We start from the raw sequence: 48,866 nt of genomic DNA on the forward strand, positions 1-48,866 counted from the left end.
CGTGGATGAGCGCCGTCTGAAGTCATACCGGTTGCTCCGAATGAAAAGGGGTTTGGTCAAAAAATCGCCCCATGAGCCGTAAATTATGTATTATATATCAGATAGTTAGTTCCTGTACAGCGTCTTAAGCCAGGGGGGCATATGGGGCAAAGTTAGGGCGTGGTCTCCCTAAAGAGCTCGGGAACCACGGCACCTTTCCAGGGTCATGGTAGCATTTAGTGAATGCACTACGACCTAGAGGAACCAGGATAGCGCGATGACCAATGTAAGGAGTTATCAAGGGCTCGAGCCACGGATTGCGGCCGATGCCTGGATCGATGAGACGGCTGTCGTCATTGGTGATGTCCAGATCCGAGGGCAAGCCTCTGTCTGGCCGAATGCCGTGCTGCGCGGGGATATCCACCGCATCTACATCGGCGCCGGGAGCAATGTGCAGGATGGCTCGGTGCTTCATGTCTCCCATGACAGCCGCTTCCTGCCGGGCGGCGCCCCTACCATCGTCCACGAGCGCGTCACCATTGGCCACCACGCCACCCTCCATGGTTGCGAGGTGCATGATCATTGCCTCATCGGCATCGGTGCCCGGGTGCTGGACCGGGCGGTGCTGCGACCGCGCCTGATGTTGGCGGCCGGGGCCGTGGTGCCGCCGGGCAAGATGCTGCAAAGTGGTTTTATGTATATCGGGGCGCCCGCTAAGCCGGCGCGAACGCTGACCGACCTCGAACTCGAATACCTGGACTACGCCGCGCAGCATTACATCGAGCTGGCGATCAGCCATCGGGCCACGGCCGTTTGAACACTTGCGCATCCTCATGGTGCCAATGGGCGAATGCACGGACACTAACCCGCATCGCCCAGAGGACTCTGGCGACTTTCCCCATAGCACATGGCCTGCCTCTGTTCGCCGCGAGTCGATCGCCTGATGTCGAAGACCATCCCGATCATGACAATCTTGCTGTTGAGCGCTTTGCTGCTCTGGCTCCTGTTGGCGTGGAATCCAGTGTCGACCCCGTCCAGTCGCCATGAGCAGCTCGAGCTGGCTGAGCAACCAGCGGGTGGCGATTTTCAGCTGACATCGGCGCGGGGGGCGTTGAAGCTCTCGGATCTCCGAGGCAAGGTGGTGTTACTGTATTTCGGCTATGCTTCCTGCCCTGATATCTGTCCAACGAATCTTGCGATCATCGCGCTTGCGTTACGCGAGTTGACCCCGACGGAGAGAGAGCGGGTTCAGGTCGTCTTTGTGAGTGTCGATCCGCAACGGGATACTCCCGAGCGTCTGGCCGAGTATGTGGATTACTTTCATCCCAATATCATCGGCGTCACGGGAACGGACCAAGCGCTGGCCGCCGTCGCCAAACAGTACGGGGCCGCTTACCGGCGCGCGGAGGCGAGCGACTCGGCGATGGGCTACATGATCGACCATTCGGCCCACAGCTATGTGATCGATGAGTCCGGCTCACTGGTGCGGGTGCTTGATCACGCGACACCAGCGGAAAAGATCGTCGCCACCCTGCGTCGCCATCTGAATGAGCCCGAATCAATCTGAACCTTAATCCCGAGCTCGGGCATCACCAGGCGGTCAAACGGGCGTTCGAGTGAGGGAGCATCGGGTCTACGCCTCGCCTGGGTAGGAACTTCTCTTCGTGCGAGCCGTCTCTAGTCTCCATCCAAGGGTGCTCAGGCGGCAGCGCGTTGACCTAAATCGTTAATCTCTGATATATATAGCCGGATTTGCATGGTCAAGGCTTAAGCCGGTGGCCCGCCATCCACGAATATCGACGCAACGGTAGTGACTATGAAGACATCGCTGATCGCCGGAATCTTTTCCTCCGCTATGCTCACCCTCGCCGGCACGAGTGCCGTATCGGCCTCCGGGCTCTCGACCGACGTCGGCGGTGACGCAGCCAAAGGTAAAGAGAAGGCCGGGCAGATCTGCCAAGCTTGTCACGGTCTTGACGGCAACGGCATCCCCGGTCAGCCGGTCTGGCCAAAGCTCGCCGGCCAGCACCCGCGCTACATCTACAAGCAACTGCAGAACTTCAAGAACAATGAGCGTTGGAATGCGCAGATGTCGCCGATGGCGATGCCGCTCAGCGATGAAGAGATGCGCAATCTAGCAGCCTATTATTCAGGCCTTGAGCAATCCGGCGGTGCGGCCGAGGAAGCCTTGGTTGCTAAGGGTGAGCGGATCTACCGGGCTGGTAACCCAGACACCGGCGTCCCGGCGTGCTCCGGCTGCCATGGTCCGTCGGGGATTGGTAGCAACCTGGCAAAGTTTCCACGGATCGCCGGGCAGTTCTCGGAATATACGGCCCAAACCCTCGGGCATTTCCGCAGCACCGAGCGGGCCAACGACCCCAACGGCATGATGCGCGGTGTCGCGGCCAACCTCAAGGACGATGAGATCGAAGCCGTTGCCGCCTATATCGAGGGTCTCAACCTCTAAGCGCCCTTATCGCTGTTGCCGCCGCGAGGCCAGCTGTTGCGAAGGCTGGCCCGCTGCCCTTGCGCAGGCAGGGCGCCTCGACATCGCGAAAGAGGTGAAGCCTCGAGGACGGGCCGTGAATAGGCTGCGGCTGCTGAGCTTCAACATCCAGGCCGGTATCGAGTCGCGCCGCTACCGCGACTATGTGGCCAACAGTTGGAAGCATCTGATCCCCCACGGCGAGCGCCAGCGTAACCTGACCAGTATTGGCGCGCTGCTGCGAGGGTTCGATCTTGTCGGCCTGCAAGAGGTCGATGCTGGTAGCTTGCGCAGCGCCTATATCGATCAGAGCCAATACCTCGCCCAGCAAGCGGGATACCCCTACTGGCTCTCACAGGTCAACCGCGAGCTTGGCCTGCTGGCCCGCCACAGCAATGGACTCCTGAGCCGATTCAAGCCCGGGTCGGTCATCGAGCACAAGCTACCCGGGCTGCCGGGTCGAGGCGCCATGGTGGTCGAATTTCCGACCAGTGCCGGCGAGCCCTTCGCCGTCTGCGTGCTGCACCTTGCCCTGGGACGGCGCGCACAGCGTCGGCAGCTCGATTATTTGGTCGAGATTGCGCGTCACTACCAGATGATCGTCCTCATGGGCGACTTCAATTGCGGCTGCGGCTCACGGATGCTCCGGGCCGCGATTGCCGCAGCTGGGCTGCGCGGCCTCGACTGCGAGTTGAAGACCTTTCCGAGTTGGCGTCCCGAGCGCAACCTCGATCATATCCTGGTCTCTCCGGATCTGCGCATCCGGGGCGCCCGGGTGCTCGATTACGCACTGTCCGACCATCTCCCGATCAGCATGGAAGTGGCGCTTCCGGCCGGGGTGTGTCTGATGAGCACCGATACAGGGTTTGTCGTCCCCGCCTGATCACGCTCGCACGAAAGGCCCTCGGGTGGGGCCGTGCGTGACTCAATCCTGGATATAAAAGTAACGCCAGGGGCCAATCTCCACGCGCTCCAGCAAATTGAAGAGTGCGGGTAAAGGCCGCCCCTCGCCGGGGAAGACGGGCTCGATGCCAATGAACAGGCGTCCAAAACCGGCGTGGCGTCCCCAGTTCCAATGCCAACCAGGAGCGCGGGCTCCGCAGCTCGTGCAGCTCAAGAGGTCGCTCGCGTGATCGCCGTTGGTGCCAATGCCCATCTCTGGATCAAGCTGCTGGCGCCAGCTCGAGACGGCGCTGCGACATTCGGGACAGCGCGGTGGACGGCTATTGCGGCCGCTGCGAAGTTGCGGAGCCTCGAAAGGCCCTTCAAGACCCATCGCGAACGCATGCGGGCTTCCCGGCGCCTGATCGAGTTGCACGGCGCAGCCTGTGAAGCCGATGTATTCGAAGAGGCGCTCGCCGGGTCCAAAGCGCATCGGCTGTGCCGACGGCGCGGCCTCGATGAGCCCACCCTCCTGCAGGAGCGCCGAGAGGTGTGACAGGCCTGCCTTGGCCATCGGGTTCTCTGGTGTCAGCAGCAGGCGGCCGTTATGGAGCCGTGGGTTGGTCAACAGCCTGGGTCGACTGCTCATCGAGCGCGATGACTCCTGAGCGATGCGTGCATGCGCGCTTCCGCCCTAGGAATGCGGTGAGGTCGCCGCGCGCTCAATCCCGGAGAGCGCGCGCACGGCAGCCACGGCCGCATGGCCAGCGGTGTCGATATCCGATTCCTTGCCAGAGAGTGTCAGGCGACCGAAGGCACCGACCGCACGCACATCGATCAGGGTGATGTTCGCCGCCTTCTCGGCCTCATTGGCGGCATAGACGATGTAACCGGCCGGTTCGGTCTCGAGGATGAACATGCTCTGCCCGGGCAGGATCATCGAGCCGCGCCGATTCTGGCGGTTGATCAAGACCGTATGATCCGGGGTCATGGCGCGAATCACCTCGTTCCAGGCGATACGGCATTTCTGGCGATCGTCCTCGCGCGCGCGTAAGGTGCGCAGGACCGCATGCCCGGCCTCCAGCACATCGCTTTGATCGCGCTGATGGATGACCATGGAGCCGAAAGCGCGCTCGACGACCTGCTGGCCGAGGTGGACGCGGGTCGCCTTCAATGCCACGTCGGTCAAGCGATGCACCGCCATCCCCGGCGAGACCTCGATCCACATGCAGGCATCGCCGGGCACCGGGAGGAAGCCTTGAGAGACGGTCCCCATGTACTCGGCGAGCTGAGGCTGGAGCGAATCGATATAGATGTAGGTGCGAAGCTTGATCATCCGGTCCTTTCCCGAGTTGGGGGCAGTCGTTCCAGCGCATCGGAATCAACCGCGAATGATACCGTAAATTCCAGCCACGGACCCGGCAAGCAGACTCAGCGACGGGCGCGAAAGAATGCGCGCAGCAGCGCAGCGCAGTCATCGGCGAGCACTGCGCCCTCGCACGCGGTGCGATGATTGAAACGCGTATCCGAGGGCAACAGATCGAACACCGAACCGCAGGCGCCGCCCTTGGGATCGCTGGCGCCATAGATGACGCGCCGAATGCGCGCATGGACGATCGCCGCCGCACACATCGGGCAGGGCTCCAGGGTGACATAGAGGTCGGCGCCTGGGAGCCGATAGTTTTCGACCCGCGTGGCTGCCGCGCGCAAGGCCTGGATCTCGGCATGGGCGGTCGGGTCGTGGCTTGCGATCGGTCGATTCCAGCCCTCGCCGAGGAGCTCGCCGTCGCGCAGGATCAGCGCTCCGACCGGCACCTCGCCTTCATCGGCGGCGCGGGCGCCAAGCTCAAGGGCGCGCCGCATCCAGCGTTGATCCAGCGGCTGCTCTACTCCCACTCGATGGTGCCCGGGGGCTTACCGGTGATGTCATAGACCACGCGCGAGACCCCCGGCACCTCATTGACGATGCGGGTGCTCACGCGATCCAGGAACGGGTAGGGGAGATGGGCCCAACGCGCGGTCATGAAGTCGATGGTCTCGACCGCGCGCAAGGCGATCACATGCTCATAGCAGCGGTTGTCGCCGACCACGCCGACCGAGCGCACCGGCAGAAAGACCGCAAACGCCTGCGAGACCTGATCATAAAGCTCCGCGGCGCGCAGCTCCTCGATGAAGAGGTGATCGGCCAGCCGCAGCGTATCGGCAGAGTCCTTCTGGACCTCGCCGAGGATGCGCACACCGAGGCCGGGGCCGGGGAAGGGATGGCGATAGACCATCTCGGCCGGCAGCCCCAGCTCGATGCCGATGCGCCGGACCTCGTCCTTGAACAGCTCGCGCAGTGGCTCGACCAGACCCAGGCGCATCCGCTCCGGCAGCCCGCCGACGTTGTGATGCGACTTGATCACCTTGGCCTGGCCGGTCTTGGCGCCGGCGGACTCGATCACATCCGGATAGATGGTGCCTTGGGCCAGCCATTGGACGCCCGGCAGCTTGGCCGCCTCGGCCTCGAAGACCTCGATGAAGGTATTACCGATGCGCTTGCGTTTTTCCTCTGGATCACTGACGCCAGAGAGGCGATCCAGGAACTGGGCCTCGGCATCGACGCGCAGCACACGCACGCCCATGTGGCGGGCAAAGGTCGCCATCACCTGATCGCCCTCGCCATGGCGCAGCAGCCCATTATCGACGAAGACGCAGATCAGCCGATCGCCGATGGCGCGATGCAGCAGCGCGGCGACCACCGAGGAATCCACCCCTCCCGAGAGGCCGAGCAGCACCTCGTCATCCCCGGTTTGCGCCTGGATCGCGGTGATCGCATCATCGATGATGTTGGACGGCGTCCAGAGTCGCCGACAGCCGCAGATGGCATGGCAGAAGCGCTCGATGATGCGCTGACCCTGGTGGGTATGGGTGACCTCGGGATGGAACTGCACGCCATAGAATCGGCGCGTCTCGTCGGCGATCCCGGCGAGCGGGGCATTGTCGGTCTCGGCGATCACCGAGAAACCCTCGGGCAGCGCCTCGACGCGATCGCCATGGCTCATCCAGACATCCAACAGCCCATAGCCATCTGGGCTGGTGTGGTCTTCGATCTCGCGCAACAACTGCGAATGGCCGCGCGCGCGCACCTGGGCATAGCCGTACTCGTGCTGTTGCGCCGGGGCGACCCGGCCACCGAGCTGGGCGGCCATGGTCTGCATCCCATAACAGATGCCAAGCACCGGCACGCCCAGCTCGAAGATCAGCGGCGCCACGCGCGGTGTTTCTTGCGCATGCGCCGATTGTGGACCACCGGAGAGGATCACCCCCGAGGGCGCGAACGCGCGCACCGCCTCGGACGGCATCTCCCAGGGATGCACCTCGGAGTAGACCCCGGCCTCGCGCACCCGACGTGCGATCAGCTGCGTGTACTGGGAACCGAAATCGAGGATCAGGATGCGATCGGCATGGATATTGGGCATGGGGTTTAGTTGTCGATGCGGTAATTCGGCGCTTCTTTGGTGATCTGCACATCGTGCACATGGGATTCGCGCATGCCGGCCGCGCTCACGCGCACGAACATCGGCTTGGTGCGCATCTCCTCGATCGTCCGGCAACCGGTATAGCCCATGCTCGAGGCGAGCCCGCCGACCAGTTGCGTGGTGACGTTGAGCACGCTGCCCTTGTAGGGCACCCGCCCTTCGATGCCTTCCGGGACCAGCTTCTCCTTATCGGTCTGCTCCTGGAAGTAGCGGTCGCTCGAGCCGTCCTTCTGGCCCATGGCACCGAGCGAGCCCATGCCGCGATAGGTCTTGTAGGAACGGCCCTGATAGATCTCGACCTCACCGGGCGCCTCATCGGTGCCGGCGAAGAGCCCGCCGACCATCACGCTGTGAGCGCCGGCGGCAATGACCTTGGCGACATCGCCCGAGAAGCGCAGCCCGCCATCGGCGATCAACGGCACCCCGGTCCCTTCCAGGGCCTGGTTCACATTGCTCACCGCCGTGATCTGCGGCACGCCGACGCCAGCGACGATACGCGTGGTGCAGATCGACCCAGGTCCGATACCGACCTTGACCGCGTCGGCCCCGGCCTCGACCAACGCCGTCGCCGCCCCGGCGGTGGCGATGTTGCCGCCGATCACCTGCACCTCGGGGAAGTGGCGCTTGATCCAGGCGACGCGATCGAGCACGCCCTGCGAGTGGCCATGCGCGGTGTCGACCACCAGCACATCGACGCCAGCCTCGACCAGCGCGGCGATCCGCTCGTCGGTGCCCTGACCAACGGCCACCGCCGCACCGACCCGCAGGCGCTCATGCGCATCGCGCGAGGCCTTCGGAAAGTCGGTCGCCTTCTGGATGTCCTTGACGGTGATCAGCCCGCGCAGCTCGAAGTCATCGTTGACCACCAACAGCTTCTCGATGCGATGTTGATGGAGCAACGCCACCACCTCGTCGCGGCTCGCGCCCTCCTTGACCGTGACCAAGCGTTCGCGCGGTGTCATGATCGCCGAGACCGGGGCGTCCATACGGCGCTCGAAGCGCAGATCGCGCCCGGTGACGATGCCGGCCAGCCGTCTGCCCTCGGTCACGGGCACGCCGGAGATATCGTGCGCGCGCGTCAGCGCCAACACCTCGCCGATGCTGAGATCCGGCGAGACCGTGATCGGGTCGCGGATGATGCCGCTCTCGTATTTCTTCACCGCCAGCACCTCACGCGCCTGGCGCTCGGCCGACATATTCTTGTGCACGATGCCGATCCCGCCCTCGAGCGCCATCGCGATGGCCAAGCGTGACTCGGTGACGGTATCCATCGCCGCCGAGACCAGCGGGATCTTGAGCGCGATCTCGCGCGTGAGCAGAGTGCTGAGATCGACCGTGTTGGGGGTGACCGTCGAATGCGCTGGGACGAGCAGCACGTCGTCGAAGGTCAGGGCTTCCTCGATCAGGCGCATGGCGGAACCTCGAAAACTGGGGGCTGGGGCTGGAACCACGCAGAGCGGTGGATTCCGAAAAGTTAACTCACTATCATAGGAATTCAAGCAGCTATCGGCAACGACATCCTGCAATCGCCACCGCTGCCGGAGCGGCCACTCTCTCCCCATGCCGACCTCACCAGCCTCCCCCATCATCGATTTCTCGCGCGATCTCTACAGCGTCTCGCGCCTCAACGCCGAGGTGCGCGCGGTCCTCGATGGCAGCTTCCCGCTGCTCTGGGTGCAGGGTGAGCTGTCCAATCTCTCCCAGCCCGCCTCGGGGCATCTCTACTTCAGCCTCAAGGATGGTGCCTCGCAGGTGCGCTGCGCGATGTTCCGCGGCAAACGCCGGCGGCTTGGCTTCCAGCCCGCCAACGGCCAGCAACTGCTGGTGCGGGCGCGGGTCGGGCTCTATGAGCCGCGCGGGGACTTTCAGCTCATCGTCGAACAGATGGAGCCCGCTGGCGACGGCGCGCTGCGACTCGCGCTCGAGCAGCTCAAGCAGCGCCTCGCCGCCGATGGGTTGTTCGCCGAGGCGCACAAGCGCGCGCTACCCGCCTATCCCTGCCAGCTCGGGCTGATCACCTCGGCCAGTGGCGCGGCGCTGCATGACCTGCTCACGGTGCTCGGGCGCCGTTTCCCGCTCCTGCCGGTGCTCATCTATCCGAGCCTGGTGCAAGGCGCGCAAGCCGTGGAGGCATTGATCGCGGCAATCGAGCTGGCCAACCGGCGCGGCGAGTGCGATCTGCTGATCCTGGCGCGCGGTGGTGGCTCGCTCGAGGATCTGGTGGCCTTCAACGATGAGGCGCTGGCGCGCGCGATTCATGCCTCCGAGTTGCCGATCGTGACCGGCATCGGCCATGAGATCGATCTCAGCATCGCCGATCTGGTGGCCGATCGGCGTGGTGCGACGCCCTCGGCGGCGGCCGAGCTGGTGGCTCCCGATGCCGAGCAGGCGCGGCGCCATCTGTGCGGGCTCGACGCGCGCCTCGCGACAGCGGCGCGGCGGGCGCGAGAGACGGCAAGGCAACGCTTGTCGGCACTCCAACGCCAACATGCGTTGCTGCATCCACGCGCGCGTTTGGAACAGCAGCAACAGCGCGTCGATGACCTCCAGCGGCGGCTCGAGCGCGCGCTGGAGGCGCGTGTTGGCGAGGCGGGAGCGCACCTGGAGCGCTTAGGGCAGCGCCTGCGACGGGTCGCGCCAGGCCAGCGCCTGCACGTCGAGGCCGAGCACCTCGCCCGCCTCAGCGAACGGCTCGCGCAGGCAGGCCGGCGGGCCATCGAACGGCGCCGAGAACAGCTCGCGGCCTTGGCGGGTGGGCTGCAAGCGCGCAGTCCGCTCGCCACCCTGGCGCGCGGCTATGCCATCGTCACCGATACCGAGGGCCGTTTGGTGCATCGCCCCCAACAGGTGCCGCCGGGCGCCCGCATTCGAGTTCAAGTGGCAGAAGGTGGCTTCGAGGCCAGGGTCATTGACGATGCGCAGCGAGCGCTTTCTGAGCGCGCTTGAGGAAGACCCGCATCTCCTTTGCCGCCTGAGCATCGCCTTTCGCCTCGGCGACCTCGATACCTTGATGCAGCGCCTCGACGGCCTCCGCCGCGCGCTCCGCCTGGGTGAGCGCCTTGCCGTAGAGCTTCCAGGCCGCTGAATAGTCAGGGTCTTGCCGTGTCGCTTCGGCCAGATGCTCGATCGCCTGGTCGATCTGCGCTTGCTTCAGATATTCGTTGCCGAGGCTGTAGCGCAACAGCGCCGAGTCTTGGCCCCTGGCTCGCATCGCCTCGAGATTGTCGATGATACCCATGGGTTGGTCCGTTGTCGGTGATTGCTGATGGGTCCGCAGACAGACGCCGACAATGGCCTGCATGCTGCGGTTGAACGCGAAACTTTTAAGTATTTGATATTTTTATTATTTGTCTTTCTCGTTTGGGGGTGTTTCCTCGTCGAGATCAAACTGAGCGGCTATAATGCCCTGCGTTTACTTGGCCTACCGGCTGTGCGTGCGACCATATGGCCACTACCAAGTAAAAAACTAGGCCCTACGGGCGATCGGGGTCGAGCATCACAGCGTTAACGCAATGAAGAGGTTGCAATGACTCAAGCTAGTGAATGAGTGCGATCGAGCAGGCTGATTGTTTCCATGCTACGACGATTCCGGCAAGCCACTCGAGCCCTCAACGCCGCCAGAAGGCCGGGCTGAACAGCACCAGTAAGGTAAAGATCTCGAGGCGTCCGAGCAACATCGCCACGCAGAGGATCCAGATGCCCGTGTCATGCATGTCGGCATAATGGGCGCCAACGGTGCCAAGTCCAGGCCCGAGATTGTTCATACAGGCGGCCACGGCCGAGAAGGCGGTCAGCAGATCCAGCCCGGTAGCGGCCAGAGCCAGATACATCAGCGTGAAGGTCGCGATATAGAGCGAGAAGAACCCCCAGACCGCATCCACCACGCGATGGTTGATGACCTTGCCGCCGACCCGCACTGGCAATTGCGCGTTCGGATGGATCAGGCGGCCGATCTCGCGCAGCCCCTGCTTGATCAGCAGCAGGAGGCGAATCACCTTGATACCGCCCCCGGTCGAGCCGGCGCAGCCGCCGACGAAGGCGAGAAAGATCAGCAGGATCTCGATGAACGGCGGCCAATAGTAGAAGGCATCGGTGGTGAATCCGGTGGTGGTGCCGATCGACACCGTCTGGAACAGGGCGTGGGTAAAGGCGTCGTCCCAGAGGATGTAGGTGTCGGTATAGAACAGGGCGAGGGTGACGATCGTGGTCACGACGATCATCAAGAACAGATAGAACCGCAGTTCGCTGTCATGGCGATAGGCGAGCAACGAGCGGCGCCGAAAGGCGACGAAGTGCAGCGCGAAATTCATCCCGGCGACCAGCATGAAAAACACCGCGATCATCTCGATCAAGGTGCTATCGAAATACCCCATGCTGTCGTCGTGGGTTGAGAAACCACCGATCGCCACAGTCGAGAAGGCATGGCCGATGGCGTCGAAACCGTCCATCCCGGCCAGCCAATAGGCGAGCGCGCAGGCGATCGTCAGCCCGAGATAGATGTACCAGAGCGCCTTTGCGGTCTCGGTGATGCGCGGTGTGAGCTTGGTCTCCTTCATCGGCCCCGGCATCTCGGCGCGGTAGAGCTGCATGCCGCCGATGCCGAGCATCGGCAGCACTGCCACCGCCAGCACGATGATCCCCATGCCGCCGAGCCATTGCAGTTGTTGGCGATACCAGAGCATCGAATGGGGCAGCTCATCGATGCCCAGGATCACGGTAGCACCCGTCGTGGTGAGCCCCGAGATCGACTCGAACACCGAATCGGTGAGTGACAGCCTGGGCTCGGGCGAGAGCCAGAACGGCAGCGCGCCCGAGAGTCCGAGCACCACCCAGAACAGCACCACCACCAAGAACCCATCGCGCACCCGCAGTTCATGGCTGGCGTGGTTTGCGATCAGCCAATTCAGCACGCCGATACCGAGAATGAGCGCAAAGGCATAGAGAAAGGGCAACAAGGCGCCGTCCTGGTAGATCAGCGCGACAACCGCCGGCGGCAGCATCGAGACGCTGAACAGGATCAGCAGCAGACCCAGCACCTTCTGCACGGTAAGCAAGCGTTTCAGCATGGGCGACCGATTCTCGCAAACGTCTGGCGTCAATGAGTAAAAAAGAGCGCGTGCCTTGGCGAGGCGCGCCGAGCGCTAGAAAAACGTGACGCCGACCTGGAACAGTTTTTCCACCTCGGGCACCCGCAGGCGGTCCTGCAGGAACAGGATCACATGGTCCTCGGATTCGATGACGGTATCGTGGTGCGCGATCAGCACCTGATCGCCACGCACGATGGCGCCGATGCTGGCGCCCTTGGGCAGGTGGATCGCCGCGATCGTGCGCCCGACCACCTTCGAGGAGTGTTGGTCGCCATGGGCGATGGCCTCGATCGCCTCGGCGGCGCCGCGGCGCAGTGAATGCACCATCACCACATCGCCGCGGCGCACATGCTTGAGCAGGGTGCCGATGGTGGCCTGTTGCGGGGAGATGGCGACATCGATCGGGCCGCTCTGCACCAGATCCACATAGGCCGAGCGGTTGATCAGCGCCATGGCCTTACGCGCGCCGAGGCGTTTCGCGAGCATGGCCGAGAGGATATTGGCCTCGTCGTCATCGGTCACCGCGCAGAAGACATCGGTATCCTCGATGTTCTCCTCGAGCAGCAATTCCTCGTCGGCAGCATCGCCATGCAGCACGATGGTGCGCTCGAGCGACTCGGCGATCTGCTTGCAGCGCTCGAGATTGCTCTCGATCACCTTGACCCGATAGTCGCGCTCGGTGACGCGGGCGAGACGGGTACCGATGTTGCCGCCGCCGGCGAAGATCAGCCGCTTATAAGGCTTGTCGAGCCGGCGCAACTCGCTCATGACCGAGCGGATATGCTTGGGCGCGGCGGCGAAGAAGACCTCGTCATCGGCCTCGATGACGGTGTCGCCCTCGGGCTGCAGGGCGCGATCCTGGCGGTAGATGGCGGCGACGCGCGCGTCGATATGCGGCATGTGCTCATAGAGCGCGCGCAGCTCCTGGCCGACCAGCGGGCCGCCGTAATAGGCGCGTACCGCCACCAGGCGCACCCGGCCATTGGCGAAATCGGTGACCTGCAGCGCGCCCGGCGTCTCGATCAGGCGCAGGATGTAGTCGGTCACCAACTGCTCGGGGCTGATGGTGACATCGACATGGAAGGCATCGCCGCCGAACAGCGCCTCGCGGTGATCGAGGAAGCCCTGCGCGCGCACGCGGGCGATCTTGGTCGGCGTATGAAAGAGCGTGTAGGCGACCTGGCAGGCGACCATGTTGGTCTCATCGCTGTTGGTCACCGCGATGATCATCTCGGCGTCCTCGCCGCCGGCGCGCATGAGCACATCGGGCTGGGCGCCGTGTCCCTGCAGGGTGCGCAGATCAAAGCGGTCGGCGAGGTCGCGCAGGCGCTGCGCGTCGGTATCGACCACGGTGATGTCGTTGGCTTCGTTGACCAGATTCGCCGCCACCGAAGTGCCGACCTGGCCCGCGCCGAGGATGATGATCTTCATTGGGCGCGGGTCAGCGCCGCTCCTTGATCTCGATACCGAGCGAGCGCAGCTTGCGATAGAGGTGGGTGCGCTCCATGCCCGCCTCCTTGGCCATCTTGCTGACGTTGCCGGCATGCTTGCCGAGTTGATATTCGAGATAGGCCTTCTCGAACTGCTCACGCGCCTGGCGCAGCGGCTGGTCGAACGACACCAGCCCCTCGAGCGGTTGACTCGGCACCGGCGGATTGGAACCGAGCGCGGTTTCGACCTCGTTCTGGGTGATCTCGTCACCGGCGCCGAGGATCAGCACCCGTTGCACCAGGTTCTTCAGCTCGCGCACATTGCCCGGCCAGCCGTAGTTGCGCAGGAAGTTCTGCGCGCCGACGCTGAAGCGCCGATACGGCAGCTTCTCATGGGTCGCGAAATAGTCGACGTAGTAGTTGAGCAGGTCCGGGATGTCCTCGGCATGCTCGCGCAGCGGCGGGATGTGCAGCGGCACCACGTTGAGGTGATAGAACAGGTCCTCGCGGAAGTGGCCGGCGCGCACCTCTTCCTTGAGATCGCGCTGGGTGGCCGCGATGATGCGCACATCGATCGCCACCGGCTCGCTGCCGCCCACGCGCAGGAAGGAGCCGGTGTCCAAGGCGCCGAGCAACTGGCCCTGGGCCTCGAGGTCCATGTCGGCGACCTCGTCGAGCAACAGGGTGCCGCCAGCGGCCTGCTCCAGGCTGCCGTAGTGGACCTGATTGTGCTCCTCGCTGCCGAACAACTCGCGGGCGGCATTGCCGCGCGCGATCGCCGAAACCCCGAGATCGACGAACGGGCGTTCCTTGCGCGCGCTCTGGGTGTGCAGATAATGCGCGAAGGTCTCGCGCCCGGTGCCGGCCTCGCCGGTGATCAGCACCCAGGTATCGTGCTGGGCGATGCGCTTGACCTGCTCGCGCAGGCGTTGCATGGCCGCCGAGCGGCCAGCGGGCTCGAGCACCAGCGCCGGCCGGCGGCGCAGGCCGACGTTCTCGCGCACCAGCTTGTCGGCCTCGAGCGCGCGCTCGACGGTCAGCAGTAGCTTCGCCATCGAGAGCGGCTTTTCGAGGAAGTCGTAGGCGCCGAGCCGGGTCGCCTCGACGGCGGTCTCGACGTTGCCGTGGCCGGACATCATGATCACCGGGCAGGGCAGCCCCTGATTCTCCGACCATTCCTTGAGCAGGGTGATGCCATCGAGATCCGGCATCCAGATGTCGAGCAGCATCAGATCAGGGCGCCGGTCACGCAGGGCGTGCCGCGCGGCCTCCCCATGCTCGGCGCTGGTGATCTCGTAGCCCTCGTCCTCGAGGATGTCGCGAACCGTCTCGCGGATGTCCGGCTCGTCGTCGACGACCAGGATGTGGGTTGCGCTCATGATTCTCCTGTTTGCGGCCTGCTGGGCGCGGTACTGACGGGTAACCGTGCGGTAAAACGGGCGCCCGACTCGGCATTATCCGCCCGAATGATACCGCCGTGCTCTTCGATTATCTTCTTCACGATCGCCAGGCCGAGTCCGGTGCCCTTGACCTTGGAGGTGACATAGGGCTCGAACAGCCGTCCGATCATGTCGGGGTCGATGCCGTTGCCGTTGTCCTCGACCCGCAGTTCGACGCTCTCGGTGTCATTGTCATCGACCCGGCGGGTCGCGACCTGGATGTGCGGTTCCGCGTGCTCCTCGAGCGCTTCGGAGGCATTCTTGACCAGATTGTGGAGCACCTGACGCAGCCGTTTGGAGTCACCGCGGATCATCGCCCCGCCGGCATCGAGCGCCTTGTCGATCTTGACCGGTCCGGCGCGATACAGCTCCAAGACCTCGTTGACCAGCCCATCGAGCACGAACGGCTCCTGCTGCATCTCGGGACTGCGCGCGTAGCTGGAGAAATCGTTGACCATCGCTTTCATCGCCTCGACCTGCTGGATGATGGTGTGGGTCGAGCGATCGACGAGCTTGGCCTCCGCCTCCGGCAACGTGCGCAACAGCTTGTGGCGCAGGCGCTCGGCCGAGAGTTGGATCGGCGTGAGCGGATTCTTGATCTCATGGGCGAGCCGGCGCGCGACCTCGCCCCAGGCGGCATCGCGTTGCGCGCGGATCAGGGTGGTGATGTCATCGAACACGAGCACGTGATCGGCATGCGGCTGCGCATCCTCGGCGCCGCTGGAGGCGGTGACCGGCAGCGGGCTGCCGCGACACATCAGCACCTGGCGCCCATCGACGCCGAACAGGGTGATCTCCTCGCGCCAATCGCGACCACTGCCGATGCGCCGACCGACGGTCTCGCACCAATGCGCGAGGCGCGGATAGAGGGTCGCCAAGGTAGCCAGGGGCATGGGCGCGGCATCATCGAGTTCGATGCCGAGGATTTGGCGCGCGGCGGCGTTGCTGGTGCGCAGCGCATTGTCCTCGTCAAAGGCGATGACGCCCGAGGAGAGGCGGCTGAGCAGCGTCTGCAGATAGGCCCGTTGTGTTTCCACTGCCTGCTGGCTCTGCTCGGCCTCGTCGCGCGCCTGCGCGATGCGCCGGGTCATGGCATTGAAGGAGGCGACCAGGAAGGTCAGCTCATCGTCATGGCGCGGCAGCGGCAACTGCTGCTCGTAGTCACCTGCGGCGATGGCGCGCGTGCCGTGGGCGATATCGGCGATCGGGTCGGTCAAGGCCTTGGCCGTGCGGAAGGCGATCAGCAAGGCGGCCATGAAACCGAAGACCAGCACCAGCGACAGGGTGATCGAGAAGCTGAACTTGAGCGATTGGCGCAAAAACGCGAGTTCGGTGTAGCGGTTGTAGGCGTTTTCCAGGCGCGTGGCCAGCTCGGTGATACGCGCCGAGGTCGGGAAGATGGCCTGCAGTAGCAGGGGACGCGCGCTTGGATCGCGCACCAGCACCCGCACCACCAGCTCGCCGCCCGGCCCCGGCTCCAGGCCGACGTGGTCGACGCCACGGCGCACCTGCTGCATGATTTCGCGCTCGGGCTGATCGGGGACTAACTGCAAGGGGTCATCGCTGGCCGTGGCCAGGACCTGGCCGGCGCGATCGAACAGCGTCAGCTCGAGCGCGCCGGCCTGGCGGCGCAAGGTGCCCAGGGTCAGGGTCAGCGCGGTGGCGGAGCGATCCTGGATACCGCTCAGTAGCTGAGCGCTGTACTTCATCAGGATGCGTTGGTTGAGGTCGAGCGAGGCCTGGTTGAGTGTCAGCGCATCCTCCATGGCGCTATCGATCTCGACATCGAACCAGCTATCGATGCCGCGCATCATGAAGCCCAACGAGTAGTAGTAGACCACGCCCACCGGCAACAGCGAGATCAGCGCGAACATCGCCAGCAGCCGCGCGGCGAGGCGCGAGCCGGCGGCCTGATGGCGCAGTGCCCGCACCAGGCGCACGGAATTGGCGCCCACCAACAGCGCCAGGGCCAGCAGGCCGATCAGCACCAGCGCCAGCAGGGGCACGAAGAGGCGGCTCAGCACCTCGGAGTTCTGCACCGCGCTGGTCATCAGGTGCAGGGCGACCATGAGGATCGCCAAGAGCATGCCGACGGCGATCGTGCTCGGCTGCAGCAGCTGTCGTTTCAGCATGCTCAAGGCGTCAACGGCCACCGGGTCCAGCCGGTGCTCTGCTTCCAGCCCGCGCGTAGATAGGCCATCGGGCGCAGCGGCAGGGGCAGTTCCTCGATATCGAGCGAGGCGCGCAGATGCACCTCATAGGCCTGCTGCGGGTCGAGATGGTGCGCGCTGATCAGATGGAGGTCGTTCAGCTCGCCCAGGGCGGCGATCGCGGCCTGGCGCGTGACGAAGATGCGCCCATCCTCGCTCGGCAGGCGTGAGACCAGGTACCGTTCGGACAGGGGCTTGTAGCGGATGCGGTACCTGAGGCGCCGATCGACCAGGCTTTCGTCCCAGATCCAGGCGCCTTGCTCGCGCACTTGCAGATGCACCTGGATGGTCAAGGGCACGCCGTTCTCCAGCGCCTCCAGCGCACGCTCGCTGAAGCGATAGTCGATCTCGGCCGAGAGGATATGCTTGCCGTCGACCCGGCGGGTCTTGGCATCGATGACATGGAAGCCGTCCGCCGCGCGCGCCATCGGGCTCGGCAGTAGATTCAAGACCAGTGACAAGGTCAGCGCGACGCAGGCGAGCAGCGCCGGCGGCCAGCGCCAAGGGCGGGCTCGGGCTCGGACTCGGATCATTGCTTCAGCAGGCGGGCGAAGTAGAACCCGTCCGGTCCCGCGTCAGTGGGCAGCAGTTGTCGCCCATGGGCACGCGCGATGCCCAGGCTGGTGGGCAGCGGTGACTCGACGGCATCGCGCTGGCGGGCGAGGAAGCCGGCGATCTGGGCCTCGTTCTCCTCGGGCAGGAGCGAGCAGGTCAGGTAGAGCAGGCAGCCACCCGGCTGCAGCAGGGGCCAGAGCGCATCCAGCATGCGGGCCTGGGTGTCGACCAGGGGACCGATGTCGGCCTCGCGGCGTAGCCGTTTGATATCGGGATGGCGGCGGATCACGCCGGTGGCCGAGCAAGGGGCATCGAGCAGGATGCGCTGATAGGGGGCGTCGGCCCAGGCCGGGTCTGGTCGTGTGGCATCACCCACCATGATCCGAGCCTCCAGCCCCAGACGCGCACAGGTCGTGCGCACGGCCTCGAGCCGCTCGGTGCTGGCGTCGATCGCGGTCAGCGCGAGCCGGCCGTGCGCCTGTTCGAGCAGATGGGCGCTCTTACCGCCAGGGGCCGCGCAGGCATCGAGCACGCGCTCGCCAGGCTGTGGGCAGAGCAGCGGTGCCGCCCATTGCGCCCCGGCATCCTGCACCGAGACCAGCCCCTCGCTGAAGCCCGGTAGCGCCTGGGCAGCGATGGGCCGCGCCAAACGCAAGGCCTGCGGCTGGTCCGCGAGCGTCTGCGCCTCGATCTCGGCCGCGCTCAGCCGCGCCGCGTATTCAGCTGGGTTCGCGCGCAGGGTGTTGACGCGCAGGAACATCGGCGCGCGGCCCTGACTGGCGGTGACGATCGCTTCCCAGTCCTCGGGCCAGGCCACGCGCAGGCGGCGCAACAGCCAGGTCGGCATCAGCCAGCGCGCGGCCTCATCACGCTCGGCCAGGGCGAGCAGTTCAGGGCCTTCGCGTTGAAAGCGGCGCAGGCTCGCGTTGACCAGACCCACCGCGCGGGGGCGCTGCAACAGCCGCGTCGCGGCAACGGTGGCCGAGACTGCGGCATGATCCGGGATGCGAAGGGCGATCAGCTGATAGAGTCCGATCATCAGCAGGGAGCCGATGATGCGATCGTTCGGCTTCAGCGGGCGTTGCAGCAGGTGCTTGGTCAGCGCTTCCAGGCGCGGTAACAGCCGCAAGGCGCCGAAGGTCAGCTCGCTCAACAGGGCCTCGTCGCGCGCGTCCGCTGGCGTTGCGCTCGCCGCGAGAGCGTCGGTCAGGGAGCGGCCCTCGGCGCGCACCGCGTGCAGCACCCTGGCCGCTTGCGCGCGCACCGCCGCCCCGCTGGGCGCGGGCTGAGTGTGTGCGTTAGCCAAGCAGGATGCCATCGACGGCATGCGCGCGCGCATAGTCGGCGGCGCTGATCGGGCGCTTGCCCGGGGCTTGGAGGCGCTCGATGCGCAGCACGCCATCGCCGGTGGCGACCTCGATGCCATCACTGCTGCTGCCGAGCACGGTGCCGGGGAGGGGCTGACCTGTCGTGTCGGCGGCGAGCCGCGCCCCGGCCTCGCCGGCCGCCAGTGGACTCGCTTCCCAGAGGCGCAGGGTCTCGCCTTGACAATGGGTCTGCGCCACTGGCCAGGGCTCGAAGGCACGGATCTGGCGGTCGATCTCGAGCGCCGAGCGCCGCCAGTCGATCATCGCCTCGCGCTTGTCCAGTTTGCTCGCATAGGTGGCCGCGTCATGGTCTTGCGGCTGCGGCGTCAGGGATTGGTCGCAAATCGCCGGCAGGCTGTCGAGCAACAGCTTGGCGCCGATGGCGGCGAGTCGATCATGCAGGCTGCCGCCGGTCTCGCGCGGGCCGATGCGGGTGCGCTGCGTCGCATAGACCGGGCCTGTGTCGAGCCCTTGCTCCATGTGCATCAGGCTGATGCCGGTGTACTCGTCACCTGCGGCGATGGCGCGCTGAATCGGCGCCGCGCCGCGCCAGCGCGGCAACAGCGAGGCATGGATGTTGAGACAGCCAAGGCGCGGGCAGGCGAGGATGGTCGCCGGCAGGATGAGGCCGTAGGCGGCGACCACCATCAGGTCGGGCGACAAGGCCTGCATCTGCTCGAGGGCGGCGGCGCTCTTGAGGCTCGGCGGTTGCAACACCGGAATGTCGGCATCGAGCGCGACCTGCTTGACCGGGCCGCTGGCGGTCTTACGGCCGCGACCCGCTGGACGATCGGGCTGGGTATAGACCGCGACCACCGTCCAGTCGGCGGCGATCAAGGCGCTCAAGGCGGGCACCGCGAAGGTCGGTGTGCCGGCGAAGAGGATGCGAGGGGATTCCAGAGGGGCTTCCATCAGTGGCTCCGGTGCGGCTGACGGCCCGCGGTCATCAGATGGCTTTGCGTTCGCTGGCGGAGGTGGCGGGCTGGGATGCGCGTTGCTCCTTTTCCAGCTTCTTGCGGATGCGCTGGCGCTTGAGCGAGGAGATGTGATCGACGAACAAGCGCCCATCGAGATGGTCGATCTCGTGCTGGATACAGACCGCGAGCAGGCCATCGGCTTCGAGTTCGAAGGGCTCGCCCTCGGGGTTCAGTGCCCGCACGCGCACGCGCTCGGCACGCTTGACGGTCTCGAAGTAACCAGGCACCGAGAGGCAGCCCTCGTCCATCTCCTCTTCGCCTTCGCGCTCGAGGATCTCGGGGTTGATCAGACAGAGCGGGTCCGAGTGTTCCTCGGAAATGTCGATCACGATCACCCGTTGGGGGACATTGACCTGGATCGCGGCCAGGCCGATGCCGGGTGCGGCATACATGGTCTCGAGCATGTCGCTGACCAGCTGGCGCGTGCTGTCGTCGACCTGCGCGACTGGCTCCGCGGTGCTTCGCAGGCGCGCGTCGGGGAAGGTGAGGATATCGAGTAAGGCCATAACACTATCAGGGGCGTCGGTCGGCTCCCGGGCGGGGCCAAGGGGACGGGTCGAGCATGAGGCGCTCGCGCTTGGACACGCCGCTCGAGGCGCGCACGGGGCCGAACAAAAAACGTCGGGATTACATTGCGATGATACCCTATTGTACAAGCCTGCTGTGAGCGCATGTCAGTGTGCCACCAGTGCGGGTCAAGATCACTGAGGGCAACGAACGCCATGCCGCTGCGCGCGATCAGCAGCGCCGAGGCTCACAGGCTCGAGGCCGGGCGCCTCAATGCGCTCAAGACAATAGGATGAGGCCATGAAACAGAATCGATGATGTCGACGCTGCTGTGTGCAATCCGGTTCCTTGCGTGCGCTGGTTCCCGCGTTGGGCCCTACGTTGGACCTCGCGTTGGACGCATGGTGCTCGTCGAGCTGGTCATGACGGCCTGCTCGCCGTTGCTTGCGGCACCGGCAGCATCGGCACCGGTGGCACTGCAGCCGAACGCCCCCGAAGTCTACCAGGTTCGCCCCGGCGACAGCCTGTGGGGGATCGCCGGGCGTTTCCTGCGTGATCCCTGGCGCTGGCCTGAAATCTGGGAGGGCAATCCCGAGGTCGCGGACCCGAACCTCATCTATCCGGGGGATCGACTCCTGCTCGATACCAGCCGTCCTAGCCGGCCGCGTGTGCGCCACGCCACGGCCGCCTCGGACGGCATGCGCGTGATGAAGCTGTCGCCACGCGTGCGGATCACCACGCTGGACGCGGCGGTGCCAACTATCCCGATCGATGCCATCGAACCATTCCTGTCGCGGTCCTGGGTCGCCGATTCGCGCGCGCTCGAGGAAGCGCCCTCTGTGGTCGGTTTTCCGCGCGAGCGCCTCCTGGTCGCGACCGGTGATCGCCTCTTCGTGCGCCCGATCCACGAAGCGCCAGCGGACAGATACGAGATCCTGCGCCCAGGTGAGGCCTTGCGCGATCCGGTCACTCAAGACGTGCTCGGTTACCCAGCGCGCTTCGTGGCCGAGGCGCGCTTGGGGCGGGCGGGCGACCCGGCGGTCTTGTTGGTGACCAATGCCATCATGCCGGTGCGCAGGGGTGATCGCGTGCGTCCGTTGCGCAGCGACACGGTCGCGCTTCGCCCCTTCCTGCCGCGGCCGGCACCGGCTGGGCTGAAGGGGCATCTCATCGCGGTGCTCGATGACGTCACGCGCATCGGCCAGTACGATCACGTGGTGCTCGATCGCGGTGCACGCCAAGGGGTGGAGAGCGGACAGGTGTTCGCGGTCTATGACGGTGGTGAGGTAAGCGATGGCGGCGCCTACAGCGTGCCCGACTCCCAGGTCGGGATCATCCTGGTGTTCCGGGTCTTCGAGCGCGTCAGCGTTGGGCTGGTGATGCGGGCCCATCAGGCGTTGCGCGTCGGCCAGAGGGTCGCGGCACCCCATGGACATTGAGCCCATGGACGAGACCGATCTCACCGCCTGGCTGACCCTGGTGTCGACGCCGGGACTGGGTCCGCGCCGGATCGCCAAGCTGTTGGCCGCGTTCGGCAGCGCCGAGGCGGCCTGCGCCGCGCCGACCTCGGCCTTGCGCTCGCTCGGGCTGAGCGAGCCGATGCTCGCGGCGCTGCGCGCGCCGGATGCGGCCGCCATCTCGGCGTCCCTGCGCTGGGCCGAGCAGGCCGAGGCGCACATCCTGACGCTGGCTGATTCTGCCTATCCGCCACGCCTGGCTGAACTGCCCTCGGCGCCGCCGCTGCTGTTCGTGTGCGGTGATCTGGCGCTGCTGTGCGAGCCGCAGCTCGCCATCGTCGGCAGCCGCAACCCTACCGCAGGCGGGGTGCAGACCACGCGCGCCTTCGCCGCGCATCTGGCGGGACTGGGGTTGGTGATCACCAGTGGCATGGCCCTGGGCGTGGATGCGGCGGCGCATCTGGGCGCGCTGGAGACGGGCCGCACCATCGCCGTGCTCGGTACCGGACCGGATCGGGTCTACCCCGCCGCCCACCGCGAGCTGGCCCATCGGATCAGCAGCGAGGGCGCGCTGGTCAGTGAATTCATGCCCGGCGTTGGACCGCAGGCGAGTCATTTTCCGCGCCGCAATCGGACCATCAGCGGTCTCAGCCTGGGCACCCTGGTGACCGAGGCGGCACCGCGCAGCGGCTCCCTGATCACCGCCCGCTATGCAGCCGAGCAGGGGCGCGAGGTGTTTGCGATTCCCGGCTCGATCCACAATCCCTTGGCGCGTGGCTGTCATGCGCTGATCCGCGAGGGCGCCAAGCTGATCGACAGCGTCGATCAGCTGCTCGAAGAACTGGCGCCACAACTACAGTCTTATCTGGCCCAGCCTGCCGAGTCCGCACAGTCTGCCCAGCCCGCTGAGTCCGCTGATTCCAGGCCCTCGCGGCCGCCGGCCAAAGCCGGACAGTCATCGCACCGATCATCCGCGACGCCGACGGCGACACCGGCAGGCGTCGATTCGGAGACAACGGCAGACCTCGATCCGGACTATGCCCGCCTCCTCGAGAGCATGGGCCAAGATCCGGTCGCGCCCGATGAACTGGTAGCGCGCACCGGCTTCTCGGCGCAGGCGGTCTCCTCGATGTTGTTGCTCCTCGAGTTGCAGGGCCATGTATCATGCTTAGCGGGCGGACGGTACTGCCGCCACTTCGGCGCGTAATGGCTGAGGCTTGTGACTCCATCCGAGGACTCTGAATGTACGACAACATGGTCGATGTCCTGATCTATCTCTTCGAGAACTACATGAGCGGTGAGGCCATGCCACCGGAAGAGCATGGCGAACTGGAAGAGGAACTGACCAGCGCCGGCTTCACCAACAACGAGGTGGCGCAGGCGCTGACCTGGCTCGACGATCTGGCGCAGCGCATGGAGCACAGCGATGATCGCCCGCATGATCACGGTGCGATGCGCATCTACACCACCGCCGAGGAGACCAAGTTGGACCTCGAAGCGCGCGGGCTGCTGCTGTTCTTGGAGCAGAACGGCATCCTCGATCCGCTCAGCCGCGAGCTGGTGATCGATCGCGCCATCGCCATCGAGCAGGCTGCCGTCTCGACGGATGAACTCAAATGGGTGGTGCTGCTGGTGCTGATGAATCGTCCCGGGCAGGAAGACGCCTTCACCCAAATGGAAGAACTCATCTACGGCGACGAGCCCGCCTACCTGCACTAGCGCACCGACGGCGAGCACGACGGCACGAGATCTCTGCGGCATCGACCTTGACGTAGGGGGCGCTGATCGTATCTCCTAGCGCTCCATTTCAGCGCATTGGCATGACTGTATGAATCTCGTCGTCGTCGAGTCGCCCGCCAAGGCGAAGACCATCAAGAAGTATCTGGGGCCGGACTTTGACGTCGTGGCCTCCTACGGACACGTGCGTGACCTGATCCCCAAGGAGGGCGCGGTCGATCCCGAGCACGGCTTCGAGATGAAGTACCAGATCATCGAGCGCAACGAGAAGCACGTCCAGGCCATCTCGAAGAAGCTCAAGACCGCCACGGCGCTCTATCTCGCGACCGACCCCGACCGCGAGGGCGAGGCGATCTCCTGGCATCTCTATGAGCTGCTGCTCAAACGCCACCAAATCGGCGAGCGCCCGGTCTATCGGGTCGTCTTCAACGAGATCACCAAGCGCGCCGTCAATGAGGCCGTGGCCCATCCGCGCGAACTCTCCTACGATCTCGTGAATGCCCAGCAGGCACGACGGGCACTCGATTACCTCGTCGGTTTCAACCTCTCGCCACTGCTGTGGAAAAAAGTCCGCCGCGGGCTCTCCGCCGGGCGCGTGCAGAGCCCGGCACTGCGCCTGATCGTCGAGCGCGAGCAGGAGATCGAGGCGTTCGAAAGCCGCGAGTACTGGACCGTCGAGGCCGATGCGGCCGATCAGGGCAAGACCTTCACCGCCAAGCTCGCCGAGTACGCTGGCCAAAAGGTCGAGCAGTTCACGATCACCGATGAGACCCGGGCGCGCGAGGTCGAGCAGAGGCTACTCGCGGCGGCCAACGGCACGCTGACGGTCGACAAGGTCGAGCGCAAGCAACGCAAGCGCCATCCGGCGCCGCCGTTCATCACCTCGACCCTGCAGCAGGAGGCGGCGCGCAAGCTCGGCTTCACCGCGCAACGCACCATGCGCACCGCGCAACAGCTCTATGAAGGCGTCGATATCGGCAGCGGCGCGGTGGGTCTCATCACCTACATGCGAACCGACTCGGTCAATCTCTCGCAGGAGGCGATCGACGAGCTACGGGGCTTCATCGCCGAGCGCTACGGCGCCGATCACCTGCCCCCACAGGCGCGGCTGTTCAAGACCAAGTCGAAGAACGCGCAGGAGGCGCATGAGGCGATTCGGCCCACCTCGATCGGCTATCAGCCAGAGCAGATCAAGGCCCATCTGACCAAGGACCAGGCCCGGCTCTACGAGCTGATCTGGAAGCGCACCCTCGCTTGCCAGATGGCCCATGCGCTCTTGAACCTGGTCTCGATCGATCTCGGCTGCGGGGAAGGCCATCGCTTCCGGGCGAGCGGCTCGACCATCGCCGAGCCTGGTTTCATGCGCGTCTATCTCGAGGGCCGCGATGATGTCAGCAGCGCCGATGACGACGAGGAGCGGATGCTGCCCGATCTCGAGCAGGGTCAGACGGTCGAACTGGTCGCCATCCGCCCCGAGCAGCACTTCACCGAGCCACCGCCGCGCTACTCCGAGGCCTCGCTGGTGAAGATGCTGGAAGAACTCGGCATCGGGCGGCCCTCGACCTATGCCTCGATCATCTCGACCCTGCAGGAGCGCGAGTACGTCGAACTTGAGAAGAAGCGCTTCACGCCGACCGATGTCGGGCGCATCGTCAACAAGTTCCTGACCGAGCATTTCACCTCCTACGTCGACTACGACTTCACCGCCCGGCTCGAAGACACCCTCGATGCCGTCTCGCGGGGTGAGGAGGAGTGGATTCCGCTGCTGGAGCAGTTTTGGAAACCCTTCAAGGAGCAGGTCGACTACACCCAGGAGCATGTCCAGCGCAGCGATGTCACCCAGGAGGCCATCGATGAGCAATGCCCCAAGTGTGGCGGACAGCTCGCCAAACGCCTCGGGCGTAATGGCTTCTTCATCGGCTGCTCCAAGTATCCAGACTGCGACTACACCCGCGACCTGAATGCCGAGAAGGGCGCTAGCGACGAGCCCGAGATCGTCGAAGGCAAGTCCTGCCCGGAGTGCGATTCACCACTGGCCGTGAAACGCGGCCGCTATGGCAAGTTCATCGGTTGCACCGCCTATCCCAAGTGCCGCTACATCGAGCCGCTCGAGAAACCCGAGGACACCGGCGTCGAATGTCCCAAGTGCAAGGCGGGCACCTTGCAGAAGAAGAAATCCCGGCGCGGCAAGATCTTCTATTCCTGCTCGACCTATCCGAAGTGCGATTACGCGGTTTGGAACGAGCCGCTCGCCGAGCCCTGCCCGAACTGCGGCTGGCCGGTGCTGACGCTCAAGGTCACCAAGTCCAAGGGTGCGCAGAAGGTCTGTCCGCAGAAGGAGTGCGGTTATAGCGCGCCGGCGGACGAGGACGGCGGATCGGACGGGCCGGATACCGATGCGAATAGCGCCCGCAGCAAGCCGGCACCTGAGCCGGTCGCCTGATGGCTAGCGGCGAAGCGGCATGAGAACCAGAACCATCGGTCCCTCACCGTTCGGCCTGCGGCGCGCGGCGCAGGCGATCGCCGCCGGCGAGGTGATCGCCTATCCGACCGAGGCCGTCTATGGGCTCGGCTGCGATCCGCTCGACGCCCGGGCGGTGCGGCGCATCCTCGCGATCAAGCGCCGCCCCGAGCACAAGGGATTGATCCTGATCGCCGCCGATCTCGACGCCTTATGGCCATTCATCCTGCCGCTGGCGCCGGCGCGCATGGCCGATATCGAGGCCTCCTGGCCGGGGCCGAACACCTGGCTGCTGCCGGCGCGACCCGATACGCCGACCTGGCTCACCGGGGCGCATGAAACCATCGCCGTGCGCATCCCCGACCATCCCATCGCCCGTGCCCTGTGCGCGGCTTGGGCCAGTGATGGTGGCGGTGCGTTGGTCTCGACCAGTGCCAACATTGCCGCCCGACCGCCGGCACGCACCGCGCTCGAGGTCCGCCACCGCCTGCCCAAAGGCCCGGACCTCATTCTCAATGCGCGTTGCGGCGGCAATCCCCGACCTTCCCTCATCCGCGATGCCCGCACAGGTCGCGTGCTGCGTCCCTGAATGGATGCGATGCCCTGCTGAGTTGTATCCAGCCGTTGCTGCCGATATCTGACGGATTATCCTGAAATCGCACATCCTGGAGCATTGCATGCCGATTTCCGAGGCCATGATCATCTCGCTGGTGGAGCGCGGCATCGTGCCCGATCCAATCATCCGTGCCGGTATTCGTCAGCGCCTGCGCAAGACCTTATCGGAGCTGCCGATGCACGATTGTGAGCGCGCCGCTGAGCACAAGGAGGCCTTCATCGCGATGCTGGACGACTCACCAGTGGCCGCCGTGCCGGAGCGTGCCAACGAGCAGCACTATGAGGTGCCGGCCGAGTTCTTCGCGACGGTTTTGGGGCCGCGCCGCAAGTACAGCAGCTGCTGGTGGCCAACCGGAGTCACCACCCTAGAACAGGCCGAAGAGGCATCATTGGCCGAAACAGCCCTCCGCGCCGGAGTCGATGCCGGCATGGACGTGCTCGAACTCGGCTGCGGCTGGGGCTCGTTCAGCCTCTGGGCCGCCGAGCAGTTCTCATCGAGCCGATTCACCGCCGTCTCCAACTCCAGCTCGCAGCGCGCCTACATCGAAGGCGAGGCCAAGCGTCGCGGGATCGAGAATCTCACTGTCATCACCGCCGATATGAACGCCTTCGCGATCGATCAGCGGTTCGATCGCATCGTCTCGCTGGAGATGTTCGAGCACATGCGCAACTGGCGCACCCTGTTCGCCCGCGTGCACGACTGGCTCGAGCCCGGCGGGCGCTTCTTCATGCACGTGTTCTGCCATCGCGACCATCCCTATCCCTACGAGGACACCGGGCCGGACGACTGGATGAGCCATTACTTCTTCGCCGGTGGCATCATGCCGAGCGATGATCTGCCGCTGCATTTCCAGCAACGGCTGCAGCTGGTCGATCGCTGGCGCTGGGACGGGCGGCACTACGAAAAGACCCTCAACGCCTGGCTGGCACGGATGGATACCGCGCGGGCCGAGGTCTGGCCGATCTTGGAAACCACCTACGGCAAGGATCAGGTCGGCACCTGGTGGATGCGCTGGCGCCTCTTTTTCATGGCGTGCGCCGAGCTGTTCGGGCTGCACCAGGGCCAGGAGTGGTACGTCGGGCACTACCTGTTCGAGCGTCCTGGGGCGGCCTGAAGGTCTGGTCTTTCCCCGTCAAAACACCAGGTTGAGCATCAGCAGCGAGACGACCAGGAACAGCACTGTCATGATGCCGCCGGCGCGCAGGTAGTCGGGCACGCGATAACCGCCGGGGCCCATGATCAGGGCATTGACCTGATGGGTCGGGATCAGGAACGAGTTCGAGGTGGCGATGCCGACCGTGAGCGCGAACACGGCCGGATTGGCACCCGCGCCAACGGCCATATTCACCGCCAGTGGCACCAGCAGCACGGTCGCGCCCACATTCGACATCACCAAGGTGAAGAGGGTCGCCAGGATCGCCAGCGCGGCCTGGATCATCCAGATCGGCACGTCGCCGAGCGCCGCCAGTGTCACCTGTGCGATCCAGGCCGCGGTACCCGAGGTCTCGACCGCGACGCCGAGCGGGATCAGCGAGGCGAGCAGGAAGACCGTCTTCCAGCTCACCGCCGCATAAGCCTCCTCGCTCGAGAGCACGCCGCTCAGGATCATGCCGACCGCGCCGGTCAGCAGCGCCACCGAGAGCATCAGATCGGTGAACAGCACCAGCCCCAGGGTCAGCGCGAAGAACAGCAAGGCCACCGGCAGCTTGTGCGGGCGCAGCTCCTCGTGTGGATACTCGGTGGTGACGATGACGAAATCGCGATTGCTCTCGAGCCGGACCAGATCCGTCCAGGCGGTATGCACCACCAGCGTATCGCCAGGCTTGAACGGTAGATCACGCACACCGCCGGTGGCATAGGTGAGGGTCTCGTCACCACGGCGGATGGCGAGCAACGAGAGTCCGTGGACCTTGCGCATGAAGAGATCGCGCGCCGATTTGCCGACCACCCCAGAGCCGGGCGGGATCACGATCTCGGCGATACCGGCCCGGTGTGCAGACAGCGCCTCGGCGAAGGTCTCGAGTTCAGGGCGGGTTTCGACCCCACTCTCGGCGACGAAGGTCGCCAAGCGCTCCTCGCCGCCCAGGATGCCGAGCAGCGTGCCCTGTTCGATGCCGAGACGACGATCGACGCCCGAGGCGCCGAAGCGCACCCCATCGCCCTTGTCGACGGCGATGATGCGCACCTTCCAGCGCCGCTCGATCGCGTCCACGCTGAGCCCGGCGAGCGGACTGGTCGCCGGAACCCGAACCTCGTGCACACTGAAGTCGCTGACGCCATAGGTCTCGGCATAGTAGGCCATCGGATCACCCGCCTGTAGGCGCTGATCGTTGGTGCGCGCGGGCAGCACGAAGCGGCCCGCGAGCACGAAATAGAGGATGCCGGTGGCGACCAGCGCCAGACCGATCGGTGTTACCGAGAACAGCCCAAAGGTCTCCATCCGCTGCTCCGATGGCAGGCCTTGATTGGCGGTCTTGATCAGATCATTGAGCAGGATCAGCGGACTCGAACCGACCATGGTGAGGGTGCCGCCGAGGATGGCGCAGAAACCCATCGGCATCAGCAGCCGCGACATCGGCAGATCGGTGCGCGCCGAGATGCGGCTGACCACCGGCAGGAACAGCGCCGCCGCGCCGACGTTCTGCATGAACGAGGAGATCACGCCGACCGTGCCCGAGATCAGCGGGATGATGCGCGCCTCGGTGCTGCCGCCGATGCGCAGGATGACACTCGCGACCCGCGTCATCAGCCCGGTCTTGTCCAGCGCGGCGCCGATGATCATCACCGCGATGATCGAGATCACTGCGTTCGAGGCGAAGCCATCGAACAGATCCTGGATCGGCACCAATCCGGCATCCAGGCCCATGAGGGGCGCCAACAAGGTGCTGAGTCCGAGCAGCACCAGGATGCTCAGCGCGGTGACATCGACCGCAACCACCTCGAACGCGAACAGGAACACGGTGAGCACCAGCACCGCCATCACCCAGGCGATCTCGAGCGAGGGCACCTGTGCGGCGAGCCAGATGGCGAAGAGGGTGAGCACCATGCCGGCGATGTCGACAACGGTGATCCCGTGTAGCAGTCTAGTCATGGAAAAACGCTCCGGATGTGACGCTGGAATCGCGTTGAAGCCCTGCGCGCTCTGGCCTAGTATTGGGCGAGCGCGCGTATGATGCGCGTCCACTAGCGTCGGTAGAACAGCCATGCATCCTGAGACGGCCTCGCGTGTTCGGCAAACCTGGGATCTCATCCTGCCGCAACGAAAAACGGTTTGCTGCGATTTCTATCAGCGCCTGTTCGCCCGTTACCCCGAGCTGCGCCCCCTGTTCAAGGCGGATATCGGTCAGCAGGCCGCTCTCTTCGTCACCATGATCAATACCGTGATCAGTGCGCTCGAGCATCCGCAACGGGTCCAACCCCTGGTCGAGACCCTCGGGGTGCGCCACGCCGAATACGGTGTGCAAGCCGCCGACTACGCGAAGTTCGAGGAGGTCCTGCTCGAGACGCTGAGCGAAGCGCTCGGCGATGCATTCGATGCCGATGCACGCGCGGCCTGGTGCGAGGTCTTCGAGCGCCTCTCGGCCACCATGCAGGCCGGCGCTGGCATCAGTGGTGCCGATGCCAATGGTACCAGTGTCGGCCATTGAGCCGGGTCGACACGGTGCCGGGGCCATGGCGCGCCCTCAACCTTCAACGCGCCTGAGGCAGTTGCTCGAGGGCGATCTCGCGCAGCAGGGGAGCATCCCGATCCTTCTCCGAGAGCACCGGCTGAATCCCGGCCGGCCAGGCGATGCCGATCTCGGGATCATCCCAACGCACCGCGAACTGGGTTTCGGGATGATAGGTCTCGGTGCACTTGTAGCCGAAGAGCGCCGTCTCGCTGGTGACCAGGTAGCCGTGCAGGAAACCGGCCGGCACCCAGAGCTGATGCTTGTTGGTCTCGCTCAGCTCGGCGCCGACCCAGTGCCCAAAGGTCGCCGAGCCACGCCGCACATCCACCGCCACATCGAACACCGCGCCGCTGATCACCTGCACCAGCTTGCCCTGACCATGAGGATGCTGGATATGCAGCCCGCGCAAGGTGCCATGACCGGAGAATGCCTGATTGTCCTGCACGAACACCGGGCCAATGCCATGCTCGGCATAGCGTGGCTGCTGCCAGGTCTCGCAGAACCAGCCGCGGTGATCGCCGAACACCCGTGGCTCGATCAGCAGCACCTCGGGGATGGCCGTTGCGGTGACCTTCATAGGACAGGACCTCGTGTGATCAAGCCAAGTAGATAGTCGCCGTAGCCGCTTTTGCGCAGCGGCTCGGCGACCGCGCGCAACGCCTGTTCATCGATCCAGCCGTTGCTGTAGGCGATCTCTTCCGGCGCGCAGACCTTGAGCCCTTGCCGCTTCTCGATCGTCTCGATGAAGTTGCCGGCCTCGATCAGCGACTCATGGGTGCCGGTATCGAGCCAGGCGATGCCACGGCTCAGCCGCTCGAGATGCAAGGCGTCTTGCTCGAGATAGCGTCGGTTCAGATCGGTGATCTCGAGTTCGCCGCGCGCCGAGGGGGTGAGTTCAGCCGCGAAGTCGCTGGCGCGCCCGTCGTAGAAATAGAGGCCGGTGATGGCATAGTTGGAGCGCGGCTTGGCCGGTTTCTCCTCGAGCCCGATGACCCGGCCCTCGGCGTCGAGTTCAGCGACCCCATAGCGCTCCGGATCGCGTACCCAGTAGCCGAACACGCTCGCGCCCTGATCGCGTTCGGCCGCCGCGCGCAGATGCGTGCGCAGGCCACCGCCATAGAAGATGTTGTCGCCCAGGATCAGGCAGGAGGGGGCGCCGGCCAGGAAATCGCGACCGATGAGGTAGGCCTGCGCGAGGCCGCCTGGCTCCGGCTGCACCGCGTACTCGAGCCGCACGCCCCACTGGCTGCCGTCACCGAGCAGCGTGTGGAAGGCCGGCGCATCGTGCGGCGTGGTGATTACCAGCACCTCGCGGATGCCGGCCATCATCAGCACCGCGAGCGGGTAGTAGATCATCGGTTTGTCGTAGACCGGCAGCAACTGCTTGCTGATGCTCAGCGTGAGCGGATGCAGCCGGGTGCCGGAGCCGCCAGCGAGAATGAGGCCTTTGCGTGTCATGCCAGTGTTCATGCCAGCCTGCCTCCCAGGCCTTGACCACCGAGGCCCTGGCCGCCGAGGCGCTCGCCACGATAGCGGCCATCGGTGACCCGGCGCGTCCACTCCTGGTTGTCGAGATACCAGGCCAGGGTGCGCGCGAGTCCGCTCTCGAAGGTCTCGGCCGGCTGCCAGCCGAGTTCGGTCTGGAGCTTGGTCGCATCGATCGCGTAGCGGCGATCATGGCCGGGACGGTCGGTGACGAACTGCTTGAGCTGGCTGTGCGGGCGATGGGGTGAGTCGGGCAGGGCCTCATCGAGCAGCCGGCAGAGGGTGTCGACCACCTCGAGATTGGTACGCTCGCTGTCGCCGCCGATGTTGTAGACCTCGCCGGGGCGTCCGGCCTCGAGCACCCGATCGATCGCGCGGCAATGATCCTCGACATAGAGCCAATCGCGCACATTGCCGCCGTTGCCATAGATCGGCAGCGGCTCGCCGGCCAGAGCCTTGGCGATCATCAGCGGGATCAGCTTTTCCGGGAACTGGTAGGGGCCGTAATTGTTCGAGCAATTCGTGGTCAGCACCGGCAGCCCGTAGGTGTGATGCCAGGCGCGCACCAGATGATCCGAGGCCGCCTTCGAGGCCGAGTAGGGCGAGTTCGGCGCATAGGCCGTCGTTTCGGTGAACTTGCCGCTCGACCCGAGCGAGCCATAGACCTCGTCGGTCGAGACATGCAGGAAGCGGAAGGCCTCGCGCCGCCCGGCCTCGAGCTGGCTCCAGTACGCCTTGGCGCTATCGAGCAGGCTGAAGGTGCCGAGCACATTGGTCTCGATGAAGGCAGCCGGGCCGTCGATCGAACGATCGACATGGCTCTCGGCGGCGAAATTGACCACTGCATCGACCTGGTACTCGCGCAGCAGGTGCCCGACCAAGGCCTGGTTACCGATATCGCCTTCGATGAAGACATGGCGCGGATCATCGCCAAACCCGGCCAGCGTGTCCGGGTTGCCGGCGTAGGTGAGCTTGTCGAGGTTGATGATCCGCTCGACGCCTTGTTGCATCTTCAGATGCACGAAGTTGCCGCCGATGAAGCCGGCGCCGCCGGTGACGAGGAGGGTGCGCATGGTCTGCTAGGGGGCTGTCCTGAACCAGTGGCGGATGATACCACCTCATGGATCAGGCCCTGCCTCGCTTGAGGCTCGCGTTGGGCAAGACCGCCGCAGGGCATCCGCATTGCGGGCTCAGCGGCCGCTGCGGCGCACCTCGATCACATCGCTGAGCTGGCGCAGTTTGCTGCAGACCTGCTCGAGCTGATCGACGTCGCTGACCTCGACCCGAAAGCGCATGCTGGCGCGATCATGGGCCGCATCGGTCTGGGTCTCGGTGGCGATGACATTGGTTTCCTCATCGGCGAGCACCGAGGAGACATCGCGCAGCAGTCCCCGGCGATCGGCTGCGGTGATGACGATGTCGACCAGATAGGCGACATGGTCCGGCTGCTCGGTCCATTCCACCTCGATCAAGCGCTCCTGCTCCTCGTCACCTAGGCTGGTGATGTTGGTGCAGTTGGCGCGATGCACCGCAACCCCGCGCCCACGGGTGATGAAGCCGATGATCGGGTCATCGGGCACGGGATGACAGCAGCTTGCGATCTGCGTCATCAAATCCGGCACCCCAGCCACGATCACCTCGGGGCGATCCTGGTGCTGGCGCTTGCGGCGACCCTGGATGAGCGGTACCGGTTGTGCGGACTCGGCGCTCGCATCACGGCGCTCGTGACGCGGCTCACCGACCTGGCGCGCGATGGTGCCAACGGCAAGATCGCCACGGCCGATCGCGGCCAAGACGTCATCGCCACGCTGCAGGTTGAAGCGCTCCGCGAGCTGCTCCAGCGCCGGCTTGGTCTCGATGCCGAGGCGCGTCAGCTCCTTGTCGAGCAGGCCGCGACCCTCGCTGAGATGGCGCTCGTAGTCCTGCTGCTTGAACCACTGGCGCACCCGGTTGCGCGCTCGCGAGGTGGTCAGATAGCCGTGGTGGACGCTGAGCCAGTCGCGACTCGGGGCAGCGTTCTTCTGGGTGATGATCTCGACCGTCTGGCCGCTGGCGAGCTTGTAGGTCAGTGGCACGATGCGCCCATCGACGCGCGCACCCCGGCAGTGATGACCGACCTCGGAGTGGATCGCATAGGCGAAATCAAGCGGGGTCGCGCCGGGTGGCAGCTCCACCACCTTGGCCTGTGGGGTCAGCACATAGATGCTTGCGGCGACTTCCTGGTGCGTTGCGCCGCTTTCACCCACCGGCGGTGAGCGGCCACTGCTGGCACCAGGATCGGCGCCTGCAGCCTCGCCATGGCCTGAGCCCGGATCAGCGCTTGGGTCAGCGGCCGGCTCGGCCTCCAAGGTCCGCTCGAGCCAGTTGCGCATGAGCACGATGCGACGCTGGAAGGCGGCATCATGCCCGGCGGCTTCCTTGTAGGCCCAATGCGCGGCGACACCGTATTCGGCATGCTGGTGCATCTCCGGGGTGCGGATCTGGACCTCGAGCACCTTGCCGTCGGGGCCGGTGACGGCGGTGTGCAGCGAGCGATAGAGGTTGCCCTTGGGCTTGGAGATATAGTCGTCGAACTCGTCCGGGATGTACGGCCAGAGGCTGTGCACCACGCTCAGCGCGGTGTAGCAGTCATCCTCGGTGTCGACCATGATGCGCACCGCGCGCAGATCGAAGATGCCGTCGATATCCACGCGCTTGCGCTGCATCTTGCGCCAGATGCTGTAGATGTGCTTCGGGCGCCCATTGATGCTGGCGTGCAGGCCGATGCGGGCGAACTCCTGCTGCAGACGCTCGATCGCCTCGGCGATGTAGCGCTGGCGTTCATCGCGGCGCTCGCGCAGCAGGCGCGCGATGCGCTGATACTCGTCGGGCTCCAGATAGCGCAGCGAGAGGTCTTCGAGTTCCCATTTCAACTGCCAGACCCCGAGCCGGTTGGCGAGCGGCGCATACAGCCGAGTCGTATCCTGGGCCAGTGCGCGCCGTCGTTCGGCGGGGAGCTGCTTGGCCGCGCGCATCAGATGAACGCGCTCGGCGAGCACCACGAGGATGGCGCGCACATCCTCGGCGATGGCCAGCAGCATGCGGCGCAGGTTTTCCTCGCGGCGGGCGTGCTCGCGCGGTTTCTCGCGGGTGCCGCTGCGCGCCTTCGGCTCCAGCTCGGCGAGCTGGGCGATGCGGCCAAGATCCTGGACCATGCGCGAGACACCGGCACCGCACTGGGCATCGAGGGTGGCCGCATCGATCTCGGCGCGACCGATGCAACCGCCGAGCAGGGCGGCGCAGAGGGTTTCGGTGTCGAGCCGCAGCCCCATCAAGATGTCGGCGGTGCCGAGTCGATGGCGCGCGGCGCTCTCGCCGGTCTCGAGCCATTCATCGCCGACGCAGCGCTGCATCAATGCGATGGCCTCGGCGATGCGGGCGCGGCCGTCTTCGCCATAATGCGTCGGCACCTGCGCGAGCCAGCGCGCGGCGGCCTCGGCATCGTCGGTGCCCGCATCGGGGAGGGTGGTGTGATGCGTGACCATGGCGTGATCTGTTTCTTGCTCCTGGCCGCGACCGGATTGCAAGCCCGCTCGGCGCCGGCGTGGCTCAGTCGAACAGGTGGCTGACCAGGCCGTCGGCGAGCTTGGGCTCGAACCAGGTGGACTTCGGTGGCATCAGCGCGTCGGCATCGGCGACCGCCAGCAGATCGTCCATGCGCGTCGCCGGCAGGGAGAAGGCGGCGGCCATCTCGCCGCTGTCGACGCGTGTGCTGAGCCCGGCGAGCCCGCGGCTGCCGCCGACGAAGTCGATGCGCTCATCGCGGCGCGGATCATGGATGTCCAGGAGGGGGGCGATCAGCTGCTCGTGCAGCAGGCTGACATCGAGTCGGCCGATCGGATCGTTGGCTGGAATCCGCTCCGGCGCCAGGCTGAGTCGAGACCAGCGTCCGGCCAGATAGAGCCCGACCTCGCCGCGCGCGGTTGGAGCCACCGGCTGGGTGCTCGGTTCGACGCGGTAGGCCTCCGCCACGCGCTCGAGGAAGTCCTGGGGAGTAAGGCCGTTGAGATCCCTGACCACGCGGTTGTAAGGCAGGATGCGCAGCTGATCGTGCGCGAAGAGCACGGCGAGGAAATGATCGCTGTCCTCGCTGTGGATTCGGTCGCCGTTGCGGGTTCGCTCGCCGCTCGGGCCGCCGGCGTCGGCGTTCCGTCGTGTCTCGGCCACACGCGCGGCGGCCGCCGCGCGGTGATGACCATCGGCGATATAGAGGCGCTCGAGGGCCTCGACGGCCTGACCGAAGGCGGCGATCTCATCGCCATCGTCGATCGACCAGAGCTGATGGCGGATCCCATCCGGTGCACTGATGTCGAGCGCTGGCGGGCGCTCGCTGACCGCCTGCAGCCGCTTGTCGATCGCCGCTGCGGCCCGGTAGGCGAGGAACACCGGCCCGGTTTGGGCATTGAGCGCGCTGATCTGGCGCACGCGGTCCTGCTCCTTCGCCGGGCGCGTCAGCTCATGGCGGCGGATGCGGCCCGCGCGATAGGCCTCGACCGAGGCTGCCGCGACCAGTCCGGTCTGCCGGTGCTCACCCAGGCTCAGGCGATAGACGTAGTAGCGCGGGCTCGGGTCCTGGCGCAGGATGCCCTCGGCGCGCAGTCGCTCCAGGTTCTCGCGCGCCTTGGCGTAGACGGCCTCGGCATAGGGATCGGTGCCCTCGGGCAGATCGACCTCCGCGCGCGAGATGTGCAGGAAGCTCGCCGGTCGGCCTTGCACCATGGCGCGCGCCTCGCTGGCGCTCATCACGTCGTAGGGAGGGGCGGCGACCTCGGCGGCGTGCTCGGCGCCCGGGCGCAAGCCGGCAAAAGGGATGATCAAGGGCATGGCGAGCGGATAGCGGAACCAGTATTGATGCGGGAGCGTTCCAAACAAGCTAAACGAACCGAGTAACGATGATAGCAGGAACACCACGCCCCTTGCCGCCGCCGGCCGCCTGAACCTCGACAGGACCGACTCAGCTCGACCCATTCAACTCGATCGATTCATCCCGATTGACGCAGCGCCGACAACGGTGGGCGCACCAATAGCCTATAGGTGCCCAGGGTACCGGCGGCACCGACCAGCAGGCCGCTGCCGAGCACGCCACCGATCCAGAGCCAAGGGCTGAACGCGAAGGGCAGCCCGAACAACTCCCGCGCCAACACCCAGCCGGTCAGCTCGGCGAACAGCGAGGCGATCAGCCCGGCCAGGAGCCCGGCGGTGGTCAGCTCCACCGCGAGCGCGACTAGCAACTGGCGCCGTTGTGCACCCAAGGCCCGCAGCACGCCATGCTCGGCACGGCGCACCGCCAGGCTCGCCTGGATGCCGGCGTACATCACCAGCAGTCCCGCTAGCAGCGTGAACAGGAACACGTATTCGACCGCCTGGATGCCCTGGCGGATGATGCCCTGCACCTGTTGTAGCAGAGCGCCGACATCGATCAGGGTGACGCTCGGGAACGCCTGTATCAGCTCGGTCGCCAACGCCTCCTCGCCCGGTGGCAGGTAGAAGCTGGTGACATAGGTCGCCGGCTCCGCAGCGAGCAACGCCGGTGGCGCGATGACGAAAAAATTGACGTTGAAGCTATCCCACTGCACCTGGCGCAGACTGGTCACCGGCGCCGAAACCTCACGCCCGGCGACCCAGAAACGCAGCTCCTCGCCGAGGTCGATGCCGAGCGTCTCGGCGATGCCTTCCTCGACCGAGAATTGCCCGGGCGCCTCGACCTCGGCCCACCAGCGCCCGGCGACGATCTCGTTGTCGCTCTGCGGTTGCACGGCGAAGCTGAGATTGAACTCGCGCTCGGCGAGGCGTTGCGCTTGGGGGTCATCATAGGCCTCAGGGTCGACCGCCTCGCCGCCGATGGCTCGCAACCGCCCCCGGATCATCGGGTAGAGACCCGAGGAGTCGAGCCCCTTGTCGCGCAGAAAGGCCTCGAGTGCGTCGACCTCGCTCGGCTGGATGTTGATCAGAAAACGGTTCGGCGCGCCCTCCGGCAGGGTCTCCTGCCAACTGCGCAGCAGATCCAGCCGCACCACGGCCAGCAGCAGCAGCGCGAGGATGCCCAGCCCGAGGCCGACAATGCTCAAGATGGACGCCGTCGGTCGTCGCGACAGCCCCGCCAGCCCGAGCCGCCAAACGCCGCGCGCGCGGTTCGTGGCGAGCCTGGCCAGCCAGACCAGCAGCCCCGCGCTGAGGCCGAGCGCGACGACGGTCGCCGCGACCCCGCCGAGCAGCTTCCAGGCCAGGCTGGTATCGCCCGCCTGCCAAAGGATCAGCAACGCCAGCGTGCCGACGGCGCCGGCGGCGCTGATTGCGACCGAGGCCTTTGGTGGCCCCAGATCGCGCCGCAGCACCCGCAGCGGCGGCACGTCGGCGAGCTGCAGCAACGGCGGCAGGCCGAACCCGGCCAAGGCCACCAATCCGGTGCCAAGCCCGACCAGCGCCGGCGCGCCGCCCGCCGGCGGCAGCGCGCCATCGAACCAGTCTGCCAGCAGCGCCGCGAGACCGAACTGCGCCAACCAGCCGAGCGCGACCCCGAGCAGCCCGGCGATCAGCCCGAACAACAGCAAGCGCAGCGCGAAGATCTGGGTCAGCAGATGCCGGGGCGCGCCCAGACAACGCATCACCGCCACCGCATCGGTCTGGCGCTCGACCAGGCGCCGGCTCGCCAGCGCCATCGCCGCGCCGGCGACCAGCAAGGTGGTCAAGGCGGCCAGATGCAGGAAGCGACTGGCGCGATCGACCGCGGACTCGAACTCGGGGCGGGCGTTGCGCGCATCGATCAGCTCCGCGTTCGTTGGCAGCCGATCCGCGAGCCAATCGCGGTAGTCCGCAACGGCATCGGCATCCCCGGCGATCAGCAGCCGGTGGCGGGCTCGGCTCGCCTCGCCAACGAGGCCGGTCGCCTCGACATCGGCCATCGCCATCATCACCCGGGGGGCGATCTGGAAGATGTTGCCGCCCCGGTCCGGCTCATAGGCGATGATCTGGCGCATCGGCAACGCACGCTCGCCTAGGGTCAGACGGTCGCCGACCTGTTTGCCCAACACATGCAGCAGGCGCGATTCGATCCAGACCTCGCCCGCCGGCGGGCCGCCCGGCACCTCGGTCTCGGCGCCGCCGAGGCGCTCGCGCAGCCGCAGCCGACCGCGCAATGGATAACCGTCATCGACCGCCTTCACCTGCACCAGTTGGCTGGTCTCGTCGGCGAAGACGACACTGCGGAAGGTCAGGGTGCGGGCCAGCTCGAGCCCGCGCTGGTTGGCCTCGTCGGCGAGCGCGGCAGGGATCGGTGTGGAGGCCTCGAGCGCCAGATCGGCGGCCAGCAACTCACTGCCTTGGCGCTGCATCGCCGCCTCGATGCGATCGGTGAAGAAGCCGACGGCGGTGATCGCGGCCACGGTCAGGATCAACGCGCCGGCCAGCAGATAGAGTTCGCCGCTGCGCCAGTCGCGGCGCAGCAGGCGCGCCGCGAGCCGCCAGGCCGCCCCGGCAGCAGCGGGCCGCTGGCTTGGCGCCTGGCCAGGGGGCGCGGCATCCGACTGCGGATTCCCAGCCGCTAATGGCTCAGCGTCGGCGCGCGGTGGATAGTTTCCGTCCGATGACGGCGGTGTGTCGGAGGTCAGGGCGGGATCGGTGCCGCGATCGCTCATCACCTGGCCTCCAGATGGCCGGCGCTCATTCCGAGCCGCCGGTCACAGCGGCTGGCCAAGGCCGGGTCGTGGGTGACCAGCACCAGCGCCGCGCCCGCATCCTCGCGCAGTCCGAACAGCAGATCGATGATGCGCCCACCGGTGGCCTCGTCCAGGTTGCCGGTCGGCTCGTCGGCGAACAACACCTCGGGGCCGGGCGCGAAGGCGCGCGCGATCGCCACGCGTTGTTGTTCGCCGCCGGAGAGCTGGCGTGGATAATGGCCGCCGCGCTCGCTCAGGCCGACGCGCTCGAGCGCCGCCTCGGCCGTGCGCCGTGCTGAGCTGGCGCTCAGGACGCTGGCCAGCTCGAGCGGGAGTCGCACATTTTCGAGCGCGGTCAGGGTCGGGATGAGCTGGAAGCTCTGGAACACGAAGCCGACGCGCCCGGCGCGCAAGGCGGCGCGCGCGTCCTCGTCGAGCGGTTCGAGCGGGCTGCCGCAGAGTTCGACCGAGCCGCTGCTGGCGCGATCCAGGCCGGCGAGCAGGCCGAGCAGCGTCGATTTGCCACTGCCGGAGGCGCCGACGATCGCCACCGCCTCGCCCCGCGCGACCTCGAGATCGACGCCGGTGAGGATGTCGAGCACCCCGCTCGGCCCCTGCACCTGCTTGGCCAGTGCCCGAGCGCGGCAGATGGGGTTCGCCCTGGTCGCGGAAGAGGGAGCGGCAGCGGCGTTTTCGCCAGCTTCGGTGTTGGCCTGGGAATCAGCCACTTCGGTGTTGTGCCCCATCGCCTTGGCGTTGATGTCCTGGGCTTCGGCACTGCCCCCCTTGGCGGGGCCCGCGACCGAGCCCATGCTGTGCTCACGACCATCCTGATCATTCTTCGGAGCTTGATCCCGCATGCTGCGCATTCTCCTGTCGTTACTGTTGCTACTGCCCCTCGCCGCCATGACCGAGGTGCCGCCGGGGGCGGCGGCGAGTGATCGGACTCTCGATGATGGCGCTGTCGATCGCATTGCCGGGTCGCCAATCGTCACCGAGGCCACCGAGACGCCGGTGCTGCTGGTGCTCGGTGACAGCCTGAGCGCCGCCTACGGCTTGCCATTGGACCAGGGTTGGGTGAATCTGTTGCAGGCCCGAATCTATGAACGCAATCTGCCATATCGGGTCGTGAATGCCGCGATCTCGGGGGATACGGTCGCCGGCGGCCTGAGCCGGTTGCCGGCTTTGCTTGCCGAATACGAACCAAAAATCGTGCTGATCGAGCTTGGTGCCAATGACGGCCTACGCGGTTTCGCGCCTGCAAGGATCAAAGACGCTCTGGTGACGCTGGTCGAGCAAGCGCAAGCGGCCGATGCTGATGTTGTTCTGATCGGCGTGCGCCTACCGCCTAATTATGGTTCGGCCTACACCGAGCGCTTTCAACAACTGTTCGCAACAGTCGCCGAGCGAACCGAGGTCGCTCTAGTCCCGCGGCTGCTCGCCGATGTCGCCGAAGATCCGCGCTTGATGCAAGCCGATGGCCTGCATCCAACTGCCGAAGCTCAGCCATTGATCTTGGAGACGGTCTGGCCGGTACTCGATCCGCTGCTCGAATGAGCCATTGGACTGCTCAACCCAAGGAGAACTCCGGCATGCTTGGATTTGAGACGGCGGAGTTTGAGGAAGAGAAAGAAGGGAAGGATTAGTGTGGACCACCGTTGTGGACCACTAGCTTAGCGTTGCTGTTACTGACTCTTAATGGTGCCGAGGAGAGGACTTGAACCTCCACCTGGTTTCCCAGACATGGACCTGAACCATGCGCGTCTACCAATTCCGCCACCTCGGCAGGGTGCGGCGTCGACGGCTGCAACCGTGACAAGTCGACAAGCTTAGAGAGACAGCGAGGGCTTGTCAACGGTAGACTAGTGGAATCTTTGGACGCAATACGAGTACAGCGTGGCACGACGAAAAAAGGCTCAATCCGCTCGGGACCTGGATCCGCATCGGCAACGGGAAGCGAAGAAATACGATAACCCGATTCCCAGTCGGGAGTTCATCCTCGAAACACTGACAGAACACGGCGCGCCAGCGGCCTTCGACGAAGTCGCCTCCTTGCTCGGCCTCACCACCGAAGACGATCGCGTTGCGCTGGAGCGCCGCCTGGGCGCGATGGTGCGCGACGGCCAGCTGCTGCGCAATCGCCGCGAGGCCTTCTGCCTGGTCAACAAGCGCGATCTGGTCGCGGGCCGCGTCATCGGCCATCCCGACGGCTTCGGGTTCGTCAAGCCCGACGACGGGGGGGATGATCTCTATCTCTACCCGAAGGAGATGCGCGCGCTGTTCCACGGCGATCGCATCGTCGCGCGGGTGACCGGCAAGGATCGCCGCGGTCGCCTCGAGGGCGCGGTGGTCGAGATCCTCGAGCGCAGCACCACCAGCGTGGTCGGGCGGCTCTACTCGGAGAGCGGCGTCGGCTTCGTGGTGCCGGACAATAAGCGCCTGACGCACGATGTGATCATCCCGAGCGACCGTCTCGGCGGCGCCGAGCAGGGACAGATCGTGGTCGCCGAGATCACCGATCAGCCGACCAAGCGCACCCAGCCGATCGGCCGCGTCGCCGAGGTGCTCGGCGAGCACATGGCCGCCGGCATGGAGACCGATATCTCGATTCGCGCGCACGATCTGCCCGTGCATTGGCCGCCCGAGGTCGAGCAGGCGATCAGCGCCTTTGGTGAAGAGGTCCCGGAGGCCGCGAAGGCCGGCCGCACCGATCTGCGCGCGCTGCCGCTGGTCACGATCGACGGTGCCGACGCGCGCGATTTCGATGACGCGGTCTACTGCGAACGCAAGCCCAAGGGCTGGAAGCTGCTGGTCTGCATCGCCGATGTCTCGGCCTACGTGACGCCCGACAGCGCCCTGGATAAGGAAGGCTTCGAGCGCGGTAATTCGGTCTACTTCCCGGACCGGGTCATTCCGATGCTACCGGAGGTGCTCTCGAACGGCCTCTGCTCGCTGAACCCGCAGGTCGACCGGCTCTGCATGGCCTGCGAACTCTATGTGAGCCGTGAGGGCAAGGTCACGCGCACGCGCTTCTTCGAAGCGGTGATGCGCTCGCACGCGCGCCTGACCTACGAACAGGTCGCGACGCTGCTCGATGACAGCGATGGCGCGCTCAGCGAGCACTATGCCGAAGTGCTGCCGCATCTGCACGAGCTGTACGCGATGTATCAGGCGCTGCTCGAAGCGCGCGCCGCGCGTGGCGCGATCGACTTCGAGACCGTCGAGACCAAGTTCGTGATCGACGACGCTGGACGGATCGCGAGCATCGAGCCGACGGTGCGCAACGATGCCCACCGCATCATCGAGGAATGCATGCTGGCCGCGAACGTCGCCGCCGCGCGGTTGTTCCAGCGCAAGAAGATGCCGGCGCTCTATCGCATCCACGAGACGCCCAAGGAGGAGAAGCTCTCCGACCTGCGCGAGTTCCTCGCCGAGCTGGGCCTGAACCTGCCGGGCGGCAACAAGCCGACGGCCAAGGACTACGGCACCCTGTTGGATGCGGTACGCGGACGCCCCGATTTCCATCTGATCCAGACCGTGCTGCTGCGCTCGATGCAGCAGGCGATGTACAGCTCCGATAATGTCGGCCACTTTGGGCTCGCCTACGACGCCTACACACACTTCACCTCGCCGATCCGCCGCTATCCGGATCTCATCGTCCATCGCGTCATCAAGCACCTCCTCGCCGGCGGAACGGCGGCCGATCTCGACTACTCGAAGCCGGAGCTGCAGCAGGTCGGCGAGCACTGCTCGGGCACCGAACGGCGTGCCGATGAGGCCACCCGCGATGTCGAGCATTGGCTCAAGTGCGAGTTCATGCGCGACAAGCTGGGCGAGGAGTTCGACGGCACCATCACCAGCGTGCAAGGGTTCGGATTGTTCGTCGAGCTGGATGGGGTCTATGTCGATGGGCTGGTGCACATCACCGCGCTCGATAACGACTATTACCACTTCGATCCGGTCGGCCATCGCCTCACCGGTGAGCGCACGGGCCAGGTCTACCGGCTCGGGGACCGCTTGCGGGTCAAGGTCGCGGCGGTCAATCTCGAGGATCGCAAGATCGACTTCGTGCTGGCCAAGCCGATCGTTGCCGAAGCGCCCAAGCGGCGTTCGCGCTCAAGACGCCGCAAGAAGCCAGCGGCCTGAGAGGCCGCTCCGATGACGTCCGATGGACATCGGCCGCTACTGAGAGAGGGGTTACGATGAGCCAACGCTCGAATACCGCCACCACGGTCGGTATCAACAGTGTCCGCACTGCGCTGAAGTTCGGTTACGAGGGTGTTGTGGAACTTTGGCTTGACCGAACGCGGCGTGATCGACGCTTGGCCGAGCTGGCCGCGATGGCGCGCCAGGCCGGCATCGCCGTTCGTCAAATCAGTCGCGATGAACTCGATCAGATTGCTGAGGGTGGCAATCATCAGGGCGCTTTGGCCTGGGTCAGGATGCCGGCAGCACTGACCGAACAAGATCTTGAACTCCTGCTCGAGACCATCGAGCAGCCGCCGTTGCTGCTGGTGCTCGATGGTGTGACCGACCCGCATAATCTCGGGGCCTGTTTGCGCAGTGCTGACGGTGCCGGTGCGACGGCAGTGATGGCGCCCAAGGACAAGGCGGTTGGCTTGACGCCGGTGGCGGTAAAAGTGGCGAGTGGTGCTGCCGAATCGGTGCCCTTTGTTCAGGTCACCAATCTGGCGCGCACCCTGGACGCGCTGAAAGCGCATGGGCTTTGGTTGATTGGGCTTGCTGATCGGGCTCCATCGACCCTATTCGAGACCGATCTCTTAGGGCCAACGGCGCTGGTGCTCGGCAGCGAGGGCACCGGCCTGCGCCGCTTGACTCAAGAGCGCTGCGACCTGCTCGCGTCCTTGCCAATGCGTGGTCGCGTCGAAAGTCTCAATGTGTCGGTTGCGGCGGGCATCTGTCTGTATGAGGCTGTTAGACAACGGGTTCAATCTGCTGAGCGCGGCACTATGTAACTGTCCATTAACGACTTTTGGGCTCGACGCGGTGCGTAAGCTGCTGGCCGATGCCCGAGCCAAAGGCTAGCACGATCCGACCCTGTTGAACTCGCGGGTAGCATAAGAGCCTGCTGCCGGGCATCCGCTGCTCGATCCCGAAGTTTTCCTGCCCCTTGGGTCAATCCGCCTGCAAGAAATCGCTGCCTGGGGGCCGCTCGAAGCGGAATAGGGCGTAGTCGAGCTGTGGGTTGCGCTCGAGGTCGTCGAAGATGAAACGGGTGAGCTGGCCGAAGCGATCTTCCATCAGCAAGGTGTCGAGCTGGCCGTCGATGAAGGCGATGCGCAGCTTGACGACCTCGGTGTCTTCGGCCTTCGGAGTCAGCTCGATCCAGGTGCGGCCGTCGCCTTCATCCAGCGTGCGCAGCTCAAAGTAGTCCTCGACCGGCTTCTCGCTCGCCAGGAGCTGGGCCGGGGTGCCATCGAGGATCTTCTTCTGGCTGCTGTGGGTGACCTGGTTCAGATCCTGGTCGTGGACATAGATGCGCGAGCCGTCGGCGACGATCTGTTGCTCGTTGGGCGTGTCGTAGTCCCAGCGGAAGCGATTCGGGCGCAGCAGGTAGAAGGTGCCGCTCGACTCGATCATCTGCTCGCCATCGGCGCCGAGGGTAATCTGGCGAAAGTCGGCGCTGAGGCTGTTGAGGCCACTCAAGTAATCCTTCAGCTCGGCAATGCCGTCGGCGCGTGCCTGCGGCGTGCTGAGCAGCGTCATCAGCGGCAGCAATAACACCAATAAGAGCCGCGCTGGCAGCGCTGCGAGTGATCGATGAGAGGCTAACGGGCCGAATGGAATGCTGAGCATGGGAAGATTCAATCCTGTGGTGGAGGCGAGAGGACCTCGCGGTTGCCGTTGCTCTCGGCGGGGCCGACGACGCCGATGCGCTCCATCTCCTCGATCATGCGCGCGGCGCGGTTGTAGCCGATCTTCAGTCGCCGTTGCACACCCGAGATCGAGGCGCGCCGGCTCTCGATGACGATCTGCACGGCCTCGTCGAACAGCGGGTCCTGATCCTCGACATCGCCATTGCCCTTGGGTTCCGGGTCGATGCCGGGCAGGTGTTCGGACGGCTCCTGGAGGATGTTCTCGATGTAGTCCGGCGCGCCCTGCTGCTTGAGGAAGGCGACCACCTTATGCACCTCATGGTCGTCGACGAAGGCGCCATGCACGCGCTGCGAGATGCTGCCGCCCGGGGGTAGGTAGAGCATGTCGCCATGGCCGAGCAGATGCTCGGCGCCCATCTGATCGAGCACGGTGCGTGAGTCGACGCGGGCCGAGACCTTGAACGCCATGCGGGTCGGGATGTTGGCCTTGATCAGACCGGTAAGCACGTCGACCGAGGGGCGCTGGGTCGCGAGTAGCAGATGGATGCCGGAAGCGCGCGCCTTCTGCGCCAGGCGGGCGATCAGCTCCTCGACCTTCTTGCCGACCACCATCATCATGTCGGCGAGTTCGTCGATGATGACGACGATGTTCGGCAGCTTCTCCAACGTCGGCACCTCGGGCGGCTCCAGGCCCTCGGCGAGGGCGGCATTGACGATCGGGGCATAGGTGGGGTCCGCGATCGGTTCGCCGGCGGCGATGGCGTCGAGCACCTTGCGATTGTAGCCGGCGATGTTGCGCACGCCGAGGGCGGCCATCAGCTTGTAGCGGCGCTCCATCTCGCCGACACACCAGCGCAGCGCGTTGGCGGCCTCCTTCATGTCGGTGACCACGGGCGTGAGCAGATGCGGGATGCCCTCGTAGACCGAGAGTTCGAGCATCTTCGGGTCGACCATGATCAGGCGCACATCATCCGGGCCGGCCTTGTAGACCAAGCTCAGGATCATGGCGTTGATGGCGACCGATTTACCGGAGCCGGTGGTGCCAGCGATCAGCGCATGCGGCATGCGGCCGAGATCGGCGACCACTGGCTCGCCGGAGATGTTGGTGCCCATGCTGATGGTGAGCGGTGATTTCGCCTCGTGATAGGCGCGCGAGCCGATGATCTCGCTCAGGGTGACCATCTCGCGCTGATCGTTCGGCACCTCGAGGCCGATCACCGATTTGCCGGGGATGACCTCGACCACGCGCACGCTGATCTTCGACAGCGCACGGGCGATGTCCTTGCTCAGGCCGGTGATCTTGCTGACCTTGACGCCCGGGGCCAGTTCGAGTTCGAACAGCGCCACGACCGGCCCGGGATGCACCTCGACGACCTCGGCGATGACGCCGAATTCGGCCAGGCGCGCTTCGAGTTCGCGCGACATGGTCTCGAGCTGCTCGGGGGTGGCGGCATTGCCGCTGCGCCGGGGTGGATCGAGCAGGTCGAGTGGGGGGCGCTCGCTGAAATCGCCGCGCATCGAGGCGGTGCGACTCGCCAGCGGCGGCGTGCTTGGCGTGGGCGCGGCAGGCGTTGCTGCCGGCGCTGGCGCCGAGCCGTCGGCCCAGACTGGCTCGACCGCAGTGGGCGGTGGGGCCAATGCAGTGACCGGGGGAGTGGCTGCTTTGGGGTCTTGCTCGGCCGAGGACGTTGGCTCCTGCTTGAAGGCCGATCCTAGCTCTGATTCCGGCTCTGGAGTCGTCTCTGGTGCCAGTTCTGGCTCTGGTGCTAGCCTCGATTCCGACTCTGGCATCGGTTCTGGCTCTGGCTCTGGCTCTGGCTCTAGCGAGGGCTCTGGTGTTGGCGCCGGTTCTGATTCTGGCTCTAGCGTTGATTCCGGCTCCGGCTCCGGTTCCGGTTCCGGTTCCGGTTCAGGATTTGGCACTGGCGCGAAGGCTGCTGGCGCTGGCTTCTGAATCTGGGGGGCAAGGGCTGATTCCGAGGCCGCTGGCCGACTCCTGGCATCCGTCTCTTCGCGAGCGGGTACCGCGCCCGCCTCGAAGCCCGCACCGATCCCGATCGCGAGAGGTTGCTCTGTCCCCAGCAGAGGTGCTGCGGTCGGATGCGAGATGAGAGTGCGGATGGCATTCTGCGGCGCATTCATGGTTTGCGGCGCTTGGTGCGCATGCACGGAATGTTGCGCATCCGTCTCCGGGCTGTGCGCTGGAGCTTCTTCCTCCGGCGCCTGCCGCTGGACCCGCGCCTCGGCGGGGTCGAGCGCATCGGCGCGACTGACGCGGCCGCTATGCCGCCTAGGGTGTTCCGGCTTTGCGTTATCCGGCTTCGCGTTATCCGGCTTCATGTGCTCCGGCTTCGCGTGCTCCGGCTCCGCCTCCGCCTCCTCCGGTTCGCCTATCCAAGGTTCATTCGCCGAGTCCATCCAGTCGTTCGGCTCCGCCTTGCGTTCGACCTGCCTGTCCACTGTCGGGGCGAAGACCGCTGTCGCGGCGAGATCCGATGCTGGTTCGACCTCGCTCTCGAATTCGCTCTCGCTCTCGTCGTCATCCCAATCGGTTGACCAATCAGTCTCCCAGTCCTCTTGATGCGGGTGCTGGCGGCGCTCGGCGCGTGCTGCCTGGATTTGCTGATACAGACGCGGCGGGACGCGCAGCAGCATCAGGGTCAGATCGCCGATGCCGTCGACGATGAGCAAGGGGGACATCCCAGTGAAGAGCGATAGCCCGGTCAGCAGTAGGCCGAGCAGCACGAGCGAGCCGCCGCCGATGCCAAAGCCCGCGCTGGCCATGTCCGAGATCAACTGGCCGAGGGCGCCGCCGATGCCATTGGGCAGGTCGCCGAAGGGACCGGCGATCTGCAGGCTCGCCAATCCGGCGCCGGCGCCGAGGGTGAGCAGCAGGCCGATCCAGCGCAGCACCAGCCAGTAGAGTTTGGTCTCGGGCTCTGGCTCGTGGTCGCGAAAGACGAGGAAGGCGCTGGCGGCGAGCGCGACCGGGATCAGGTAGGCGAGCACGCCGACCAGGAATAGCGCCAGATCCGCGAACCAGGCACCGAGTCTTCCGGCGGCGTTGTCGACGGCGCCTTCCGCCCCCACGAAAGACCAGCCGGGGTCATGTGCCGAATAGGTGGCCAGTGCTAGCACCAGATACAGCGAGATGAGGATGACGGCCCAGAGTGCACCTTCGCGCCAGGCACGCTCCAGATAATCGCCGAAACGGGGCTGTCTGAGTCGAGTCGCTTGTTCCACGGCATTCTCCTAACGTTTGGCGGATTATAGCCTTAGCGAGGGAACTTCGTCGTGTTTCGATGTTTGCGCTCCGCCCTCGGCGCCGGCGCTCGGCAGGCGCAGCAATTCCAAATTTGCCCTGTCACCGCCTTAAGCGCCGCGCTTTTGGTGGAGGCTGGGCCGGTTCGAGCGCCTCGAGCATAAACGTCAACAGCTCCTCCCATGAGGCATAGACGGTATAGAGCGT

The 48,866-nt window shown here is 65.6% G+C and carries 39 protein-coding genes and 1 tRNA gene; 15 read left to right on the forward strand and 25 right to left on the reverse strand.

The features are described 5' to 3' along the window. Positions 1-256: 256 nt before the first annotated feature. The 4 genes from CCR82_RS12195 (at position 257) to CCR82_RS12210 (ending at position 3,347) form a co-directional block, all read left to right on the forward strand. Positions 257-796 (forward strand): gamma carbonic anhydrase family protein, encoded by a 540-nt coding sequence (locus CCR82_RS12195; protein WP_201246077.1) that lies wholly within the window; start codon positions 257-259, stop codon positions 794-796. A gap of 126 nt (positions 797-922) precedes the next feature. Continuing rightward, positions 923-1,546, forward strand: a complete 624-nt coding sequence (locus CCR82_RS12200; protein ID WP_201246078.1) for an SCO family protein — start codon at positions 923-925, stop codon at positions 1,544-1,546. A 249-nt stretch (positions 1,547-1,795) separates the two neighbouring features. Next, positions 1,796-2,446: a c-type cytochrome gene (locus CCR82_RS12205; protein ID WP_201246079.1), complete on the forward strand. Its 651-nt coding sequence runs from the start codon at positions 1,796-1,798 to the stop codon at positions 2,444-2,446. 115 nt (positions 2,447-2,561) lie between these two features. After that, on the forward strand, positions 2,562-3,347 hold the full coding sequence (locus CCR82_RS12210) for an endonuclease/exonuclease/phosphatase family protein (RefSeq protein ID WP_201246080.1): 786 nt from the start codon (positions 2,562-2,564) through the stop codon (positions 3,345-3,347). 42 nt (positions 3,348-3,389) lie between these two features. On the opposite strand, the gene CCR82_RS12215 is transcribed toward CCR82_RS12210, so the two are convergent. From CCR82_RS12215 to guaB, 5 genes are all read right to left on the reverse strand, one after another. After that, positions 3,390-3,995 carry a hypothetical protein gene (locus CCR82_RS12215; RefSeq protein ID WP_201246081.1) on the reverse strand — a complete coding sequence of 202 codons (606 nt, stop codon included), beginning with the start codon at positions 3,993-3,995 and terminating at the stop codon, positions 3,390-3,392. Between the two features lie 45 nt (positions 3,996-4,040). Next, positions 4,041-4,682 (reverse strand): BMC domain-containing protein, encoded by a 642-nt coding sequence (locus CCR82_RS12220; protein WP_201246082.1) that lies wholly within the window; start codon positions 4,680-4,682, stop codon positions 4,041-4,043. A gap of 95 nt (positions 4,683-4,777) precedes the next feature. Further along, positions 4,778-5,209, reverse strand: coding sequence for a tRNA adenosine(34) deaminase TadA (gene tadA / locus CCR82_RS12225; RefSeq protein WP_201246083.1), 432 nt, complete (start codon positions 5,207-5,209; stop codon positions 4,778-4,780). A 23-nt stretch (positions 5,210-5,232) separates the two neighbouring features. Further along, a complete protein-coding gene (gene guaA / locus CCR82_RS12230; RefSeq protein WP_201246084.1) occupies positions 5,233-6,807 on the reverse strand; it encodes a glutamine-hydrolyzing GMP synthase in 1,575 nt (524 codons plus the stop codon). A 5-nt stretch (positions 6,808-6,812) separates the two neighbouring features. After that, positions 6,813-8,279 (reverse strand): IMP dehydrogenase, encoded by a 1,467-nt coding sequence (gene guaB, locus CCR82_RS12235; RefSeq protein WP_201246085.1) that lies wholly within the window; start codon positions 8,277-8,279, stop codon positions 6,813-6,815. A 148-nt stretch (positions 8,280-8,427) separates the two neighbouring features. Here guaB and xseA point away from each other — a divergent pair, with 148 nt between their 5' ends. Continuing rightward, complete coding sequence (xseA, locus tag CCR82_RS12240) at positions 8,428-9,813, forward strand: exodeoxyribonuclease VII large subunit (RefSeq protein WP_201246086.1); 1,386 nt, start codon at positions 8,428-8,430, stop codon at positions 9,811-9,813. Here the strand turns inward: xseA and CCR82_RS12245 are convergent. The 9 genes from CCR82_RS12245 to def form a co-directional block, all read right to left on the reverse strand. Beyond that, on the reverse strand, positions 9,773-10,105 hold the full coding sequence (locus CCR82_RS12245) for a tetratricopeptide repeat protein (protein ID WP_201246087.1): 333 nt from the start codon (positions 10,103-10,105) through the stop codon (positions 9,773-9,775). The genes xseA and CCR82_RS12245 overlap by 41 nt on opposite strands. A gap of 370 nt (positions 10,106-10,475) precedes the next feature. After that, positions 10,476-11,933, reverse strand: a complete 1,458-nt coding sequence (locus tag CCR82_RS12250) for a TrkH family potassium uptake protein (protein WP_201246088.1) — start codon at positions 11,931-11,933, stop codon at positions 10,476-10,478. A 75-nt stretch (positions 11,934-12,008) separates the two neighbouring features. Then, entirely contained in the window at positions 12,009-13,385 is a 1,377-nt protein-coding gene (trkA, locus tag CCR82_RS12255) for a Trk system potassium transporter TrkA (protein ID WP_201246089.1), read from the reverse strand. A gap of 10 nt (positions 13,386-13,395) precedes the next feature. Beyond that, entirely contained in the window at positions 13,396-14,763 is a 1,368-nt protein-coding gene (locus CCR82_RS12260) for a sigma-54-dependent transcriptional regulator (protein WP_201246090.1), read from the reverse strand. Continuing rightward, positions 14,760-16,955: a sensor histidine kinase gene (locus CCR82_RS12265; RefSeq protein WP_201246091.1), complete on the reverse strand. Its 2,196-nt coding sequence runs from the start codon at positions 16,953-16,955 to the stop codon at positions 14,760-14,762. Before CCR82_RS12265 ends, CCR82_RS12260 begins: the two co-directional genes overlap by 4 nt. A 2-nt stretch (positions 16,956-16,957) precedes the next feature. After that, positions 16,958-17,566, reverse strand: coding sequence for a DUF4390 domain-containing protein (locus tag CCR82_RS12270; RefSeq protein WP_242513446.1), 609 nt, complete (start codon positions 17,564-17,566; stop codon positions 16,958-16,960). Next, positions 17,563-18,894 carry a 16S rRNA (cytosine(967)-C(5))-methyltransferase RsmB gene (gene rsmB / locus CCR82_RS12275; RefSeq protein WP_242513447.1) on the reverse strand — a complete coding sequence of 444 codons (1,332 nt, stop codon included), beginning with the start codon at positions 18,892-18,894 and terminating at the stop codon, positions 17,563-17,565. The genes CCR82_RS12270 and rsmB overlap by 4 nt, the downstream gene beginning before the upstream one ends. After that, a complete protein-coding gene (gene fmt / locus CCR82_RS12280; RefSeq protein WP_201246093.1) occupies positions 18,887-19,867 on the reverse strand; it encodes a methionyl-tRNA formyltransferase in 981 nt (326 codons plus the stop codon). Before fmt ends, rsmB begins: the two co-directional genes overlap by 8 nt. A gap of 34 nt (positions 19,868-19,901) precedes the next feature. After that, entirely contained in the window at positions 19,902-20,438 is a 537-nt protein-coding gene (gene def, locus CCR82_RS12285) for a peptide deformylase (RefSeq protein WP_201246094.1), read from the reverse strand. 402 nt (positions 20,439-20,840) lie between these two features. Between def and CCR82_RS12290 the strand changes: the two genes are divergently transcribed. The 6 genes from CCR82_RS12290 (at position 20,841) to CCR82_RS12315 (ending at position 27,824) form a co-directional block, all read left to right on the forward strand. After that, on the forward strand, positions 20,841-21,878 hold the full coding sequence (locus CCR82_RS12290; RefSeq protein ID WP_201246095.1) for a LysM peptidoglycan-binding domain-containing protein: 1,038 nt from the start codon (positions 20,841-20,843) through the stop codon (positions 21,876-21,878). Continuing rightward, the gene (dprA, locus tag CCR82_RS12295; protein ID WP_242513448.1) at positions 21,868-23,103 is read left to right on the forward strand and encodes a DNA-processing protein DprA; all 1,236 of its coding nucleotides are present in this window, start codon (positions 21,868-21,870) and stop codon (positions 23,101-23,103) included. Before CCR82_RS12290 ends, dprA begins: the two co-directional genes overlap by 11 nt. 35 nt (positions 23,104-23,138) lie before the next feature. Then, positions 23,139-23,615 carry a Smg family protein gene (locus tag CCR82_RS12300; protein ID WP_201246096.1) on the forward strand — a complete coding sequence of 159 codons (477 nt, stop codon included), beginning with the start codon at positions 23,139-23,141 and terminating at the stop codon, positions 23,613-23,615. Positions 23,616-23,724: 109 nt separating this feature from the next. Next, positions 23,725-26,076, forward strand: coding sequence for a type I DNA topoisomerase (gene topA, locus CCR82_RS12305; RefSeq protein WP_201246097.1), 2,352 nt, complete (start codon positions 23,725-23,727; stop codon positions 26,074-26,076). 19 nt (positions 26,077-26,095) lie between these two features. Beyond that, complete coding sequence (gene tsaC / locus CCR82_RS12310) at positions 26,096-26,683, forward strand: L-threonylcarbamoyladenylate synthase type 1 TsaC (protein ID WP_201246098.1); 588 nt, start codon at positions 26,096-26,098, stop codon at positions 26,681-26,683. An 88-nt stretch (positions 26,684-26,771) separates the two neighbouring features. After that, a complete protein-coding gene (locus tag CCR82_RS12315; protein ID WP_242513449.1) occupies positions 26,772-27,824 on the forward strand; it encodes a cyclopropane-fatty-acyl-phospholipid synthase family protein in 1,053 nt (350 codons plus the stop codon). Between the two features lie 18 nt (positions 27,825-27,842). Here CCR82_RS12315 and CCR82_RS12320 read toward each other — a convergent pair whose 3' ends face one another. Then, positions 27,843-29,801, reverse strand: a complete 1,959-nt coding sequence (locus tag CCR82_RS12320) for an SLC13 family permease (protein WP_201246099.1) — start codon at positions 29,799-29,801, stop codon at positions 27,843-27,845. A gap of 112 nt (positions 29,802-29,913) precedes the next feature. Between CCR82_RS12320 and CCR82_RS12325 the strand changes: the two genes are divergently transcribed. Then, positions 29,914-30,357 carry a globin domain-containing protein gene (locus CCR82_RS12325; protein ID WP_201246100.1) on the forward strand — a complete coding sequence of 148 codons (444 nt, stop codon included), beginning with the start codon at positions 29,914-29,916 and terminating at the stop codon, positions 30,355-30,357. A gap of 43 nt (positions 30,358-30,400) precedes the next feature. Here the strand turns inward: CCR82_RS12325 and rfbC are convergent, their stop codons facing one another. From rfbC to CCR82_RS12360, 7 genes are all read right to left on the reverse strand, one after another. After that, a complete protein-coding gene (gene rfbC, locus CCR82_RS12330; protein WP_201246101.1) occupies positions 30,401-30,958 on the reverse strand; it encodes a dTDP-4-dehydrorhamnose 3,5-epimerase in 558 nt (185 codons plus the stop codon). Further along, positions 30,955-31,839: a glucose-1-phosphate thymidylyltransferase RfbA gene (gene rfbA, locus CCR82_RS12335; RefSeq protein WP_201246102.1), complete on the reverse strand. Its 885-nt coding sequence runs from the start codon at positions 31,837-31,839 to the stop codon at positions 30,955-30,957. Before rfbA ends, rfbC begins: the two co-directional genes overlap by 4 nt. 8 nt (positions 31,840-31,847) lie before the next feature. Next, positions 31,848-32,939: a dTDP-glucose 4,6-dehydratase gene (gene rfbB, locus CCR82_RS12340; RefSeq protein WP_201246103.1), complete on the reverse strand. Its 1,092-nt coding sequence runs from the start codon at positions 32,937-32,939 to the stop codon at positions 31,848-31,850. A gap of 117 nt (positions 32,940-33,056) precedes the next feature. After that, complete coding sequence (locus CCR82_RS12345; RefSeq protein ID WP_201246104.1) at positions 33,057-35,390, reverse strand: RelA/SpoT family protein; 2,334 nt, start codon at positions 35,388-35,390, stop codon at positions 33,057-33,059. Positions 35,391-35,454: 64 nt separating this feature from the next. Then, positions 35,455-36,729, reverse strand: coding sequence for a DUF1015 domain-containing protein (locus CCR82_RS12350; RefSeq protein WP_201246111.1), 1,275 nt, complete (start codon positions 36,727-36,729; stop codon positions 35,455-35,457). Positions 36,730-36,887: 158 nt separating this feature from the next. Beyond that, complete coding sequence (locus tag CCR82_RS12355; protein ID WP_242513450.1) at positions 36,888-39,539, reverse strand: ABC transporter permease; 2,652 nt, start codon at positions 39,537-39,539, stop codon at positions 36,888-36,890. Then, positions 39,539-40,210, reverse strand: a complete 672-nt coding sequence (locus CCR82_RS12360; protein WP_420827331.1) for an ABC transporter ATP-binding protein — start codon at positions 40,208-40,210, stop codon at positions 39,539-39,541. The genes CCR82_RS12355 and CCR82_RS12360 overlap by 1 nt, the downstream gene beginning before the upstream one ends. Before the next feature lie 208 nt (positions 40,211-40,418). Here CCR82_RS12360 and CCR82_RS12365 point away from each other — a divergent pair, with 208 nt between their 5' ends. Beyond that, a complete protein-coding gene (locus CCR82_RS12365; RefSeq protein WP_242513451.1) occupies positions 40,419-41,117 on the forward strand; it encodes an arylesterase in 699 nt (232 codons plus the stop codon). 142 nt (positions 41,118-41,259) lie between these two features. On the opposite strand, the gene CCR82_RS12370 is transcribed toward CCR82_RS12365, so the two are convergent. Next, positions 41,260-41,346: transfer RNA gene (locus CCR82_RS12370), tRNA-Leu, on the reverse strand. 110 nt (positions 41,347-41,456) lie between these two features. On the opposite strand from CCR82_RS12370, the gene rnr reads away from it, so the two are divergent. Continuing rightward, complete coding sequence (gene rnr / locus CCR82_RS12375; RefSeq protein ID WP_201246105.1) at positions 41,457-43,706, forward strand: ribonuclease R; 2,250 nt, start codon at positions 41,457-41,459, stop codon at positions 43,704-43,706. 56 nt (positions 43,707-43,762) lie between these two features. Then, the gene (gene rlmB / locus CCR82_RS12380; protein WP_201246106.1) at positions 43,763-44,536 is read left to right on the forward strand and encodes a 23S rRNA (guanosine(2251)-2'-O)-methyltransferase RlmB; all 774 of its coding nucleotides are present in this window, start codon (positions 43,763-43,765) and stop codon (positions 44,534-44,536) included. 160 nt (positions 44,537-44,696) lie between these two features. Here rlmB and lolA read toward each other — a convergent pair whose 3' ends face one another. Then, positions 44,697-45,377 carry an outer membrane lipoprotein periplasmic chaperone LolA gene (gene lolA, locus CCR82_RS12385; RefSeq protein WP_242513452.1) on the reverse strand — a complete coding sequence of 227 codons (681 nt, stop codon included), beginning with the start codon at positions 45,375-45,377 and terminating at the stop codon, positions 44,697-44,699. Between the two features lie 8 nt (positions 45,378-45,385). Then, positions 45,386-48,640 carry a DNA translocase FtsK 4TM domain-containing protein gene (locus tag CCR82_RS12390; RefSeq protein ID WP_201246107.1) on the reverse strand — a complete coding sequence of 1,085 codons (3,255 nt, stop codon included), beginning with the start codon at positions 48,638-48,640 and terminating at the stop codon, positions 45,386-45,388. Positions 48,641-48,866 lie beyond the last annotated feature (226 nt).

The organism is Halochromatium salexigens, from assembly GCF_016653295.1.
GTDB classification, from domain to species: domain Bacteria; phylum Pseudomonadota; class Gammaproteobacteria; order Chromatiales; family Chromatiaceae; genus Lamprobacter; species Lamprobacter salexigens.

Excerpts from the sequence above, each read along its gene's own strand:
- CCR82_RS12195 (WP_201246077.1), top strand. The coding sequence starts at position 257 with ATGACCAATGTAAGGAGTTATCAAGGGCTCGAGCCACGGATTGCGGCC.
- CCR82_RS12200 (WP_201246078.1), top strand. The coding sequence starts at position 923 with ATGTCGAAGACCATCCCGATCATGACAATCTTGCTGTTGAGCGCTTTG.
- CCR82_RS12205 (WP_201246079.1), top strand. The coding sequence starts at position 1,796 with ATGAAGACATCGCTGATCGCCGGAATCTTTTCCTCCGCTATGCTCACC.
- CCR82_RS12215 (WP_201246081.1), bottom strand. The coding sequence starts at position 3,995 with ATGAGCAGTCGACCCAGGCTGTTGACCAACCCACGGCTCCATAACGGC.
- CCR82_RS12220 (WP_201246082.1), bottom strand. The coding sequence starts at position 4,682 with ATGATCAAGCTTCGCACCTACATCTATATCGATTCGCTCCAGCCTCAG.
- tadA (WP_201246083.1), bottom strand. The coding sequence starts at position 5,209 with ATGCGGCGCGCCCTTGAGCTTGGCGCCCGCGCCGCCGATGAAGGCGAG.
- guaA (WP_201246084.1), bottom strand. The coding sequence starts at position 6,807 with ATGCCCAATATCCATGCCGATCGCATCCTGATCCTCGATTTCGGTTCC.
- guaB (WP_201246085.1), bottom strand. The coding sequence starts at position 8,279 with ATGCGCCTGATCGAGGAAGCCCTGACCTTCGACGACGTGCTGCTCGTC.
- xseA (WP_201246086.1), top strand. The coding sequence starts at position 8,428 with ATGCCGACCTCACCAGCCTCCCCCATCATCGATTTCTCGCGCGATCTC.
- CCR82_RS12245 (WP_201246087.1), bottom strand. The coding sequence starts at position 10,105 with ATGGGTATCATCGACAATCTCGAGGCGATGCGAGCCAGGGGCCAAGAC.
- CCR82_RS12250 (WP_201246088.1), bottom strand. The coding sequence starts at position 11,933 with ATGCTGAAACGCTTGCTTACCGTGCAGAAGGTGCTGGGTCTGCTGCTG.
- trkA (WP_201246089.1), bottom strand. The coding sequence starts at position 13,385 with ATGAAGATCATCATCCTCGGCGCGGGCCAGGTCGGCACTTCGGTGGCG.
- CCR82_RS12260 (WP_201246090.1), bottom strand. The coding sequence starts at position 14,763 with ATGAGCGCAACCCACATCCTGGTCGTCGACGACGAGCCGGACATCCGC.
- CCR82_RS12265 (WP_201246091.1), bottom strand. The coding sequence starts at position 16,955 with ATGCTGAAACGACAGCTGCTGCAGCCGAGCACGATCGCCGTCGGCATG.
- CCR82_RS12270 (WP_242513446.1), bottom strand. The coding sequence starts at position 17,566 with ATGATCCGAGTCCGAGCCCGAGCCCGCCCTTGGCGCTGGCCGCCGGCG.
- fmt (WP_201246093.1), bottom strand. The coding sequence starts at position 19,867 with ATGGAAGCCCCTCTGGAATCCCCTCGCATCCTCTTCGCCGGCACACCG.
- def (WP_201246094.1), bottom strand. The coding sequence starts at position 20,438 with ATGGCCTTACTCGATATCCTCACCTTCCCCGACGCGCGCCTGCGAAGC.
- CCR82_RS12290 (WP_201246095.1), top strand. The coding sequence starts at position 20,841 with ATGGTGCTCGTCGAGCTGGTCATGACGGCCTGCTCGCCGTTGCTTGCG.
- dprA (WP_242513448.1), top strand. The coding sequence starts at position 21,868 with ATGGACATTGAGCCCATGGACGAGACCGATCTCACCGCCTGGCTGACC.
- CCR82_RS12300 (WP_201246096.1), top strand. The coding sequence starts at position 23,139 with ATGTACGACAACATGGTCGATGTCCTGATCTATCTCTTCGAGAACTAC.
- topA (WP_201246097.1), top strand. The coding sequence starts at position 23,725 with ATGAATCTCGTCGTCGTCGAGTCGCCCGCCAAGGCGAAGACCATCAAG.
- tsaC (WP_201246098.1), top strand. The coding sequence starts at position 26,096 with ATGAGAACCAGAACCATCGGTCCCTCACCGTTCGGCCTGCGGCGCGCG.
- CCR82_RS12315 (WP_242513449.1), top strand. The coding sequence starts at position 26,772 with ATGCCGATTTCCGAGGCCATGATCATCTCGCTGGTGGAGCGCGGCATC.
- CCR82_RS12320 (WP_201246099.1), bottom strand. The coding sequence starts at position 29,801 with ATGACTAGACTGCTACACGGGATCACCGTTGTCGACATCGCCGGCATG.
- CCR82_RS12325 (WP_201246100.1), top strand. The coding sequence starts at position 29,914 with ATGCATCCTGAGACGGCCTCGCGTGTTCGGCAAACCTGGGATCTCATC.
- rfbC (WP_201246101.1), bottom strand. The coding sequence starts at position 30,958 with ATGAAGGTCACCGCAACGGCCATCCCCGAGGTGCTGCTGATCGAGCCA.
- rfbA (WP_201246102.1), bottom strand. The coding sequence starts at position 31,839 with ATGACACGCAAAGGCCTCATTCTCGCTGGCGGCTCCGGCACCCGGCTG.
- rfbB (WP_201246103.1), bottom strand. The coding sequence starts at position 32,939 with ATGCGCACCCTCCTCGTCACCGGCGGCGCCGGCTTCATCGGCGGCAAC.
- CCR82_RS12345 (WP_201246104.1), bottom strand. The coding sequence starts at position 35,390 with ATGGTCACGCATCACACCACCCTCCCCGATGCGGGCACCGACGATGCC.
- CCR82_RS12350 (WP_201246111.1), bottom strand. The coding sequence starts at position 36,729 with ATGCCCTTGATCATCCCTTTTGCCGGCTTGCGCCCGGGCGCCGAGCAC.
- CCR82_RS12355 (WP_242513450.1), bottom strand. The coding sequence starts at position 39,539 with ATGAGCGATCGCGGCACCGATCCCGCCCTGACCTCCGACACACCGCCG.
- CCR82_RS12365 (WP_242513451.1), top strand. The coding sequence starts at position 40,419 with ATGCTGCGCATTCTCCTGTCGTTACTGTTGCTACTGCCCCTCGCCGCC.
- rlmB (WP_201246106.1), top strand. The coding sequence starts at position 43,763 with ATGAGCCAACGCTCGAATACCGCCACCACGGTCGGTATCAACAGTGTC.
- lolA (WP_242513452.1), bottom strand. The coding sequence starts at position 45,377 with ATGCTCAGCATTCCATTCGGCCCGTTAGCCTCTCATCGATCACTCGCA.